Origin of the sequence: Brevibacillus panacihumi (genome assembly GCF_003710985.1) — a bacterium.
In the GTDB taxonomy this organism is placed as follows: domain Bacteria; phylum Bacillota; class Bacilli; order Brevibacillales; family Brevibacillaceae; genus Brevibacillus; species Brevibacillus panacihumi.
In genome coordinates this window covers 1-40,451 of the sequence record NZ_RHHT01000060.1, presented here as the reverse complement: position 1 = coordinate 40,451, position 40,451 = coordinate 1, and the positions used below count along the sequence as shown (strand labels likewise).

Annotated in this window: 33 protein-coding genes and 1 riboswitch; of the genes, 11 read left to right on the top strand and 22 right to left on the bottom strand. The window is 51.4% G+C overall.

Annotated elements, in window-relative coordinates:
- Positions 1–169: 169 nt before the first annotated feature.
- Complete coding sequence (gene recQ / locus EDM58_RS21695; RefSeq protein ID WP_122915186.1) at positions 170–1,945, bottom strand: DNA helicase RecQ; 1,776 nt, start codon at positions 1,943–1,945, stop codon at positions 170–172.
- Positions 1,946–2,100: 155 nt separating this feature from the next.
- Here recQ and EDM58_RS21690 point away from each other — a divergent pair, with 155 nt between their 5' ends.
- Positions 2,101–2,406, top strand: a complete 306-nt coding sequence (locus EDM58_RS21690) for a putative quinol monooxygenase (protein WP_122915185.1) — start codon at positions 2,101–2,103, stop codon at positions 2,404–2,406.
- A 67-nt stretch (positions 2,407–2,473) separates the two neighbouring features.
- Here the strand turns inward: EDM58_RS21690 and fumC are convergent, their stop codons facing one another.
- The 10 genes from fumC to EDM58_RS21640 all read right to left on the bottom strand — a co-directional run bounded on the left by fumC (position 2,474) and on the right by EDM58_RS21640 (position 13,408).
- Entirely contained in the window at positions 2,474–3,862 is a 1,389-nt protein-coding gene (gene fumC, locus EDM58_RS21685; protein WP_122915188.1) for a class II fumarate hydratase, read from the bottom strand.
- Positions 3,863–3,992: 130 nt separating this feature from the next.
- The gene (locus EDM58_RS21680) at positions 3,993–4,676 is read right to left on the bottom strand and encodes an MgtC/SapB family protein (RefSeq protein ID WP_122915184.1); all 684 of its coding nucleotides are present in this window, start codon (positions 4,674–4,676) and stop codon (positions 3,993–3,995) included.
- 160 nt (positions 4,677–4,836) lie between these two features.
- The gene (locus EDM58_RS21675; RefSeq protein WP_122915183.1) at positions 4,837–6,195 is read right to left on the bottom strand and encodes an MATE family efflux transporter; all 1,359 of its coding nucleotides are present in this window, start codon (positions 6,193–6,195) and stop codon (positions 4,837–4,839) included.
- Positions 6,196–6,342: 147 nt separating this feature from the next.
- Positions 6,343–8,052: an adenine deaminase gene (locus EDM58_RS21670; protein ID WP_122915182.1), complete on the bottom strand. Its 1,710-nt coding sequence runs from the start codon at positions 8,050–8,052 to the stop codon at positions 6,343–6,345.
- A gap of 18 nt (positions 8,053–8,070) precedes the next feature.
- Positions 8,071–9,132, bottom strand: coding sequence for an ABC transporter ATP-binding protein (locus EDM58_RS21665; RefSeq protein WP_122915181.1), 1,062 nt, complete (start codon positions 9,130–9,132; stop codon positions 8,071–8,073).
- 15 nt (positions 9,133–9,147) lie between these two features.
- Entirely contained in the window at positions 9,148–9,936 is a 789-nt protein-coding gene (locus tag EDM58_RS21660; RefSeq protein ID WP_023559218.1) for an ABC transporter permease, read from the bottom strand.
- A 6-nt stretch (positions 9,937–9,942) separates the two neighbouring features.
- Positions 9,943–10,764 (bottom strand): ABC transporter permease, encoded by an 822-nt coding sequence (locus EDM58_RS21655; RefSeq protein ID WP_122915180.1) that lies wholly within the window; start codon positions 10,762–10,764, stop codon positions 9,943–9,945.
- A 26-nt stretch (positions 10,765–10,790) separates the two neighbouring features.
- Positions 10,791–11,720 carry a nucleoside hydrolase gene (locus tag EDM58_RS21650; protein ID WP_122915179.1) on the bottom strand — a complete coding sequence of 310 codons (930 nt, stop codon included), beginning with the start codon at positions 11,718–11,720 and terminating at the stop codon, positions 10,791–10,793.
- A 75-nt stretch (positions 11,721–11,795) separates the two neighbouring features.
- The gene (locus tag EDM58_RS21645; RefSeq protein ID WP_122915178.1) at positions 11,796–12,872 is read right to left on the bottom strand and encodes an ABC transporter substrate-binding protein; all 1,077 of its coding nucleotides are present in this window, start codon (positions 12,870–12,872) and stop codon (positions 11,796–11,798) included.
- A gap of 164 nt (positions 12,873–13,036) precedes the next feature.
- A complete protein-coding gene (locus tag EDM58_RS21640; RefSeq protein WP_122915177.1) occupies positions 13,037–13,408 on the bottom strand; it encodes a DUF2294 domain-containing protein in 372 nt (123 codons plus the stop codon).
- Positions 13,409–13,640: 232 nt separating this feature from the next.
- Positions 13,641–13,743: riboswitch (SAM riboswitch) on the top strand.
- A 156-nt stretch (positions 13,744–13,899) separates the two neighbouring features.
- Here EDM58_RS21640 and EDM58_RS21635 point away from each other — a divergent pair.
- From EDM58_RS21635 to EDM58_RS21610, 6 genes are all read left to right on the top strand, one after another.
- Complete coding sequence (locus tag EDM58_RS21635; protein ID WP_122915176.1) at positions 13,900–14,724, top strand: MetQ/NlpA family ABC transporter substrate-binding protein; 825 nt, start codon at positions 13,900–13,902, stop codon at positions 14,722–14,724.
- 34 nt (positions 14,725–14,758) lie between these two features.
- On the top strand, positions 14,759–15,796 hold the full coding sequence (locus EDM58_RS21630) for a methionine ABC transporter ATP-binding protein (protein WP_122915175.1): 1,038 nt from the start codon (positions 14,759–14,761) through the stop codon (positions 15,794–15,796).
- Positions 15,796–16,458: a methionine ABC transporter permease gene (locus EDM58_RS21625; protein WP_122915174.1), complete on the top strand. Its 663-nt coding sequence runs from the start codon at positions 15,796–15,798 to the stop codon at positions 16,456–16,458. The genes EDM58_RS21630 and EDM58_RS21625 overlap by 1 nt, the downstream gene beginning before the upstream one ends.
- Positions 16,459–16,606: 148 nt before the next feature.
- The gene (locus EDM58_RS21620) at positions 16,607–17,062 is read left to right on the top strand and encodes a hypothetical protein (protein ID WP_122915173.1); all 456 of its coding nucleotides are present in this window, start codon (positions 16,607–16,609) and stop codon (positions 17,060–17,062) included.
- A complete protein-coding gene (locus EDM58_RS21615) occupies positions 17,050–17,349 on the top strand; it encodes a YxcD family protein (RefSeq protein WP_122915172.1) in 300 nt (99 codons plus the stop codon). The genes EDM58_RS21620 and EDM58_RS21615 overlap by 13 nt, the downstream gene beginning before the upstream one ends.
- A 115-nt stretch (positions 17,350–17,464) precedes the next feature.
- The gene (locus EDM58_RS21610) at positions 17,465–18,043 is read left to right on the top strand and encodes a YdcF family protein (protein WP_122915171.1); all 579 of its coding nucleotides are present in this window, start codon (positions 17,465–17,467) and stop codon (positions 18,041–18,043) included.
- Between the two features lie 60 nt (positions 18,044–18,103).
- Here the strand turns inward: EDM58_RS21610 and EDM58_RS21605 are convergent, their stop codons facing one another.
- The 11 genes from EDM58_RS21605 to EDM58_RS21555 form a co-directional block, all read right to left on the bottom strand.
- Positions 18,104–19,096, bottom strand: a complete 993-nt coding sequence (locus tag EDM58_RS21605; RefSeq protein WP_122915170.1) for a siderophore ABC transporter substrate-binding protein — start codon at positions 19,094–19,096, stop codon at positions 18,104–18,106.
- An 85-nt stretch (positions 19,097–19,181) separates the two neighbouring features.
- On the bottom strand, positions 19,182–19,940 hold the full coding sequence (locus EDM58_RS21600) for an iron ABC transporter ATP-binding protein (RefSeq protein ID WP_023559205.1): 759 nt from the start codon (positions 19,938–19,940) through the stop codon (positions 19,182–19,184).
- Complete coding sequence (locus EDM58_RS21595) at positions 19,937–20,878, bottom strand: iron chelate uptake ABC transporter family permease subunit (protein ID WP_122915187.1); 942 nt, start codon at positions 20,876–20,878, stop codon at positions 19,937–19,939. Before EDM58_RS21595 ends, EDM58_RS21600 begins: the two co-directional genes overlap by 4 nt.
- A 5-nt stretch (positions 20,879–20,883) precedes the next feature.
- The gene (locus tag EDM58_RS21590) at positions 20,884–21,837 is read right to left on the bottom strand and encodes an ABC transporter permease (protein WP_023559203.1); all 954 of its coding nucleotides are present in this window, start codon (positions 21,835–21,837) and stop codon (positions 20,884–20,886) included.
- A gap of 226 nt (positions 21,838–22,063) precedes the next feature.
- Positions 22,064–24,562 carry a GAP1-N2 domain-containing protein gene (locus EDM58_RS21585; RefSeq protein WP_122915169.1) on the bottom strand — a complete coding sequence of 833 codons (2,499 nt, stop codon included), beginning with the start codon at positions 24,560–24,562 and terminating at the stop codon, positions 22,064–22,066.
- Positions 24,562–25,827: a TRAFAC clade GTPase domain-containing protein gene (locus EDM58_RS21580; RefSeq protein ID WP_122915168.1), complete on the bottom strand. Its 1,266-nt coding sequence runs from the start codon at positions 25,825–25,827 to the stop codon at positions 24,562–24,564. Before EDM58_RS21580 ends, EDM58_RS21585 begins: the two co-directional genes overlap by 1 nt.
- Before the next feature lie 11 nt (positions 25,828–25,838).
- On the bottom strand, positions 25,839–26,474 hold the full coding sequence (locus EDM58_RS21575; RefSeq protein ID WP_122915167.1) for a beta-mannanase: 636 nt from the start codon (positions 26,472–26,474) through the stop codon (positions 25,839–25,841).
- Between the two features lie 19 nt (positions 26,475–26,493).
- Complete coding sequence (locus EDM58_RS21570; protein WP_122915166.1) at positions 26,494–27,780, bottom strand: vWA domain-containing protein; 1,287 nt, start codon at positions 27,778–27,780, stop codon at positions 26,494–26,496.
- Positions 27,761–30,115: a hypothetical protein gene (locus EDM58_RS21565; protein WP_122915165.1), complete on the bottom strand. Its 2,355-nt coding sequence runs from the start codon at positions 30,113–30,115 to the stop codon at positions 27,761–27,763. Before EDM58_RS21565 ends, EDM58_RS21570 begins: the two co-directional genes overlap by 20 nt.
- A gap of 39 nt (positions 30,116–30,154) precedes the next feature.
- The gene (locus tag EDM58_RS21560; RefSeq protein WP_122915164.1) at positions 30,155–33,520 is read right to left on the bottom strand and encodes a tubulin-like doman-containing protein; all 3,366 of its coding nucleotides are present in this window, start codon (positions 33,518–33,520) and stop codon (positions 30,155–30,157) included.
- Positions 33,521–33,533: 13 nt separating this feature from the next.
- The gene (locus EDM58_RS21555; RefSeq protein WP_122915163.1) at positions 33,534–35,327 is read right to left on the bottom strand and encodes a vWA domain-containing protein; all 1,794 of its coding nucleotides are present in this window, start codon (positions 35,325–35,327) and stop codon (positions 33,534–33,536) included.
- Positions 35,328–35,504: 177 nt separating this feature from the next.
- Between EDM58_RS21555 and EDM58_RS25870 the strand changes: the two genes are divergently transcribed.
- From EDM58_RS25870 to EDM58_RS21540, 4 genes are all read left to right on the top strand, one after another.
- Positions 35,505–35,654 (top strand): hypothetical protein, encoded by a 150-nt coding sequence (locus EDM58_RS25870; RefSeq protein WP_023559194.1) that lies wholly within the window; start codon positions 35,505–35,507, stop codon positions 35,652–35,654.
- The gene (locus EDM58_RS21550) at positions 35,651–36,589 is read left to right on the top strand and encodes a hypothetical protein (RefSeq protein ID WP_122915162.1); all 939 of its coding nucleotides are present in this window, start codon (positions 35,651–35,653) and stop codon (positions 36,587–36,589) included. Before EDM58_RS25870 ends, EDM58_RS21550 begins: the two co-directional genes overlap by 4 nt.
- Positions 36,590–36,603: 14 nt before the next feature.
- Positions 36,604–38,385 carry an SH3 domain-containing protein gene (locus EDM58_RS21545; protein ID WP_122915161.1) on the top strand — a complete coding sequence of 594 codons (1,782 nt, stop codon included), beginning with the start codon at positions 36,604–36,606 and terminating at the stop codon, positions 38,383–38,385.
- Positions 38,386–38,486: 101 nt separating this feature from the next.
- Positions 38,487–40,112 (top strand): family 10 glycosylhydrolase, encoded by a 1,626-nt coding sequence (locus tag EDM58_RS21540; RefSeq protein ID WP_122915160.1) that lies wholly within the window; start codon positions 38,487–38,489, stop codon positions 40,110–40,112.
- Positions 40,113–40,451: the final 339 nt, after the last annotated feature.

The following is a 40,451-nucleotide window of genomic DNA, read 5'->3' as shown; positions in this document are numbered from 1 at the left end:
TTGCCGCTGAAAACGTGTTCCGCCTTTTCCGCTCCGCCTGGGTCAAGATCCCAAATGCCTTTCGCTTATTTTCCCTTTTTCCTCGACCAGCTTCTCCTGGTCCCCCTTCTACCATTTGCGGGCTTCTCATGGAGGACTGTTGAGGCATTACGCCCAACAGTCCCTTTATTTACACCTTTTGTGCCACGTAATTCTGCAAGCACTCCAAAAAGAGTTCACCGTACTTCTCGTACTTCGCTTCCCCGACACCTTTTACCTGGAGCATGGCTTGTTTGTCGGTCGGGCAAAGACTGCTCATTTCCCGCAAGGTGCTGTCGTGGAAGATGACATAAGGAGGGACACCCTCGCGCTGCGAGATTTCTTTACGCAAAGAGCGCAATTGCTCGAACAAGGTGTCGTCTTCCGTCTGCTGGACGGGGCGAATGACGATTTTCTGCCAGACTTGCTCTTCGCCGCGCAGGACCGGCAATGCCCGCTCCCCGAGCTTAAGGATCGGGTACTGGCTTTCAGTTACTTGCAGATAGCCTTCCGCAATCAGAAGCTGGATCAAATCGACTATCTCTTTTTCCTTGTACTCCTTCATCACGCCATAGGTAGGCAGCTGGTCAAAGGAAAATTGCGTCACTTTTTTATTTTTGGAGCCTTTCAGCACTTGGGCCACAAGTGAGGCACCGAAGCGCTCCCTCATCCGCTTTACGCAGGAGAAGATTTTTTGCGCTTCCAATGTGATGTCTGCCAGCTCGCGGTCATCCGTACAATTGCCGCAGCGGCCGCATTCTTCCGCCGCTGTATCGCCGAAGTAGTGGACGATGTACTGCTGCAGGCATCGCGGGGTGCGGCAGTAATCGATCATCGCATACAACTTTTTGTACTCATGTTCTTTTCGTTCGTCGGACAAGACGTTTTGTTCGATGAAGAACGTCTGGGTCTGGATATCCTGGGGCTGGAACAACAAGACGCATTCGCTTGGTTCTCCATCCCGTCCGGCGCGGCCTGCTTCCTGGTAGTACGCCTCCAGATTTTTCGGCATGTTGTAGTGAATTACATAGCGGACGTTGGATTTGTCGATGCCCATGCCAAACGCATTGGTGGCGATCATTGTGCGCACGTCGTCGAAGAGAAAAGCTTCCTGGTTCTGCGCGCGTTCTTCCTCGGTGAGACCTGCGTGGTACTTGGTGACGGAAAAGCCGCGCTTGTGCAGATCGGCATGCAAGGCATCGACGTCTTTCCTGGTAGCCGCATAGATGATCCCCGCCTGCTGGCGATGGGCGCGCAGATACTCGTAGATGAAATCGCGGCGGTTTTCTCCACGGCGGACTGACAGGTTCAAATTGTTCCGGCCAAAGCCTGTAATGAAAAGTTGCTCGTCCCTCAAAGACAACTGGCGTCTGATGTCCGCTGTAACCTCAGGTGTCGCAGTAGCGGTCAACGCAGCCACGACAGGACGCTGCGGCAGCGAGTCCAGAAAACGGGCGATCTCCAGATAGCTCGGCCGGAAATCATGCCCCCATTGGGAGACGCAGTGCGCCTCGTCTACCGCCACAAAGGAGATGGGAACCTCCTCGATCAACGTCTGGAAAGAGTCCGATTCAAGCCGCTCTGGCGCGATATAGAGGAGCTTATACTCGCCGCGGGCTGCTTGTCTCAGTCGATCCCGCACCTCGCCGTAGCTCAAGGTGCTGTTGATCTGCGTAGCGGGTATCCCCATGCTGACCAGCACGTCCACCTGATCCTTCATCAGAGAGATCAGCGGGGAGATGACGATCGTTACTCCGTCGAAAAGCATAGCCGGGACCTGGTAGCAGATGGACTTTCCTCCGCCTGTCGGCATGATGCCGACTGTGTCGCGGCCTTCCAGCAAGCTGGTGATGATTTTCTTTTGGCCTTCCCGAAACGTCGGATAACCGAAATATTTCTGCAAAACCGCTTCTGCTCTATCTAACAAGAGAATCACCTTCTCTATACTTATTTGTCGTTAGTCTTTTCTAGTGTACTCGTCACATTTGGAACAAAACAAGGGTTCAAGGGCAAAAGGGCCGTATTGGGGGGAAATGGGAAATAGGATAGAATAGATAGAAAGATCAGTAGAGGAGGGCAAATATGAGTGAATTTGGGCTGTTTGGCAAGTTTACTGCAAAAGAAGGCGAACGTGACACATTAGTGAAAATTCTGTTGGAAGCAACGGAATCCATGAAGAGTCTGGACGAATGCCTTTTATATCTCGTAAATGTCTCCAACGATGAACCAAATGCTGTATACGTATATGAAGTCTGGAAAAGTGAACATGCCCATCAAGCCTCCCTGACTCTTGAATCTACCCAAACCTTGATAAAACGTGCAAAACCAATCATTACCGGGATCGAGAGAATCAGCACCTTACAGCCACGAGGCGGAAAAGGGCTGTAGGGCAGCTTGCTTTCGGCAACGAAAAAACGCCTGGATTGTATCGAATCCAAGCGTTTTTTGTGTCCTGTCATTCCTTTGGATGGATCATCTGCTCAGGTCTTACGATTTGATCGAACTGCTCCTCGGTCAACAGATTGCTTTTGATCGCCGCTTCTTTTAGCGTCAAGCCTTCCTTGTGGGCCAGCTTGGCGATGGAGGCGGCATTTTCGTAGCCAATGTGCGGATTCAAAGCCGTAACAAGCATGAGCGAGTTCTTCAGATTGCGCTCGATGACCGCCAGATTTGGCTCGATGCCGACAGCGCAATTCTCGGTAAAGGAATGCATCGCGTCCGTGAGCAGTCGCGCAGACTTCAGGAAATTGTCTATGATGACAGGCTTGAATACATTCAGCTCAAAATTGCCCTGGCTGGCGGCAAAACCAATCGCCGCATCGTTGCCCATCACTTGGCAGGAGACCATCGTCATGGCTTCGCTTTGAGTCGGGTTTACCTTGCCTGGCATGATCGAGCTGCCCGGCTCATTGGCCGGAATGGTGATCTCGCCGATGCCTGTGCGCGGGCCGCTTGCCAGCCATCTCACATCGTTGGCGATCTTCATCAGGTCAGCCGCCAGCGCCTTGAAGGCACCGTGTACATATACCAGCTCGTCGTGGCTGGTGAGAGCGTGGAATTTATTGATTGCCGTCTGGAAGGTCTTGCCCAATTGCTGACTGATCTCCTCCGCCACCATCTCGCCAAAACGAGGATGTGCGTTGATTCCCGTACCGACGGCGGTCCCGCCGATCGCCAGCTCTCGCAGGTAGTTCGCACTCTCCCGGATCATCTGTCCGCATTTATCCAGCATGCGGACCCAGCCGCTGATCTCCTGCCCCAATGTCAGCGGAGTGGCATCCTGCAGATGGGTGCGGCCGATCTTGATAATATCCATGAACGCGGAGCTCTTCTTTTGCAGGGTCTCTTGCAGTCTGGCCAACGCGGGCAGGACCTGGTCCTCGACTGCCACCAATGCCGCCATGTGCATCGCGGTAGGAAACGTATCGTTGGAGCTTTGCGACTTGTTTACGTCGTCATTCGCATGAATCCGCGCCGAGCTTCCGGCTTGCTCCAGCAGTTGGTTGGCTCGGTGCGCAATCACCTCGTTGACATTCATGTTTGATTGGGTACCGCTGCCCGTCTGCCAGACGACAAGCGGAAAATGCTCATCCCACTTCCCGGCGATCACTTCATCTGCAGCAGCTACGATTGCTTTCGCCTTCTCCTCATCCAGCTTGCCCAGCTTATGGTTGGCGAGCGCAGCGCTTTTTTTCAATACAGCAAGCATACGGACGACCTCCAATGGCATCCTCTCGCTGCCGATGCGGAAGTTTTGCAAGCTGCGCTGGGTTTGCGCGCCCCATAATTTGTCTGCCGGTACCTTCATCTCACCCAGTGTATCCTTCTCGATGCGGTAATCCATGTTATATCCCCTTTCTTTGGTATTCTCCGCTTTATCATGCCCAGCTTTTGCCTGTCGGGAATCACGAACCATAGAAGAAAGACCGATCCGCCTTTCCTTGGGCTGCAATCGGTCCTCGTCCATTTTACAGTTATCTGCTCTCCACTTCCACGGAAGCGATGTGGTCTACATGCTTGAGCGAGCTGTAAATATCCGTGGTATACGTATCTTCCGGTGCGGTAATCATCATCTCCAGCTTTTTCTGTCCGTTCTCGACATCCTTTACTTTTACCCGTTTCACCTGCATGTCCAGATGTTTAATTTGTTTGAATACCATATCCAAATCCCCGTGTTCCAGCACTACGATTTTGAGTGACAGGTCTCTTTGCCGCAGCGAACTGGGACCCAGCCATCTGAGAATCAGCGGGAATACGTTGATCGCCAGGATAATGAGAAGAGTCGCAGATACTGCTTCAAAATAAAAGCCTGCCCCTACCGCAATTCCCAATCCAGAGGCAGCCCATACCATCGAGGCGGTGGTCAGTCCGGAGATCACGTCATTGCTTCTGCGCAGAATCACGCCTGCCCCGAGAAAACCGACGCCGCTGACAATCTGGGCAGCGAGGCGCATCGCGTCCATATTCGTTCCGGAAGGCATGGAGAAGCGTGGCACGGATTGGATCGAGACGATCGTAATCAGACAACTGGCTACGGATATGACCATGCTTGTTTTGACACCAAGCGGCTTATGCTTGAGCTGTCTGTCTACGCCAATTAATAATCCTAAAAAAAGTGCGACACCCAGCTTCAATAAAAAATCAAGATCAAACGTCATCTGCTTCTTCTCCTTCCTCTACCGTCATGTTAGTTTTTCTTACATCACTATAACAAGTATACGTATATTTCAGGCATATTGTAAACATGCTTGATTCCCTTCATACGAAAAAAGGAAAATCCCATGAACTGAGATTTTCCATCAGTTATCATTCTCATATTTATGTGGCCGTCTCGCGAATCATTCGTTTTTGCAGCCGCAGCTGACGTCCGAAGAGGAAGATCGCACCGGCCGCCAAGCCTGAAATCAGCCCGATCCAGTACCCGTAAGCCATAAAGGAGGTGTACTGCGCCAGTACATACCCAAGCGGCAAGCCGATGACCCAGTACGAGACCAGTGCCACCACAAAAGGAACCGTAACATCCTTGTACCCCCGCAACACCCCCTGAATTGGCGCAGCTACCGCATCCGAAATCAGGAACAGGATGGAGTACATCAGGAAGCTCTGGGTCAGATGAAGCACTTGGACATCCGTCGTATAAAAGCCTGCGACCTGCTCATTGAAAACGTACAGGATGACCGCGAACAACAAGGCCAGGACAACAGCGCTGCCGATCCCTAAATAGCTGTATTGTCGGGCATCACGGAACCGCTTCGCTCCGACCTCAAAGCCGACCAGAATCGTCAACGACATGGAGATGCTCATCGGCACCATATAGATAAAGGAGGCAAAATTCATCGCCGCCTGATGCGCCGCAATCGTCACGGTGTTGTATTCACTCATCAGCAGGGTAACAGCGGCAAAAATGCTTACTTCAAAGAAAATGGAAAAGCCGATTGGCAGGCCCAGCTTGAGCAATTCTCGCCCCGCGCTCATAGAAAAGCGATACAGCTTGGTAAACAGGCCGAACTCTACAAAAGGCGATACACGCTTCACAACATAGAGACTGATGAGAAAAATGCACCAGTACGTGATCGCCGAAGCATACCCCGCTCCAACGCCGCCCAAGCGCGGAAAGCCGAATTTACCAAAAATTAGAAAATAATTCAGCACGACGTTGATCGGCAAGGAGATCAGCGTGATCACCATCGTAATTCGTGTCTCTCCCAAGGCATCGATAAAACAGCGAATGACCGTATACAAGAATAACGGCACGATGCCAATCGCAATCGCAAAAAGGAAATCATGCGCGATCTGCCGCACTTGCGGCTCCAACTGCATCATGTTGAGAAGCGAATTGAGGGTTAACGCTCCAACCACAATGACAACAGCCGAAATGATGATCGCCACGTACAAGGCCTGCATGACGGTGAACGGCACCTCGTTTTTCTTGTCCGCCCCCGCCATCTGGGCAACCATCGGCATCACAGCCATCAAGATCCCCGTCAAACCCGCCTGAACCGGCGCCCATAGGCTCGCACCGATGGCTACACCCGCCAAATCAACCGGACTTGCATGTCCTGACATGATCGTATCGAAGAATGTCATCGAAAACAGGGCTAATTGCGAGACCAAAATAGGCAGCAAGACAGTAAAGAATTGCCGCCATTTCGCTGACAAAGAAAAAGTTTCAATCATGGCTTTATACTTCCTCACCACGGCAAGCCCGTGAAAATATTTAATGGTAAATTATATCAGGAGGCACGCAACCATACAATAGGGAACATTTGGACAGCAGAAACCGCCAGGCGATGCCACACCTGACGGCTTCATGAAGCGATCTATTTACATCAGCAGAAGCGGAACTACTTTTCCGGCATTGACGTCGATCAAGCCCAGATCCGTGATTTTCAAGGCAGGGCTGACCGGCAAGGAGTGCGTCGAAATCGACATGATCGGGTTGTAATGCTGATAACCCAGTTCCTCCATCGCCCGGCGCAGCTGCTCGACTTCCTTCGCCGTCTTCTCCAGCGGCTCTTCCGTCAGAATGCCGCCTACCGGCAAATGAAGACTCGCCTTCACCTGGCCGTTCTCGACGACGACGAAGCCCCCCTGCATTTTGATTACTTCATTGGCTGCCACCATCATATCGAGCGGATTGTGGCCGACGACCAATAGATTGTGGTTGTCATGCGAGTACGTCGTCGCGACCGCCCCGCGCTTGATCGTATCCCCGCTGATCAAGCCGTAGCCGCGATTGCCGTTCTTGCCATAGCGCTCGAATACCGCGATCAGAGCGTACGGACTCTCTTCCCAGCACAATTCCCCTTCACGCACCTCCACGATTCCGCGATGATCCTCGGTAAACGTGGAGCCATCCTGCACCAGCATCACGCGACAAGGGTAACGGTTATCCGGCACATCGCATTTTACATGAAAATCGGATTCGCGCAGCGGCTCCAAGCGCACGCTCCGGTAAAAATGCTCCGGGAATTGCTTGGGCTGGGGCGACTGCACGTAGTCCTCGCGAGCATCATACGCCTTTTTCCCGTTTTTATACACCTGTTCGATTGTGAACTGCTCCAGGTCTGAGACCAGCAGGAAATCGGCAATTTTGCCTGGCGCAATCGCGCCGCGGTCATGCATTTTCATTCGACGCGCAGGCGTAAATGTACTGGCGTAGATCGCCCGCTCCGGCGGCATGCCCATCTGGATCGCCTTTTTCACGAGGTGGTTCAAATGTCCCCGATTATACAGCGAGTCCGTCATCACATCATCGGTCACGAAGCAAAAATGTTCTGCCACATCATGTTCGATCAAATACGAAATGACTTCCGGGGTCATCGATTTTTCCTGCACCTCGATGAACATGCCGGCACTGATTCTCGCTTCCATGCCCTCTACAGTCTGATGCGTATGGTCAGAGTCCACACCAGCGTAAAGCATTTTGTGCAGGTCCAGATCAAGCAGCTTGGGAACATGGCCCTCGATGACAAGATCCGGATAGTTATTGCGCAAGTAGTTCAAAATCTGGTTGGTCTTGCAGTCGGGATCGGTGATCACATCCACGTAGTTCATGATCTCGCCCATGCAGATCATCGACTCGTTTTGCAGCAGGTCCTCGATGTCCGCGATCTCGATGGCTCCCCCGGTCGTTTCCATCGAAGTAGCTGGCACCGAGCTGGGAATCGCGTATTTCATATCGACGACGCATTCGCGGCTCGCCCGGATCATCTCCTTGATCCCCTCGATTCCGAATACATTGGCCATCTCATGCGGCTCTGGCACAATCGTCGTTACGCCGTTTTGGATGAGTCCATATGAAAAGGTCTCTGGAGTGACCATCGTGCTTTCGATATGCAGGTGGATGTCCACCAGGCCCGGGATCAAGTACCGGCCTTCCCCTGCCAAAATGGAAGAGGCCTCAAAGGTATCCGTACCGCGCTGCCCGATATAGAGAAATCTTCCGTCCAGGACCGCGACGTTGCCTGCAATGAATGTTTTCAAATAGCTGTTAAAGACACGCACATCCTGAATCAGCAAATCTACTTTCATGCAAAACCACTCCTGTCGTTAGTCCACCAGCACCATTTTGTCTTTAGGGAAAAGCAGGTGAACGGTCTGCCCGCTTTTGTACGGGGTCTCCATTTCCTGATTGACTGTGAAATCTCCGAGATCAGTCTCGACCACATATTGATAGCTCCGGCCCAAAAACGTGCTGATCTTCACTGTCCCCGGCAAGCGATTTGTCTCCAGATCGGCTTGCGCTTCTGTCGTCACAATCAGGTCATCCGGTCGCATCGCGCATTTTTTGGCCTGGGCGTTCGCTGTACCCGGGTTGTGGGTAGCTGCGAAACGATGACCGCCCACCCGAAGCTCGATCTCGCCATCCTGTTCGGTGCGCTCCCCGAATGTAATGAAGTTGTTGAAGCCGATAAAGCGCGCGATAAATTCCGTTTTGGGATATTTGAAAATCGTCGCCGGATCATCCAGCTGCTCGATGACGCCTTTATTCATAATGGCCACGCGGTCCGAGATGGAGAAGCACTCCTCCTGGTCATGGGAAACGTAGACCGTGGTAATCCCTAGCTCTTGCTGGATGCGGCGAATCTCGACGCGCATATTGACCCGCAGATTGGCGTCCAGGTTGCTCAAAGGCTCGTCAAACAGCAAGAGGTCAGGCTGAATGACCAGCGCCCGGGCGATGGCTACACGCTGTCTCTGCCCGCCGGACAGCTCCTTGGGGAAGCGTTTTTCAAAGCCTGCCAGACTGACGACATCCAGGATCTGCTCGACCCGCTGCTTTACCTCTGTCTCGCTGACCTTGCGCAAACGAAGTCCGAACGCGACGTTGTCGAACACAGACATGTGCGGAAACAAGGCATAGCTTTGAAATACAAAGCCGAAATTGCGCTTGTTGACCGGTACACGCGTATAGTCTTTTCCATCAAATAAGAAGCGGCCGTCCTTCGCTTCCAGGAACCCTGCGATGAGACGCAAGGTCGTCGTCTTGCCGCAGCCGCTCGGGCCCAGGAGGGAAATAAGCTGGCCTTTTTCAATATTCAGGTTGAAGTCTTTTAAAATGTACTGATTGTCGTAGGCAACCGATACGTTTTCCAGCGTGAGCAATGCCATGTTTTCATGCCTCCGTTACCGTTTTGTAAAGTAGGAAAGCCCCATCATGCGCTCAATGATGAACATCAGGATCGCAGTAATGATCATGAGCAGCACCGAAAGAGCGGCAATCGTCGGATCGAAGTTGTTTTCCACGTAAGTGAGCATCTGGATCGGCAGTGTACTAACCCCAGGCCCCGTCATAAAGACCGAGATATCCACGTTGTTGAACGATTCCAGAAAGGCAATCAGAATCGCTGCTATGATGCCTGAACGGATATTGGGCAGCACGACCTTGAAAAACGTCTCGACCTTCCCGGCTCCCAGACTGAGCGCTGCTTCCTCGATCGCGAAGTCGAAGTTGGACAAGCTCGAGGCCACTACCCGGATGATGAACGGGAGCATGATCACGGTATGCCCGATCAACAGCCCCGCATAGATCGGCAAATTGTAGGTAATGATCACGTACTTGAGCATCGCAAAACCCATGACAATGCCCGGAATCAGGACAGGGGAGATGAAGACGGCGTTCAGCAGCCCTTTTCCCTTGAACTGAAAGCGGCTTAATGCGTATGCCGCCGGAACACCCAGCAGCAAGGCCAGCAGGTTCCCTACCAGCGAGACGAACATGGACGTGCCAAAGGTTGTCATGAACATCTTCACTTCAAAAATGTTTTCGTACCAGCGCCAGGAGAAGCCCTCCGGCGGGAACTTCAAGACTGTGCCAGGTTCAAATGACGTAAACGAAATGATGACGAGCGGCCCGAGCAAGAAAACGAACACCAGAAGTGTAAACAGGGCCAACCCGCGATTTTTTTCCTGCATACCCTTCTACCCCTTCGGATTTAATTTCGTCGCGATTTTATTCATCAGGCCAATCACCACAAACGTAATCACGATCATGATCGTCGCGATCACCGATGCCATGTGCCAATCGTTCAAGGTAATCGCATTCTGGTACAGGAACGTAGAGATGACGCCTTGTTTTCCTCCCAGCAAGGCAGGTGTCGTATAGGCAGTGAGACTGCCGACGAAGACCAGAATGCTGCCGATAATCAGGCCCGGCATGCTCAAGGGCAATATCACTTGGCGAAACGCTGTAAACCGGGAAGCGCCGAGACTTTCCGCCGCTTTCAGCAGATCGGGGTCGATATTCTCCATGACACCTACCAGCGTGATGATGATCAGCGGCAAAAACAGGTGGATCAACCCGATCATCATCGCAGTCGGGGTATACAAGATCTCCAGCGGCTTTTCAATCAGTCCGATCGAGAGGAGGGAGCTGTTGAGCAGCCCTTTTTTCCCGAGGATGATCATCCAGCTGAAGGAACGGACGACTGAGCTGGTGAGCAGCGGGAAGATCGCCAAAGCCAGCAGAATGCCTTTTTTACGCGCTCCCAGCTTGGAGATGTAATACGCTGCGGGAAAACCGAGCAGAATGCAGGCAATCGTTGTGACGAGGCTGACTCGCAGCGTCGTCCACAGGATTTTCAAATTGTACGGATCAGTAAGGAAGGTAAAATAGCCTTGTACAGTAAAGCTGCCTTCCTGGTAGAAGGTCGAAGCAATGGTCATCACGATCGGAATGACCAGAAACAGCGTCAAAAACAGGACGCCAGGTAGCAACAACAGATACATGCCCTTATTTTTCATCGCTTTAACTCCTGTTCGCGGTATCGTCAGGCTTTCAGCACGCGGATAAACTGATCAAAAAAGGCTTCTGCATCCACGTCCAGACACACGTTCATGTTCGGCTCTTTCATCAGCCGGTTCTGAAAATCACAGACCGTCTGCCCATCGCACAACTCGCTTTTTGTCTCCACGTCGACGTACAGCTTCTGCGTAGCCACCAGCTCCGGGAAGAGCGCCACTGCGACTGCCAGCGGATCATGCAGAGCGCAGGCACGAACGCCATTTCGCTCAAAGTACCGCTGCGTGTATTCCGATGTGCTTTGTCTCACGTAAGCAGCCATCGGAGTCTCACCCAACTCCTGGATATGGGATTCATGCAGCAATACCCTGCGCGTCACATCGAGGCCAACCATCGTAAGCGAGGGAAAACCGGCGTGAAATACGACCTTGGCGGCTTCAGGATCTACATACATGTTGTACTCGGCTGTCGGAGTGACATTGCCGTGCTCCTTTACGACCCCGCCCATGAAAATCACTTCCTGGACCTGGTGGACCAGCTCGGGGTATTTGCTGACAGCCAAAGCGAGGTTGGTCAGGGGACCGGTCATGATCAACGTCACTTCACCGGGATGCTTTTTTACTTGCTCAATCATAAAATCCGGGGCAAAGCCTTCCTGCGGCTTGGTATCGGCCTGCATATCGCGCAACGCGCCTCCCAGACCATCCTCCCCGTGAATCCGATGTTCAAAATAGACGTGGCGCAGCAATGGGCGGGATGCTCCGCGTATCACCGGAATTTCTTGTCCGGCTTGCAGGAAGTCCAGGATTTTGCAGGTATTCTCCGTAGCCTTGGCCAAGGAGACATTGCCGTTTACCGTCGTTATTCCCAGCACATCACATGCACCGCTTTTGACAGCCAGCATGATGCCCAGCGCATCATCTACCCCCGTATCCACATCCAAGACGATCTTTTTCATACGCCAACCTCCTTTTTAAAAAAAGCAAGGGTATATACGGTTTCGCTATACCCTTGCTTTTTCGATTCCCCGTGCTTATTGAACGATTTCACGGTTCCAACGGTCAATCCATGCTTTGGATTTCTCGTTGACTGCTTTCATGTCTAGCTTGCGCAATTTGCTGATGGTTTCCTCGCCATAGGTAATGCCCTTGGCTTCTTCGTCAGTCAGGGAAAGCGTCTTGTTTACAGGAGAGTCTACTTTGGCTTTTGCCGCCTTCTCTTGAACTTCCTTGCTCAGCTGGTAGTTGATAAAGTCTTCGGCAAGCTCTTTGTTTTTGCTGCCCTTCACGATATTGACGGTATTCATGACAGCGTATCCGCCTTCTTCAGGAGAGACGAATTTTGCCTCTGGCACAGCAGCCTGGATGTCTTTGAAGTACATTTCCATGATCGGGCCTACTGCAATCTCTTCCTGGGTGAACATATTCACGTACTCAGAGGTTTTGTCGTAGTATTTGACAACTCCGCTGTTGATCTCTTTCATTTTGGCGAAAGCCTGATCCTCATTGAAGCTTTGGTTCCCCGCTACCAGCGAGGCAGCATCCAGGATCATCGGTCCAGTCGTGGAAGTGATGTTCGGCAATGTCAGCTTGCCGGTCAACTCTGGATTCCACAGATCTGCCCAGGATTTGATTTCGGTTTTGACCAGATTCGGATTATAGGCGATGCCGAATTGACCGATGGTATACGCAGGGCCGTAATCTTCCCCGAGGGGAGCTTTGGCGATGTCGTAAATTTCATTCAGGTTGGGAATGCGGCTGCGGTCAATCTTTTCAAACACTCCGGCATCGATTCCTTGTTGCGCATAGTAGTCGGAGAGGTAGATCAAGTCTACAGAAGAACTGCCCTGGCGAATCTTATTCAGGCGTTCGGCGTTGTTTCCGATCTCCAATACGATCTCGACGTTATGCTCTTTTTCAAATGGCTCATAAATCTCTTTGCGGAAGAAGTCCTCCGAGAAACCCCAAGTGGAGATGACCAATTTGGTTGGCGCTCCTTTTGAAGCTTCGCCATTCTCCCCTGCTGGCTGGGTTTGTTCTCCCCCGCCACAGCCTGCCAGCGCCAGCGAAAGGGCGGAAACGGAAAGTAATGATGTAAAAAGCTTTTTCATGTGATATGACCCCCATTTTTTGGTAAATAAAGAAAAGAAAAGTACCCTTGGTTAGAAAAATTCCTTCTAAACAAGAGCACTTTTCTTCGTAAACAAAGAGAAGCACATCTGTTTGATCGAATACCGGGTCTTTCCTTAAGATGAATCAAAAGAAAAAATCCCAGTCATCCATTCAAAGTATTCTCATTTTCATTTGCATCCGACAAAATGATGTTCGTGATCGCCCACTGAGTTGCTGCGTCATAATCACGCAATACAGCCTCCATCTGCAAGCCCAGTTCTTCTTCCAGACGTTCCCTCAACCTTTTTTTATAGAGAAGGGACATGCGAAAATCTACTTCCAGCTTGAGCGCGGGCGCTTCTCCTTCCAATGCTGCTGAACGGGGTGAACGCCGGTGCTTGGCCTGGAAGGTAATCAGGTTGCCGTCAATCGTTACTCTCAGGAGAGTTGTCCCAAACCCGAACAACTCCTTGGCTATCTCGTTATACAGATGAGATAGCTTTTTTCTGCTTTCGCTATTGTCCTGTATAGTCATGACATCACCTGCAAGATAACTTTTCAGGCTTTTCCACTCCCTCATTATACATATGATAATCATCATTTTCAATAGAATATTCGTATTTTGCTTCTTTTTCTTGGAGGGCCATGCTGTTAATATTCATCTTTTGAAGAAAAGGTTTGACAGATATAAATTTTCCATATATAATCCAACTAACCAAGTGAGAATATAAGTTTTTTCTTCACGCCAATTTCATATCACCAAACATCTCTTATAGAGAGAGGTAGAGGGACTGGCCCAATGAAACCTCGGCAACCTATCCATGCGGATATGGTGCCAATTCCAGCGGAAATCATTCCGGAAGATAAGAGAGGAAGCAGCGACTTTTTTCGTGTTGTCTAGTGACCTCTTCTTTTCAAGAAGAGGTTTTTTGATGTGCAATGTGATGTGCAAAGCAAAAAACCTCTGATCTTTGTGGCTTCATTGTTTCAAATAATATAGACAAAAAGAAAAAGGGGAGAACTACATTGAAAAAGACAGGTTTTTTGCTTTCATCATTTCTGCTCGCTGCCGCATTGCTGACAGGTTGCGGAGCAAAGGAAGAAGCTGCCCCGGCAGGAGCAGCCGCTGAACAGACAAAAGTAAAGGTTGGCGTTACGGCAGGACCGCACGAAGAAATCATGAACAAGGTAAAAGAAGTAGCGCAAGCAAAGGGACTGGAAGTAGAAGTTGTGGTTTTCAATGACTATGTACAGCCAAACCAAGCGCTCGATAAAGGAAACCTGGATGCCAACAGCTTCCAAACCATTCCTTTCCTCGATAAATTCAATGCTGACCACAAGACCAAAATCGTCATAGCAGACAAAACGGTTACCTTTCCGATGGGACTCTACTCCACCAAGCATAAAAATGTAGCGGATGTTCCTGAAGGAGGCGTCGTAGGTATCCAGAACGACCCATCCAACCGCGCTCGCGCTCTGAAGCTATACGAAGCTGCTGGATTGATCAAACTAAAAGAAGGAGTAGGGGATAATGCTACTCCGCAGGATATCATCGAGAATCCGAAAAACCTGGAATTCAAAGAACTGGAAGCCGCTTTCCTGGCACGTTCCCTTGGAAACGTAGAGCTGGCGAGCATCAATACGAACTTCGCCATGTCGGCCGGCTATTCTCCGAAGAAAGATTCGATCTTCTCTGAGACATCTGATTCACCTTATGTGAACGTAATCGCCGTAAACGAACCGAATAAAGATAATCCTGCCATTAAAAAACTGATTGAAGCTTACCGTTCTGAAGAAGTGAAGAAGTTTATTGAGGAACACTTCGATGGAGCTGTCCTCCCGTCCTGGTAATACAGGAAATTCGCACAGCAAGGAGACTGGATAGATGATTCAGCTAACAGAGATCCACAAGACGTACAAGGTGGGAAACAAACAGGTTGAAGCCTTGAAGGGCGTATCACTGAACGTAGAGAAAGGTCAAATTTTCGGAGTGATTGGTTTTAGCGGCGCGGGGAAAAGCACCCTTCTGCGAACGATCAACCTGCTCGAAAAGCCAACAAGCGGCTCAGTAGTCGTCAATGGTCAGGATATGCTGTCGCTGAAGGAAAGCGAGCTTCGCCAGGCGCGCAAGAAGATCGGGATTATCTTCCAACACTTCAATCTGCTTTCTTCCTATAATGTCTATGACAACGTAGCAGAGATTCTGCGCATGAACAAAGTGCCGAAGAATGTCATTGAAAAGAAAGTGAAGGATTTGCTCCGACTCGTCGGCCTGGAAGATAAGGCGAACTCTTATCCCTCCCAGTTGTCCGGGGGTCAGAAGCAGCGCGTCGGGATCGCCCGCGCGCTCGCTACTGATCCGGAAATTCTGCTTTGCGACGAAGCGACTTCAGCGCTCGACCCGCAAACCACCGAATCGATCCTGGATCTGCTGCTGGACATCAATCGCCAGTTCAATCTGACTATCGTCCTGATCACGCACGAGATGCAAGTGATTAAAAAGATTTGCGACCGTGTCGCGATCATGGAGAACGGACAGGTTATCGAACAGGGCTCCGTGCTGGACGTATTCAGCAATCCGCAACAACCGACGACGCGCAACTTTATCAAAACGATTTTCGACGATGAAGTTCCCGCAGAAATTTTGTCCAACATCAAGCCGAGCGGTCCTGCTGCCAAAATCCTTCGCGTCGCTTTTCGCGGTGATGCCGCACTCGATCCCGTCCTGGGCAATCTGTCGGCGCGTTTCCCGGTGACAACCAATCTGCTGTACGGTTCGATCACGTCCATCAAGGGAACTGCGCTGGGCATTCTGCTTTTGCACATCTCCGGCGAAGAGAAGGCCGTACAGGAAGGCATTGAATTCTTGCGACAATCCGTATACAAAGTGGATATCGTGACACGAGAGGAGGCAGCCAGATAATGGACCGTTTAGTCGAGATGATCCCTTTATTTACGAAATCCTTGGAAGAGACCGTCATCATGGTAGGCGTCTCCTTGTTCATTGCTACCGTGATCGGAATTCCTTTGGGCATATTGCTCGTGGTGACACAGGGCAATCACCTTTTCCCGAACAAGACACTGTTCCACATCCTGAATGTGATCATCAACATCGTACGCTCGCTGCCGTTCATCATCCTGATGGTCGCGATTATTCCCTTTACGGAATTGGTCGTCGGAACCTCGATCGGGATTGAAGGGGCGATCGTCCCATTGATCGTATACACTGCGCCGTACATCGCGCGTCTGATGGAAACAGCGCTGCTGGATGTCGACCGAGGAGTTATCGAAGCGTACCAAGCGATGGGCGCTTCCCGTACGCAAATCATCTTCCGCATCATGCTGCGCGAAGCCAGACCAGGAATCGTCTTGTGCTTGACGATTGCCACTATCGGTCTGATCGGCGCTACCGCGATGGCAGGTGCTGTCGGTGCAGGGGGTCTGGGTGACCTGGCATTGCGTTACGGTTATCAGCAATGGGATATTGAAGTGATGCTGATTACAGTCGTGATTCTGATCATAATGGTTCAGGCCATTCAATCTCTCGGCAACTGGGCAGCGAAAAAATTGAAAAAGAATGCCTAGTATCCTAATTCCAAGCGAAAACCTCTAACCTTGCGTTAGGGGTTTTTTGCTACGGCAAAATTTTCACGAAATGTTTCATTGTCACCACCCATCATATTCGTGTAGACTTATAAGTAAGCTAGACAAACAGAGAGGGGCTACCTGATAGATGAAAAAACTCATCATGATACTGGTTGCGTTTATGCTTGTACTTGCTCCTGCCGGCTTCCAATACGATCATGCCGATGCAAAAGGATACAAGTCGGGCAAAAAATCATTCTCGAATACAACACCAACGAATACACAAACACCTGGCACGACAAATTCCGGTGTGAACTCTCCAACCAATAAGACATCCACGCCATCCAACGCTCCTGCAGCCGCAACAACAAACAAGGCTGGCGGTTTCATGGGCGGCGGCTTTATGAAAGGTCTCATGCTGGGCGGTTTGGCTGGCCTGCTGTTTGGCGGCTTGTTCGGCAGCATGGGCGCTTTGGGTGAAATCCTTGGCCTCATGATCAACTTGCTGGCGGTTCTGGCGATCGTCGTGCTGATCCGTAAAATCATTGTTTATTTCAAAACACAACGCACACAGAAGCAGGAACCAAACCCATGGAAAAAATAATCTTCGCTGAAGAACATCTGATCAACGCCATTTGCATTCATGTGGCGAGTAAAAAACAGATTCAACCCCAGGACGTGGAAGTCGAGCTGATGTGGGATGAGGAATACGGCTTTTCCGCAGAGGTGTACTCCTTGGGCAGAAAGCAGGTTTTCATCGAGATCAATCTGATTGAAGCGATTCGTTACTACCTGGAGACTCAGATGCAGCTCAACCCTTATACGGCCGGCATCGAGCTGGTTCTGGATGAAGAAGAAGGCATCATGGCACACGTCACTTATCGAGGCTAACGATTGATTCCATCATAGAGGCTGTCCCAAAAGGTCATGCAAATGGCCGGGGGACAGCTTTTTTTGATACAATGGAAATACCAACTATTTCGAAAAAAGGTAAAAAGGGTATAACATGCTCAAATTCCTGTTTCAAAAAAGAACCGTTCAAGTCGTCTGCCTGTTGCTTGCCTGGTTTGTTATTCACGTCCTGCTCGTGAGCCTGGACGGGTTTCAAGATGACCTCCAAAAAGTCGATGTAGGCGTCGTATTGGGCAACAAAGTGGAGCTGGACGGGACGCCGTCGGAGAGGTTGCGATACCGTTTGGATAAGGCTGCACAGCTTTATCAAGAAGGGTATTTTCCGTACATTCTGGTCAGTGGCGGAGTCGGCATGGAAGGCTTTGATGAAGCAGAGGTGATGAAGGGTTACCTCGTGCAAAAAGGGATACCGAGCGACAGGATCATCACGGACAATAGGGGCGTAAACACGAGAATGACCGCGCTGAATACCCGAAAAATTCTGGATGACCACGGACTCGAGTCGGTCATGGTGATTACGCAGTTTTACCATATCAGTAGGACAAAGCTCGCCTTTGCCCAGGCCGACTTCGCTCCTGTCTATTCGGCACATGCAGAGTATTTGGAATGGCGGGATCTCTATTCGCTATTCAGAGAATTTTTTGCTTATTATCAATACCTGCTAAAACAATAATGTCCCCTGTCGCAGCTTTCACTGCGAGAGGGGACATCACGATCATGAGGCTTCATCAGCCTACCATTTTACGTTTTTCAGCACTTCGGCCGCCATTTGAGAAGTGGATTCCAGACCGCCGCCGGAAAGGTACCAGTAGTTTGGATCCAGATAGATCACATTTCCGTCTTTAAATGCTTTCGTGCCTTTTACCAGCTCGTTTTCAACCAGTTGCTTGCCTGTCGTATCAGCGGCATTGACAACGCTGCGATCGATGACAAACAGATAGTCAGGGTTTTTCTCTGCTACATACTCATAGGATACGCTTTGTCCATGTGTGGATACTTCGATCTTGTCATCAGCAGGGGCAAAGCCAAACACGTCATGCAGAATACCGAAGCGGGAGCTTGGGCCGTAGGCACTGATTTTGCCTTCGTTCGTCAGGATAATCAATGCTTTTTTATCTTGGGCTGCTGCTGTTTTCTCTTTCAGCTGCTTGATGCTGTCATCGATTTTCGCCAGCTCGGCATCCACTTCAGCTTCTTTGCCAAAGATGGTTCCGAGTGTCTTCATGTTTTCAGTAAAGGATTCCATGTATTTGGTCGTATCGACACCCAAGAAGATGGTTGGCGCGATTTTGTTCAGCTCTTCGTAAGCCTCTTGCTGTCTTCCGGAGATCAGAATGACATCTGGCTTCATGGCATTGATTTTTTCAAAATCAGGCTCTTTCAAGCCACCTGCATTTTTGTATTTGGCATCCTCGTATTTTTTCAGATACGGAGGAATATTGGCTTGCGGTACGCCTGTTACCTCAATACCCAGTCGGTCGAGGGAATCCAATACCCCAAAGTCAAAGACTACGACGTTTTGCGGGTTCTTCTTAATCTTCGCTTCACCCAGTTTATGCTTGATGGTCAGTTCCTCCGCTGCTGGAGCTGCTGCGTTGGTTTGCGGAGCCTCTGTGTTTGTGTTGGCTGCTGGTGCTGGATTTGTCGCTGTATTGGCGGAACCGCATGCAGCTGCAAACACAGCCAGCAATCCCGTCATCAACAGCATGGTCATTTTTTTCTTCACTTCTATCACCTCTAGGGATTTATGAAATTTTTTATTTAAAATTATTGCTGACGCCGAAAACCGTACGCCAACAAAATAATTTTAACTAAGCATAATAGACGCAAATGCGGTTCTCGTCGATGTCCTCGATCTGGATGTCCATATCGTAGACATCTTTCAAAATCTGCGAGTTGATAATCTTGTCTGTCGAACCTTCCTCGATCACCTTGCCGTCTTTCAATGCGACGATATAGTCGGAGTAGCAAGAAGCAAAGTTGATATCATGGATGACGATGACGACGGTCTTGCCCAGCTCATCTACCAGCCGACGAAGCACTTTCATGATCTGGACCGAGTGTTTCATATCCAGGTTGTTCAACGGCTCATCCAAGAGTATGTACTCTGTGTTTTGAGCGATGACCATCGCGATGTAGGCACGTTGTTTTTGTCCGCCACTCAATTGGTCCAGGAACTTGTGCTGGATGTCCTCCAGTTCCATGTAGCGAATGGCCTCATCGACATGCTTCCAATCCTCTTTGGTGAGGTTTCCTTGCGAGTAAGGGAAACGCCCAAAGCTGACCAGCTCCCGAATCGTCAATCGGATCGAAATGTGATTCGATTGTTTCAGAATGGAGATCTTTTTCGCCAGCTCCTGACTCTTGGTTTTGCTGATCTCCTGTCCCTCCAACAGAATCTCACCCTGATCCTTCGTCAACAGCCGGCTGATCATGGACAGCAGGGTACTTTTCCCCGCACCATTCGGCCCGATGAAGGACGTGATTTTTCCCTTGGCAATCTTCAGGGAAACATCTTCCACGACGTATTTGTTGCTGTAGCGTTTTGAGACATTTCTTACTTCTATCATGCCTTATTCTCCTTTAGCAGAAGATAAATGAAGTAAACCCCGCCGATGAAGTTGACAATGACGCTGATGGTCGTCGAGAACGTAAAGACTCTCTCGACAATCAAGAGTCCGCCTACCAATGCGATGATGCTGATCAACGAAGCGCCGAAAAGCAAGTAAGAGTGCCGGTAGGTCTTCATAAACTGGTAGGCGACGTTGGCGACGAGCAGTCCCAGGAAGGTGATCGGCCCTACCAACGCGGTGGCAATCGATACGAGAATCGCGATGACAATCAACAGGCGCTTCACAACGTAGTCGTAATCGACTCCCAGATTGATCGCGTCATCCCGCCCCAGTGACAATACATCCAAATACTTCAGGAATGGCCTGAGGTACAAGATGATTCCGAGGACTAACACACAACTGATAACCAGCAAATCGGTGTTCACATTATTGAAGCTGGCAAACATTCTGTCCTGCAAGATCATAAATTCATTGGGATCGATCAGCACCTGCAAGAACGACGCGAGACTGTTGAACAACGTGCCGAAGATGAGCCCGATCAATAGCAGGAAGTAGATGTTCCTTCCCTCTCGCTTGAACAGCACCTTGTAGAGGAGTGCTGCGAAGAGGATCATCAGACCCACCGAGAGAACGAAGTTGAGGTTTTTATCCATCGCCGTCTTGCTCGCCGAGCCCAGGAAAAAGATCACGAAGGTCTGGATAAACATGTAGAGCGAGTCCAGTCCGATGATGCTCGGCGTCAAAATCCGGTTGTTGGTAATGGTTTGAAAGATAACGGTAGAGATCGCGATGACGCTTCCGGTAAGAATGATCGCCAGGATCTTCTTAAATCGTCTAGGCAGGACATAGTCCCAGTTGCCGCCAGCATCGATCAGCATAAAGATGGCGATCAGGACAATGGCAACGAGTGCGAGAACTCCGATTTTCGTTTTCATTGCTTTCATTGTTCATAGGCCCTTCTTCTCATAAGTAAGAAAATGAAAATTCCGCTGCCGATGACGCCTACCATCAAGCCAATCGAGATTTCGTATGGAAAAATGATCAGGCGGCCCAGAATGTCACAGAACAGGACAAAGACGGCTCCGAGCAAAGCGGTATGCACAAGGCTCTTTTTCAGGTTGTCTCCCAGGTAGAGTGTGACGATGTTCGGGATGATCAACCCGAGAAACGGAATCGTTCCTACCGTGAGAATCACCACGGAGGTGACCATCGCTACAATCGTCAATCCGATATTGACAACCTGCTTGTAATTGAGCCCCAGGTTGATGGAAAACTCTTCACCCATGCCGGCAATCGTGAATCTGTTGGCAAACAGATAGGCAATGATGACGAGCGGGATGCTGATGTACAGGATTTCGTAGTTGCCTTTCAAGATCGAAGAGAAATCTCCGTGCAGCCATGAACCGATATTCTGGAGCAGATCGTACTTGTAGGCAAAGAACGTCGTAATCGAGCCTACGATATTTCCAAACATCAACCCCACCAAGGGAATGAAAATGGTGTCCTTGAACTTTACGCGATCCAGGATCTTCATGAAGATATACGTTCCCAGCAGCGCAAAAACGAAAGCAACAAGCAAACGAAGCAGCGGTGGAGCGTCCGTGAACAGCATCATGGCGACCAGGATCCCGAAACGCGCCGAGTCCTCCGTCCCCGCAGTCGTCGGAGAGACGAACTTGTTGCGCGTAAGCTGCTGCATGATCAGACCTGCAATACTCATGCTGATCCCGGCAATGATAATGCTGACTAACCGCGGAATGCGACTGATCCACAAGATTTGCGTGGACTCTTCTGTCAAGTCAAACAAGTCCAGCGGCGATATGTCCTTGACCCCGATAAACAGGGAGACAAAGGATAATAGGATAAGCGTTACAAGCAGGTATCTAAGCTTCATAGTTCTTCCCCGAAATTCCACGGTATTTTGGATATGCTCCCCATTAATAAAGAGATTCATTATCAGTAATAGCGATATTCATTCTCAATTAAGATCTTACAGTAGTTATATTAGCACTTTCAAATAAGATGTTAAAGTCTTTTTTTCAATTCCAGCCCATTTCGTCGCGAATCATCATGAAAACAGCCACTACCAGCTTGGGGCAGTGGCTGTTTTCGTGTTCTCTTTATTCTCCCGATTGGGGCGCTATATTCGACGCTTCCGGCGCTTGCTCCGGCAACGCCGGCTGCATCAAAACGGGTTCAATCTTCGGGTCCACCATCAGCTTGTACACGGGTACGAATTCCACATGCTGCGGCACCCTGACTCGTGCCGGCTCATGTGAACCGCCATCAGCAGGAAGCGCCCCCTGCTGCAAATAGAGATAGCCGCCTACTGCGCCAGCCGCCACCAGCACGATCAAGCCCGTCACGACTGTGCCTTTTTTACGAAAAAACTTGACCAGCGGATGTGTCGTTTCGCTTCGCACTTCGTCCAACAGCTTTCGGAAGTCGGCATTGCGTATCGCATACCAGCGCTTGCGCCATTCCTTCTGACGCAGCCGCTGCCCCCTCTCTTCCGCAAAAAACGATTTGAGCGCGTTGCGGAACGCCGGCTCCAGCTGTTTGCCCGTAAAAAACATCCGTTGCGTCATCGCCCATTGCAGAAAAGCGTGAACCGCATCGTCGCCCCCGCCTTTTTCGACGTAGGCAATCATCTCCGCATAGCGGAAAGCGGCCTGCTGGCTCTCATCGGCCACATGGAAAATCAACGCGACCTTTGCGAAGCTCTCTTCCCGCAGAGGGATGACCAGCATGTTTTGAAGCAGCTTTTGCTGGCTCTCGATGTCATTGCCGTCCCATTTGCGGAAAAACTCCTCTGGTTCCGGGATCTCCGATAGCTCTCCCAGCGACGCCACATTCATCATCATGTCCAGCTTGTTGCGCGCTTCCAGATCGAGCCCATCAAAAAAGGTTTGCGGCTTGTCTTCCAGCAACGACAAAATCTGATCGAAATCTTTTTGGGACAAGGTATCCAGAGCAACCTTCTTCAACAGCGTCTTGTCAACCTCATCCAAAAGCTCCTCCGCGTAGCTGGGGGAACCGGCAAAGTTGTCAAAGAAATGGTGGATCTGCATCGCTGCATCCAGTCTTTTCCGTTCCTCGATCATCAGACCGATCAGCTTCGGTATGGTAGTCGTGGCGAAGAAAGGATGCCGAATCGCCAGAGGGGCGTTCTTTGCCCAAAATTCGATTTCCTTGAGCATCTGCGTGATCGTGGCGACTGCCTTCAGCCGCTCTACCAGATATTCCTCGAACAACGGCTTGGCCAGCACTTTGTAGCCCAGCACCTGCCGCATCAGCGCGTGAAACAGATCACGGTATCCGCTCACATGCTGATATACCTCTGCGACATAGCTGGTCTTTTGAAGATTCTTGCCCTTGGACAGCACATCGATCACATACTGGACCTTCTCTGCTTTCTCAACCTCGTTGCGGGCGACAGCAAAGGAGTCAGCGACCTGCTTGACCACTTCGAGCTCGGGCCAAATCTGCTGGGAGAGCGCTTTGGATTCCAACAAAAACAATGCACGCATGAGTTCGTGCAAACGATCCTTCTTGAGGAGTTGAGCTTGGCGCAGATAGTGGTTGAGCACCTGCCAGATCGCAGGACGATTGCTCTCATAGACCGACATGCGACCTTTTTCGATTTGATAGAGAGCGCATAACTGGTAGTACGTCACAAGACTTAATCCGGTCTGGCGATCCGCTCCCTGCAGCACCTCCTCGCAAAACTCATGAAACGATGCGAGAATGCGAGAGTCCTGCAAAAACTCCCAGGCAAAATCGAGATACTCATGCTTTCCTTCCGTCAGCTCTGTGTTGAGCAAACGCTGGCTGGCAAAGTCAAAGAGAAAATCCTTGTCGTTTTGCCCGTTTCCAGGCCGGATGCTGCCCGCTTCCACGAACATCAGATGGATGTGCTTTTTGCTCTGCGGCTCATCGCTGTATGTAAGAAACCCAAAATGCCTGCGCATCACATAGGGCAGGCAGGTATAGAGGATTTCCAGGAGTTGATGGGCCTGCGCGGTAGATTCGGCTATATCGCCCGGCAAACTGATAAAAACCTTCTTTTTCCCCGAAAGCGAGAGCATGATGGCATGCAGCAATTGCTTGAATACCGTTTGATCGATTCCCAGCCGTTGCAGGACCTGCCGTCTGTCCTGCCCTGTCGTTCCTTGCTTGTAGGGAAGCTCGTCCAGACCTGGCAATTCCTTGCCTTTTGCTTCGTCATGCTGCTTTTGAAAGGATTCGACGCCAAAGATCCGCGCCGGTTCCCGGATAAACGCATCGCTGAGCTGAGCCGGGATCACGTAATTATGGCTGAAGAACGTATTGCGCTGCCCGGTAAAATCGGCGCCGACAAACACGCTTTGTCCAAGCACCAGCTCCCCCGTCTCCGCGCGAAAACAGACAAGCGCTTTGGGATAGCGGGATACATCCGCTTCCGATCGCTCTTGCAATTGTCGGGGTGCCTGATAGACACAGAACGGATGGAGCGTCTTTTTGATGAATTGATTGTCCAGCCCAGGTGATTTGGCGACGGTATCATAGCCTTCATTGGCCCGAAAGATCCCTTGGCGCCCACGGGTGTAATACTGCTGCAAGATGAGCGGCCGACTCACTAACGCTCCCTCCCCTCGATGTAGTCAAGCTGATGCAGGAGCCAGATGAACGGTTCGTCTACGCGCATCGGAGTGACGACACCGCTGACCTTCTGGTTGACTGGATTGCTGCCCAGGGCCGATACGGCAAAATAGGCCACGTTGGTAAAGTACACCTCAAGCGCATCCTTGAACGGGCGGTCCACCTTCTCGATAAAACGGCTGACCTCGCCATTGATATTTTCAAATTCGGCTGTGTTCAGGTACTGCTGGTGCACGAAGTTGCGGAAGATGTTGCTGTTGGGCTTGATATAGGTCCCTTCCTCTTCCTTGATCGCATGAAGCATGTCGCTCTTCGTCAGGACGACTGCTGTCGGGATATGGGTCTTGCTGCTCTCCTGATAGCCGATAAAGTTCTCGAACAAGGTAATGACGACCTCACGCGGCTCGTCGTAACGGGCGGTAAATTCCCCCGGCTCGTCGCCTGCCTGCAGCAGAAAACGGTCTCGAATCGTCTTGATCTGCAACGGATCGACGAGGAACAAAATCCCCGACGAATTCTTCACATGTGCGGCGTACAGCTCCAGGTATTCCCGGTCGACCATCCCCTCGCCGGCCACATCGAAAAACACCAGAATCAACGGCGCTTTCTCGCTGTCCTTGAAGATAAATTGGAAGATAAACGGCTCCTGCCGCTTCTCTTTTTGCGTGGAATCCAGCAGCTGGCCGCGCTCAAACAGCGGCGCTTCGTACTGCTCGCGGAATTTCCGGCTGATCTGGGCATTGAGCGGCATGCAGGCTGCATCGAAATGGTTCGCTGTCGTATTCTGCAGGGTGTGGATCAACGAAGTCATATAGACCGACTTGCCGACCTGGGACGCCCCTACGATCGAAATGATGTTGCTCGGCGCCTTTCCTGCCGTGATCGGTAGCTCGTTGTGGCATTTCGGACAGAGCCTGCGCTTGGAGACGACGCCGTACCGGTCCGTGACGCCGATCAGCACCTGATCCACATACAGGTGATTTTCCTCCGGGATCGATTCGGGATCAATCACCGCTTCGATCTCCTCGATGGCATCCAGCCCAAATTTGTCGCGGTAGGCGTTCAGCAGATGGTCTTCCTGCAGGGCGTAGTCCTCGTCGTCGGGACGGTAATGGGCCGCCCGAAAGACGACTTCATCCGGCCCGAATTTGGAAAAGCAAAACGGACAGACGATATCATAAAAAGGAAGTCTTTCCTTTACTGGCTGTTTCTTCTCAAACATGTTCTTCAAAAAGGTAAACATGCTCTCCCCTCCTATTCGGGAATCAGTTCGTAACGTTCCCCGTATTTTTTGCCGTCCGTAAAAAAGAGGCGGATGACATCCTTCTTGCGGACCTCGATCTCCGGCAAAAGGTTTACGCCTGCTTCAAGATCGCGGATAAAAGCGTATTGCGTGCCGTCATCCTTGTGAATGGGAGGGGAACCTTCTTTTTTCACGTAGCAGAGGACGTCCTTGGCGAGCGGAATCTCGGTAAAAATGCGAATTTGCAGCGTATCATAAGCACCGAACCACTTTCTTTTGCGGATCAGCGAGTATCGGATCTTCGCTTTTCCGGTGCTGATGTGAATGATGTGCGCATCCGAGTCCGGAACGAGCAAGATTGGCTTGCCCTTTTCCAGGCGGCAAGGGAAAATGCGGTACGTGTATTGGCCGATGCCCTCGCTCGTCTCCCGCAGTCCCTTGTGCACCTTGTATTCCTCTCGCGTATACAGCTTCAATTGTTTTTCAGTGATTTGCTCGATCGAAAATGGCGCATCCATCGGAGCTTTGTGCACGTACACGCATGGCACCTCTTCAGCCCAGTGCCAATTGATGACGTACTCCTCTCCCTGACGATGACAGACGACATCCTTGATCAGCACATCCGAAGTCGTTTCATGATTGATCATGACGCATCATGCTCCCACTCTACAGATCAAACCGCTTGCTGCTTGCTTTTCCGTCCCCGCTATGGACCGGCAGAGCCTTGCTGCGCGACAGGCGTCTTTGGAAGGACGATGGCTCTGTACCGATGGTCACCGGGATCAAGAGGGTAAAGAGAGTCAAGACGACAGCCAGCAGCAGCGCTGCCAACAGATGCAGCAGCATCGCCGGCAAATCTCCCCCGATAAATCCCGCCTCCAGCACGAGACCTGCCAATAGACCGGATACAAACCCGCCAATCGTAAAGCTTTTCGCCAGATGGCGATTATCAAAAATCAGTCCCAATGCCAAGCCCAGCAGTGTGCCGATGACGATCAGGCTTACGACGCGCAGGACGGCGTAAAGGGTGCTGCCCTCCGTCGCATCGCTGCGCGGGGAGACCAATGTGCGCTCATGCCGCGTCAGCTCGATAATTTGTCCGAATGCACCGGTGATCTGATCCGCGTGAGCCACGTCAAAATACGTGCCGCCTGTAGCGCTGGAGATTTGCTGCAGAAGCTGCGTCCCATCCGCATCTATCGAGCTCATCCCAACAGTATGGATAACGACATTCGCCTGCTTGTAAGGCGCAAGCGCTCGGTCCAAATCAACGCGGCTGTAGCCGTCGGACATCAACACCACCGTGCTATTCGCCAGTTTTTGCGAGGCTTGCAGATGATCAAGTGCCGTCTGCAAGGCTTTGTCGATATCCGTTCCGCCGCCGTTCATGCCGGTTTGCTCCCGCAACTTCTGCACAACCTGATCCTTGACGGCCTGCCCGTTGATTTGGGTCAGCGGCTGGACCACTTCTGTGCTGTCGTTAAAGGAAATGACCGCTACATTTGTCCCGTCCTCCATTTTCTGCACCATGTCGGCAGCAGCCGGGAAAAGGCGGCTGTCCGGATCGGACCGATTCATGCTGCCGGAGGTATCCAGAAGCATGACGATATTATTGGAGCTGCTCGCACTCTGAAAGGTGGAGCCGTAGGCAAACTGCAGCAGCATGGCCACGACGCCGATCAGCAGAAAGGTGCTGGGCACGAGCATTTTCCAGGAAGCGCCGACATAACGCTGCTTCCAGCCTGAGCCGTTGAGCCGGGGCGAAATCATCTCCGCCACCAGGCACATCAATCCTACAAAAAGCGCGTATTGTCCAAAATAAAGTCCCATGAGCAGCCACGTCGGCCACTCCCCAGAAAAGCTCGCAAGCAGCACTTCTCCTACGGCAAAACCAATGCCTCCACCCACCAGGCTGCATAAAACCATGAGCAGATTAATCCTTCTTTGTCTCATGTCGATTCATCCTTTCCTCGGCGGCAAATGAAAAGCCGTTTTCCAGGTAGGAGGTATGGTACTTCTTGTTGTTGCGATAGTACATCAGATCCTCGATGCCAAATCCCCCCATCAGGTTAAGCTTCTCGATGCCGCTCTTTCTATCCTCGTGGATGCATCCCTGCTTATAGGTTCGATTCCCTTCGTCCAGCCGCAGTACGAACTGTACGAAGTCATTGCTGGTGTCGGCAAACAGGTATTTTTCCTCGTAGCGATGTTTTTGAAGAAAATGGAAAATTTCAATATGGACCGAAGCTCGTTCTTCCAAGGCAAACGCAAGATCCCGGAACAGATCGTCACGGGTCAGCACGGTGCGATTCTCGTACGCTGCCGCTACATTGGCCCTCGCCAACAGCTCGGCGTCGAACGAAAGAGCAAAGGCTGGACGAGGCAAAATCTCCGAACGGCAAAAACGGCAAAGCCGCTCGATCAATCCAGCCACGCCATTGTACAATTGCAGCGAATCGGTCCCGATATAGCGGGATTCCAGATAAAAGTCAGCGCCCCGCTGCGCCTCCATCGCCTGGATCGCCTCGCGAACCAAGGAAGAGTAATAGTCCTCGATGTTTTTGCCCAGGTAGTCGGCTGCCTCACGGATGCTTCGCCGTGCATGCTCGTGCAGTTGCTGCTGCAGCTCCTCCAGTTGTTCGATCTGCCTGCCGAGCTGACGGTGGATCTCCCCTACCTGCCGCTCCCGTTCCTGCAGAATGCGCAGAATGATTTCCCCCTCGAGGATCTCGAGCTTTTTGCCATACACGAGGTCAAGGAGGTGGCGGACCAACGCTCTCACCCGCTCCTTGTCCCGTGTGAAAAGACCCCCGACGCGAAGCTCCTGGCGGTCTACTCGCTGCTGATAAATTTCTTCCAGCTCTGCTCGCGCCAGCTCCAGCTCCCTGCTCGTTTCCCGGATGCCCAGCCGTATTTCATTCAGCAGATGTCCGACACTGCTCTGCTCCGAGGTAATCTGATAGGCTGCGTACAGACCGTACCGCGGATCGGCGATCAACTCTTCCTGAATGATCGAAGCCAGGCTCTCCTCCTGCAACAAATCCTCCAGGCGATGGAAGACAGGACGGACCAGATTCGTCTCAAAAAAAGCTTGGCTGCTGCCCTCGAACAAGGCTTTTTCCGCTTCCCGCAGATTCATCCGGCTGAGCTCCTTGAAGCTGACGCCGGAGGTCATAAGCCCGCCCATCTCATCAAGCTTGCTTTCCTCTGAAAAAACCGCCCGCAGCTGTCTTTGCAAATCATGCGACATCAGTCCAAGCCGCTCTCGTACGCTCGCCTTGTCGGGCAGCGCTCCCCTTTTGAGTCGATCCCAATAGAGGTCAAATACGGCAGCCAGCACGGTCAGGGCAATCGCATGGGTCGGACGCTTGACCTTGGACAAGCCGGCAGAAGCGAATGCTGCCTCCACCCGGCTCCCGGTGATGTTGCGAATAAACTGGAATTTGCTGAAGCTGTCGCTGCTGTTTGGTTCCGCCCCTTTGTTATGCAGCAGGACGAGATGGCTGATCAGCTCATCATTCTCCTGCATGCCCGCCTCGAGAAATATCCCTTGCTCGTTTTTGTCGCTCAAGAGATAGACGATGGAAAAGAGCGGCGCATGCTCATGCTCGACCGGCAGCTTGACCAAATCTCCAGTCACCAGCAGATCCGCACGGTAGCTGTAGTCTTGGCGCTGGTACTGATTCACTTCCTCCAGAAAACTGACACTCAACGCAGCCGAAAAGCCAAATTCCTCCCCCGGCTGCTTCTCTTGCAGCAAAATGTACAAATCGACGGATACATGCTTGAACAGCTCCGCCAGATAGCTTTTCAACACCAGGGTCAGCTCCGGCAACAAGACGTTGGCGGGGTCATCTGCGCGTGTCACGACAGCGAGGTTTACCTGCTGAAGCGTGGCGAAGCGTTTGCCCATTTCCGCCACCCGCATGCTCGCCTGTTTCATCACCTTGTTTAGCGTCATCAGCATGGATTCATCCTCTGAAAAGCGCTCGTATAGCGATGGGCGCAGCTTGCGCTTGTTTCCATCTGACTCGGGAAGGCGTATTCCCTCCACCAGCGGATGCTCCCAGGTCTCTTTTTCATAGGCATGGATGTAGAGGACACCGTCGCTGTTTGGCCATTTTCGTTCATTCATCCGGCAGACAGCCTGGAGCGACTCCAGGCTTTTGTCTCCCAGGAAGAGAAAAAGCACGGGGTTCTGAATGCCCCGCTGACCAAAGCCGCTCTCCGCTTGTCTTTCCATGTCGGTCACGTATTCGGTTGCGAATTGCTCCAGCCATTCCCTCATGCTTTCTCCCGCCATTCTGTAGATAAAATGCGTTTTTGCTTATTGAAGTGTTTTGCGCATGTCGTTTACTTTGGACCAAACCTTTTTATAGAAGTCGAACATTTCCTCTCCGTTTACGTATTCGTCACGGTCGTATTCGAGTTCGCTCTTCACAGCCTGGAAGGCAGCTGCGATCTCGTCCAGACGCTGGATTAGCGCTGTGGTATCCTCAGCCGATGTCATTTGATCGCTGCGCTTGGCTGCTTTGCGCTGCAGCGTCGCCATTTTTTTGTGATCGAGGCTGCGGAACTGCTGGTACACGGCATACTCGACGTGTTTGTTCACCTTCATCAGGTTGAGCAAAGGCTCCCAAGCCTCTTCTTCCTCATCCCGGTCATAGACGAACAGCGCGCCTTTTTTGCTGATCGTACCCGTATAGAGCGCTTCGATGTAGCGCGTGAGCAGCTCTTCTTCGCCCTGCATGGCGTTTACGATTTGCTCCAACTCCTGGATTTTGCTCTCGATTGCTTCGTATTTGCGCACCTCGTTTTGCATGAGGCGGATCAGCTCTGGGTAGCGAATCAGATTTTCCTTCGCCATCTCTTCGTTGATGCTGCCGAAGATATCGCGTTGGAAGTCTTGCGGCAAGCCGTCTTTCATATGTCCCTTCAGCTCAGCCAACAAGCGCTTGATCTCGCCGGGACTCATTTTGGAGGTGTCCGCTGCCGGCAGTTCGAACGGCTTGGTCACGACGCATTCGTAACGGCTGCTTGTTTGGCTGTCCTGCCCCTTTTCGCGGATGCTGCCAAAGCGCACGGCCTTGTCGAACAGCTGGCGAATGCTGGCATTGTATTCCTTGATCCGGGCGTTCTGGTACGTGTCGCCCCAGGATTTTTCCGGAATCGGCGAAGGCAGGTAGGTCCAGTTGTTCTTCTCCGTCTGTACGAGGTGACGGCCGATCCCTTCCCGATCCAGAATCGTGCGCTCGTAGCTTTCCTCGTATACCTTGAGCGGCGTATAGACGAAGAGCGGAATCCCGTTTTTCGTATTCAGCCAGAAAATGCGGTTTTTGACCTCGCTTTCTTTCACTGTAAAGCGAGACCCGCTGATGGCGGTATCCTGGTAGTTGCGAATCCCCTTGAGAATCGACGGCGCTTTCAGCGGCACCGATACGAAGCCCCAGGAAGGGAAGTGCATGTTGCCAAGATTGTTGCTCAGGTGGAAGACCGGAATCGCTTCTTCGTCCAGCTTGCTGGCAATCTTGCGCTCGACGATGCGATCCAGCGTTTCGTCCTGTCCGTATTTGATGACGAGGAACTCTTCCATGGATTTGGTGATCAGCTCGCCGAATTTCTCCGAGAGGAAATCGGAAATCGAAGTGACGATGTCCAGTTCCTGCTCCTTCACCCACTGATCCGAATGCTTCAACAGCTCGCTGGTGAAATCGCGGATCAGGTCGTCGGCGTCTTTTTGTTCCAGGATATTGCCGATCACCTTGGAGACGTCCGGCACGCTGACGATGTTCCAGTAGTATGTTTTGTTTCCGGTGCGATCCATCTCTTCTTCCGCGTTGACCAGGATGTCGCCGTTCTTGTCAAAGATCTGGTTCAAGGCGTTCAGGATCTCGGTAAAGACGCTGTAGATGCGATTGTTTTCTTCATTTAACAGGCGGTGCAGTTCTTCGTAGAACTCGATCATCTGCTCCAGCTTCTCCTGGTCGGCCAAAAGCTGGTATTCGTTGATCTTTGCTTCGATATAGCTGTTTTTCTTTTTCTCTTTGGAGATAAACGCGCTGCGTGCGTCTCCCAGCTTTTCTATGGCAGTCTCGCGCGCACCCTCGATCTCGCGCGGGAAGCTCTCCAGATTGGCTTTCAGGCTTTCTACGTAGGACAAGATCATTTTCATCAGACAGAAGCCTTTGTCCGAGTGGATCAGACGGGATGCGTAAAAAGGTCCCTGCTGCGGATGCAGGAAGACGCGCGTAATCATCTCGCGGAACGTCTCCATCATCTCACCCGGCGTCTGCTTTTTGCACTTGATGTATTCCTCGCGGGCTTTTGCCAGATAGCCTTGCTCCAGCTCGTGATCAACGCTGACTACCTGCTGGCTGATCACGTTGCTATAGTTCAGCCGCTCGCTGTTTTCATAGCCCGGGAGCGGTTCCGGCACACGCGACTCGAATTTCTTGGCGATGGAGTCGATGTCGATACCCAGCTTGCGGGCGAATTTCTCCGCGTCCTCCTGGGTAGGAGCAACCGCGAACATTTTCTCCATCTTTTTAAACAGGCGGTATGCCAGATATGTGGTCATCTCTTCGATCGGCAGGACCGCGGAGGAAGCGCCGATCACGTTGTACTGATAGTTCGCCGCATACGCCTTTGGCATCTGGTTGATGTTGGTGCGGATGTTGCTGATGTAGTCGTGAATCGCGAACTCTTCGCCGGAGCGCTTTTCCTCGCTCGCCATGAAGTTCGTGATGTTCTCTGCCGTCACGTTCATGCAGTAGTCATAGGCATTCTCCAGCGCCTTGCCTTCCAGGTTGGTCGCGGAGATCAAGTGGCAGAGGTTGAATGGCGGCATTGGTGATTGCACATTCAGCACATTGCCGTACTGCTGCTTGAAGCGCTCCATGCGCTCGTCGGCGTTCATCCAGTAGTCCAGCTCTTTGAGCGCCGCATAGCCGTTTTTCATGATGTAGTCGCGGGTATGGGAGCTCAGGCTCTTGTTGGACAGATTGACGTCAGGCGTGAAGAGATAGCCCAGCATGTTGACCTTGTCTACGCCGCCGCTGCCGAAGTCGCGTTCCAAAATTCCCCGAACGATATACGCGATGTCGAGGAAGCAGCCGCTTCCCGTCCCTCCGGAAAGTCCGCTCAAGAGGAAGACTGTCAGCTTTTTGTTTGTGCCTTCGGTCAGCATTTTGATTTTCTTCTCAATCGTCTGGACAACTTGCGTGATTTTGGTAAACAGCAGCAGGCGGCCTGCCTGGCGCACACCGGATGCCCCGCTGATTCCGTCAGTAATCGTCAGCTCCGGAGAGAGCCAATCCGTGATGTACGGCTCCAGGATGCTGCGGTTTTGCAGGACACCGCCGATCTCCGGGTTGGAGAGCAGGACGAATTCGGTGACGGGATCCAGTCCGATGCCTTTGTATTTTTTGTTGCGGTCGTGCTCGTTGGTCTCAAACGCGATGAATTCGATATTGTCCGGCTTCTCCTTGCGCTTCTTCGAGAGCGGATCGACCGGCAGCTTGAAGCGTCGGTTTACTTGATATTTCAAACGGAGCAGGGCGTCAATCCCTGTACCGCCCAATCCGATTACCAGCATGGGGTTGTCGATGGTATCGACACGAATCTTGTCGCTGACGATCCCCCCGCCCAATGATACATCCAATTGCTGAATATGTTCTCTTACGACTGCTTTCATACTCGTTTCCCCCCTAGACGATGTAGTCTACAAATACGGATTTATTCACGCTCGACAGAGAAATCTTGATCCTGTCATTTTTCTTCAATTCCTTGCCCTGACTGACATCCAGCACTCTGCCGCCTTTTTCAATCCGGCATGTAGAGCGGTTTTCGATGATCAGCGTGTCGTTTTTGCCGGGAAGGAACACCACTTTCTCGGTCTCCTGAAATTCCGGAGCCAACTGCAAAAGCTGGTGCAGCTTGACCTTGCCTTTGAATGCATTCAGCTTTTTGTATTGCGGGTTTGATTTATCCCCGGTGTCCTCGTCGACAATCTCAATGGCTATCTGTCCGATAAAGCCTTTATTCGCTTTTCGCCATACGGTCAGCAGATAGAAGGCAAGCGCAGCCAAGAGGATCACGCCGAGAGCCACGATGACGACTGTGAGCCACGGGAACGGCTCTTCAGGCGCAGCATTCTCGCCTGCCGGCGGCGGTGTCGGAGTGGCTGTGCCGCTGCCTGCTGCCGATGCGTCAATGGTCAATGGCTGTGTCTCGCGATAAAAGCTGCTGTCCTCTGCCTTAACACTGATCTCGTACTTGTGATCGGCCGGAATCGTAAAGCTACCTTCAAAACCGCTGCCGGTATTGGTAATGGCTACTTCACTCGTTTTCTGGTCGGTGAGATCATGGACCAGCAGGGTAGCCTTCATCTGGCTGTACAGATCCGGGCTTGCTACCTTCTGTCCATTGCTGACCAGAGCTGCTTTTACAGGGATGACGTCCCCTGCTTGATACGTCTTGCTTGCGACCGGCTCCATCTCCAACTGCAGCTCGTAGTTGAAGATCATGTTGATGTCGATTTTATCCTGCGGCACCCCTTTTACCTGCAGCTTCCACTCGCCTTGCTGCGGCTTGACGATTTTGAGCATCGTATACGCCGATGAGCGGGAGAGTCGGACCTGATCGGAAGGGATATGTACTTCCTTGCCCGAAGGATCAAACAATTTTACTTCTACTGCCTTTTGCGACATGATCGAAATGTTGGCTTCCATCACATTGGCATTGGGGATGGAGATCGCTACGTCTTGCGTCTGGCCGTTGGACGTAAAATTGGTGATCGGAACTACTTTCAGCTTCAGATGGTTGGCAAAAATCTCGCTCAGGATCTGCGGCAATTTGTCGGCTGTGCTCGTCTCGAAGAATTTGCCGTTGGTCTCCTTCGCGATTTTCTCCAGCGTCGTACGGTTCAATTGTCCATCGGCGTTGAGTCCGATCGTATAGATGGGATACCCTTTGCTTTGCGCTTCCTTTATAGAAGCTTGCAATTCCTGATCGGACATCGCCTGTGTGCGCCCAGACGCTGCATTCAGATAGTTGTTTCCGTCCGCCAGAAGGACGATGATCGGGGAGTTGGAAGGATCACGTCCGGCGTCCAAAATTTTGACCGCCTCTTTTACGCCGACTGCAATATCGGTGTACGCCCCTTTTTGCAGGCTGTCGATAAACGCCTTGATTTCGTTCTTGTCTTGCTCGGAATTGACCTGGATCATGGCCTTTTCCCGTTCGATTTTATCCGTATAAGAGATAATTCCGATTTTGTTCGCTTGAATCGACGTCATATCGACGAACATCTTCATGGCTTCGTTGCTTACTTTGTTTTTATCGCTTTGGTTCATGGAGGTACTGACATCCACAACCAACACCGCATCCATGTTGCTTCCGCTGGTCCCGGCAAAAGCCAGATTCGCGCCTGTCATTACTGAACCCAGCAGAAGCGCCACACAAAGCAGGTTTCGAAGCAGCTTTTCGAATCGCATCACCATCTGTGAAACCCCTCCACTGTTCTAAGATTGTTGCAAATAGAGGTACATTATGACAATATTACCACTATATTGAGAAGTGCTAGTAGAAAAAATGCTATTTTTGCCTCCCTATTACGTATTACGATATGGGTAGGCCTTTTGTTGCAAAATTCGACAAGAAGATGAGGGAGGAAATTTATGCTAACCTACTTTCTTCTGTCTGCCGCTGTGCTGCTGCTTGTTTTCCGCTTTCTCAAACTTCTGAAATGGAAGCGGCTGAATATCACTGAAAACCAAATGGATCAACATCTTCTCGACCTGTTGAACAGGAAGAAGGAACTACCATGAAAAAGCGAGTTGGCGTTCAATTTCGGAAAATGCAGAAGACCGCTCACGTCTACGAGCGTTTGCAAACCTGCACGCGCTGCCATACGTATCACGTCCTCTGGGATACGCATTGCAGTGAGTGCGGCCGCGAATACCAGCCGATCCGTGAGGTTGCAGCAAAGGTAACACGACGGTATGTACAGACTCGCTTCCTTTTATTAGGGCTTTTTGTTTTGTTGGCCATTCTCTGCGCAGATACGCTGACACAGCTTGCTGTCGGCTGCGCCGGTGGCATTCTCGTGTTTGTGTGCTTTTTTGTGATGCAGAGAAAATTCGGGGCATATGAACGAGACGTGGACTTTTTGCGCTATCTGACGCAGGAGACCGAAACCATCAAAAAGTCGCTCCTCTTGCACCAGGAAGAGATCGGCTTTGACGTCAAGGAAGAACGCATCAAGGATGCTTATGAAAAGATTCGGGAAGTGGGGCAATTCCTGCACTCCGATACGATCAAGCTGCGCAAAATCATGTATCTGAATCACTTCGTTTTGCGCAAAGACATGGAGCTTGAGCTGGAGTCGCTGCTCCCCACTACGTATGACAAGGATTTCGTCGAGTATCTGCGGGAAGTAGTCAAGGTGCAGCCGCAGTTGGTCAAACGCTCCGTACTGGATTATGTCAATCGGTATAAAAGCAAGATTCTGCTGCATGAAAACGGCGAGCAGCTCATCGGCCAGATAGCGGGCGCTGCCTTGCGGATGAGTGCCTATGTAGCCGAGTATCAGGAGCTGATTATCGAATACATCGACTATCTGCCCCGGGAGCGCTTGCTTCGTCTGGCGAGAATGATCAGCCGCCATCATCACGAAGGAGGTTGGGAACGCCTGGAGGAAGCCGTCAAGCGGAGGATTGAGACGCATCATTCCTTCGATCCTGACTTCCACGGCGTTTTGTGAAGGAGGACCCCGCTATGAAGCTTTTCTCTCCCTACCAAAGATCGTTCTGGGTCCGAAACATCCTGCTTGTACTCGTAATCATAGCCTTGATCGGGACTGCATATAAACTGGCGCGAAGCTACCAGAAAACCGTCTTGCTCGGGCAAGCCAAAACGTACTTTGAGGCGCAAAACCTGGTGCTGGCGGAAGAAGCCTTCTCCCAAGCAGACGCGATCCAGGCTATTCGCACCGAAGACGAGCCATGGAGCCAATTGCTCTTGCGTTTGGGAACGGTGCGGCTGGAGCTAGAATCGCTAGCTTTGAATGCCCGCATAGCCATTGAACAAAAAGAAGCGGAACAGACCCTGGCGGCCTATCAAAACTACCATTCCCTCCAGCAGCAAGCACAACGCGAGAATGAGCAGGTCGCTGCCTTTTTCCAGCAAATTGCCCAAAACCTCGCGATCGAGAATCAGTTCGCTATGTATTATCAGCAAGCGATGAAAGAAGCAAAGGATCAGGTACAGGCAAGCCTCGATCATAAAAAATACCGCGACCAGACGTTTATCCATACCTTGGCAACGATTCCGGATGAATATTATGGAGGAAAAGAAAAAAAGCAGAATGAACTGGAGGCGCTTTTTCTCCAATATGAGCGCAACAAGCTGCGCGATCTGGCTCAAGCAGGCACGTTTGACGAGGTCGTCGGAAGTCTGGCAGAAAGTCATCGCCTCTATGTAAAGGAAGGCTTTCCTACGGAATGGCTGATTTCGCTTTTGGAGCGCTACGCCAAAGAAGAGATCAATCAGACGATCCGGGAGCAGGATCTGGCGGAATTCGTCAACAGAGCCAAAGCTTATCGTGAGCAAAAATCCATCCTCCCGTCTCGATCTGACGTGCTGGCGTTGATCGACAGGCAAATTGAAACCCTGTTTCATCAGGCAGACCAATTTGTCCGCTCCAACCGCTTTGAAAAAGCACTCGCGCTGTATCAGGAATTAAGCCGTCTGGAGGATATCTCCGAGCGTTTGACTGAGCTGGAAAAGCGCTGGATCGCTTATGATCCTGGCCGTCTGCTGCAAGCGCAATTTCCAGACAAAACACTCGATACACTCATGACGGGCGTGGATCATTGGGGCGCTCAGGTGTATGCCGTCGGGTGGGATGAAGCCGAGGGGGTTCTCTACATGGCCGCACTCGATGAAGATGGCGCTGCGGTCAAACTGGAGCAAGCCCTCTCACTGAATCGCAAATCCGCTATCTTTTCGCTCTCCGATACTTTGGGCAGCGAAGAGAGCCCGATCATTACAGTAGAAGCTGCCGGGAAGGAACGCACCTATGCCTACCTCGGTCTCGTCCCTGATCTGTCCCGCAAGATGTTCGTCAAGCGCTGGGACCTGGAAGCAGACGGATGGGAAGCTATACAGCCCGATCAAATTCTCGTAAAGAATCCCGTCGGTGAAGGTGAACATGAAATCGCCCGCTTCTCCCTGGAGAAGAGCGGTCTTGTATACAAGGAAAAATGGGCCGATTACCTGGTCGATGCAGAGGATCAGGATGAACCGGAGCAGACGGATGAGCAGGACAGCGAGAACATACAGGCCGAAGAAGGGCAGCAGACAGATCCCAACAGCGGAAAGCCTGCCGATATTCCTGCCTTGCGCACGTATGATGTGTATGCCGGACCTGGCGACACATATGCCATCATCGGTCAGGTAGTCGAAGAAGGCTACCAGGTGATCGCCAAAGAGAACGGCTGGCTGCAGATTGATTTTGACGGAACGCAAGGATGGATTCGGCCCTCTGTGGAACCATAGCCCCAATTCTGCCTTCTTGGCGAAACAAAGCGCCCTTCCAAGCGTCTAACCGCATGTGGAGAAATGTACAGCAAAACAAAAAGGTTGGAGGATTTGCAAAAATGAGATGGCGGAAGTGGTTCTCTTTTTTCCTGTTGTTCGTGCTCTGTGTCACGGGAGCAAGCGCCCCGGCACAAGCACAAAACACACCTGTGATCAGCATCTTCTTGGACGGGCAACAGATACATAGCGATGTCTCCCCGTACATCATCCCAAAGGTAAATGTCACGATGGTTCCGCTGCGGGTCATCAGTGAGAATTTGGGTGCAGAGGTATTTTGGGATGGACAGTCCCAAACAGCCACCATCATCAAGGATGGCACTGTCCTTTCAATGAAGGTGAATCAAAAATTCGCCTTGGTGAACGATGGGCAAATCGGCTTGGATGCCTCGGTAGAGAATCGGGGAGGACGGACCATGGTGCCGCTGCGCTTCGTTTCGGAACAGCTCGGCCTGCAAGTCGGCTGGGAACAATCTACCCGGACCATTACCTTGCTCACAGGCAATAACCCAATCGCAACGACACCTGTACCTGAGCCGATGCCGCCGCAGGATATTACGGCTCCCCCGATAAACCAGCCTAGCGGACAGACTGCCCTGCGCGGCGTGTGGATTTCCACCGTTTTCAATCTGGATTGGCCATCTGCAGGTTCCTACGGGAATCAGGAAAAACAAAAGCAAGAGTACGTGCAAATGCTGGACGAGCTGCAGAATATGGGCTTGAACGCAGTCTTCGTACAGGTGCGCCCTGCAGCTGATGCGATCTACCCTTCCACCCTCGTACCGTGGAGCAAGTTTTTGACGGGGACGCAAGGGAAAGACCCGGGCTATGATCCGCTCGCTTTCATGGTTGAGGAAACACATCGTCGCGGTATGCAGTTCCACGCCTGGTTCAACCCGTTCCGCGCCGCAACCGATGCCAAGACAGAGACGCTGGCTGCAAACAACGTCGTGAAACAGCATCCGCAATGGATCGTCAATTCCGGCAACAAGCCATATATCAATCCAGGCATACCGGAAGCGCGTCAGCACATTATTGCCACGATTATGGAGGTTGTGAATCGTTACGACATCGACGGGGTTCATTTGGATGATTACTTCTATCCGTCCAATGGCAACTTCCCTGATGACGCTACCTTCAAGGCGTACAACAGCAAAGGCTTCACGGATAAAGCTGCTTGGCGCCGAGACAATATCAACCAGTTCGTACAACAGCTCGACCAATCGATCAAGAGCGTGAAGCCGCAGGTGCAATTCGGCATCAGTCCGTTTGGCGTATGGCGCAACAAGGCTGTCGATCAGACGGGATCGGACACCAAAGCCGGCGTTACCGCGTACGATCACATGCATGCGGACGTGCGCACCTGGATTCAGCAGGGCTGGATCGATTATGTGACACCGCAAATCTACTGGAGCATGTCCTTTGCCCCTGCCCAGTACGACAAGCTCGTCACCTGGTGGGCCAATGAAGTGCGCGGCACAGATGTCACCCTGTACATCGGCCATGCCCCATACAAGCTGGGAACCAATGAAGCCGGATGGCAAAACGCGCAGGAGATCATCAATCAGCTCAACTACAACACGATGCATCCAGAAGTGAAAGGAAGCATCTTCTTCAGCGCCAAGGATTTGCGCAAAAATCCACTTGGCTTGATTCAGGAGCTTCGCAATTACTATTTCAGCCGTTAAGCAAAATGGACAAGCCCCGCTGCCTAGACAGAGAGTTTTCTGCTCTGATAAGGCTTGCGGGGCTTTTTGATTTTCAAATACTCCATGAGATTCCACAGGGTGAGGTTTGGTAAACAACTGAGGCTGGCTGAGGAAAAAGGGAAAAAAGCGAAGGCATTTGGGATCTTGACCAAGCCGGAACGGAAAAGGCGGAACACGTTTTTAGCGTCCAACCTTGATGCGCTTCTTCGAAGCGGCTGCTTTTGGACGCGGTTCCGCCTTTGGAGTGGGAGGCGGCCAGTGAAACCCCCTAGCAAAGATCCCAACCCGCCTGGAGCCTTTTCCCTTTTTCGTATTATG

Bases quoted from the DNA above. Each gene is read 5' to 3' on its own strand.
- EDM58_RS21555 (WP_122915163.1), bottom strand. From the start codon at position 35,327: ATGGTGATGCGATTCGAAAAGCTGCTTCGAAACCTGCTTTGTGTGGCG.
- EDM58_RS21590 (WP_023559203.1), bottom strand. From the start codon at position 21,837: ATGAAGCTTAGATACCTGCTTGTAACGCTTATCCTATTATCCTTTGTC.
- EDM58_RS21595 (WP_122915187.1), bottom strand. From the start codon at position 20,878: ATGAAAACGAAAATCGGAGTTCTCGCACTCGTTGCCATTGTCCTGATC.
- EDM58_RS21640 (WP_122915177.1), bottom strand. From the start codon at position 13,408: ATGACTATACAGGACAATAGCGAAAGCAGAAAAAAGCTATCTCATCTG.
- EDM58_RS21560 (WP_122915164.1), bottom strand. From the start codon at position 33,520: ATGAAAGCAGTCGTAAGAGAACATATTCAGCAATTGGATGTATCATTG.
- EDM58_RS21660 (WP_023559218.1), bottom strand. From the start codon at position 9,936: ATGCAGGAAAAAAATCGCGGGTTGGCCCTGTTTACACTTCTGGTGTTC.
- EDM58_RS21645 (WP_122915178.1), bottom strand. From the start codon at position 12,872: ATGAAAAAGCTTTTTACATCATTACTTTCCGTTTCCGCCCTTTCGCTG.
- EDM58_RS21670 (WP_122915182.1), bottom strand. From the start codon at position 8,052: ATGAAAGTAGATTTGCTGATTCAGGATGTGCGTGTCTTTAACAGCTAT.
- EDM58_RS21690 (WP_122915185.1), top strand. From the start codon at position 2,101: ATGAGTGAATTTGGGCTGTTTGGCAAGTTTACTGCAAAAGAAGGCGAA.
- EDM58_RS21655 (WP_122915180.1), bottom strand. From the start codon at position 10,764: ATGAAAAATAAGGGCATGTATCTGTTGTTGCTACCTGGCGTCCTGTTT.
- EDM58_RS21565 (WP_122915165.1), bottom strand. From the start codon at position 30,115: ATGAGGGAATGGCTGGAGCAATTCGCAACCGAATACGTGACCGACATG.
- EDM58_RS21620 (WP_122915173.1), top strand. From the start codon at position 16,607: ATGAAAAAACTCATCATGATACTGGTTGCGTTTATGCTTGTACTTGCT.
- EDM58_RS21600 (WP_023559205.1), bottom strand. From the start codon at position 19,940: ATGATAGAAGTAAGAAATGTCTCAAAACGCTACAGCAACAAATACGTC.
- EDM58_RS21630 (WP_122915175.1), top strand. From the start codon at position 14,759: ATGATTCAGCTAACAGAGATCCACAAGACGTACAAGGTGGGAAACAAA.
- EDM58_RS21575 (WP_122915167.1), bottom strand. From the start codon at position 26,474: ATGATCAATCATGAAACGACTTCGGATGTGCTGATCAAGGATGTCGTC.
- EDM58_RS25870 (WP_023559194.1), top strand. From the start codon at position 35,505: ATGCTAACCTACTTTCTTCTGTCTGCCGCTGTGCTGCTGCTTGTTTTC.
- EDM58_RS21625 (WP_122915174.1), top strand. From the start codon at position 15,796: ATGGACCGTTTAGTCGAGATGATCCCTTTATTTACGAAATCCTTGGAA.
- EDM58_RS21610 (WP_122915171.1), top strand. From the start codon at position 17,465: ATGCTCAAATTCCTGTTTCAAAAAAGAACCGTTCAAGTCGTCTGCCTG.
- EDM58_RS21615 (WP_122915172.1), top strand. From the start codon at position 17,050: ATGGAAAAAATAATCTTCGCTGAAGAACATCTGATCAACGCCATTTGC.
- EDM58_RS21550 (WP_122915162.1), top strand. From the start codon at position 35,651: ATGAAAAAGCGAGTTGGCGTTCAATTTCGGAAAATGCAGAAGACCGCT.
- EDM58_RS21650 (WP_122915179.1), bottom strand. From the start codon at position 11,720: ATGAAAAAGATCGTCTTGGATGTGGATACGGGGGTAGATGATGCGCTG.
- EDM58_RS21540 (WP_122915160.1), top strand. From the start codon at position 38,487: ATGAGATGGCGGAAGTGGTTCTCTTTTTTCCTGTTGTTCGTGCTCTGT.
- EDM58_RS21570 (WP_122915166.1), bottom strand. From the start codon at position 27,780: ATGAGACAAAGAAGGATTAATCTGCTCATGGTTTTATGCAGCCTGGTG.
- EDM58_RS21665 (WP_122915181.1), bottom strand. From the start codon at position 9,132: ATGGCATTGCTCACGCTGGAAAACGTATCGGTTGCCTACGACAATCAG.
- EDM58_RS21675 (WP_122915183.1), bottom strand. From the start codon at position 6,195: ATGATTGAAACTTTTTCTTTGTCAGCGAAATGGCGGCAATTCTTTACT.
- EDM58_RS21580 (WP_122915168.1), bottom strand. From the start codon at position 25,827: ATGTTTACCTTTTTGAAGAACATGTTTGAGAAGAAACAGCCAGTAAAG.
- fumC (WP_122915188.1), bottom strand. From the start codon at position 3,862: ATGGATTACCGCATCGAGAAGGATACACTGGGTGAGATGAAGGTACCG.
- EDM58_RS21680 (WP_122915184.1), bottom strand. From the start codon at position 4,676: ATGACGTTTGATCTTGATTTTTTATTGAAGCTGGGTGTCGCACTTTTT.
- EDM58_RS21545 (WP_122915161.1), top strand. From the start codon at position 36,604: ATGAAGCTTTTCTCTCCCTACCAAAGATCGTTCTGGGTCCGAAACATC.